Annotated in this window: 51 protein-coding genes, 1 rRNA gene and 1 riboswitch (1 of these 53 running past the window's edge); of the genes, 32 read left to right on the top strand and 20 right to left on the bottom strand. The window is 43.0% G+C overall.

What is annotated here, in order from left to right; all coding sequences use genetic code 11:
* On the bottom strand, positions 1-288 hold the 5' portion of the coding sequence (gene murP / locus ACLPIE_RS14225) for a PTS N-acetylmuramic acid transporter subunit IIBC (RefSeq protein WP_430262451.1). 1,176 nt of this gene lie to the left of the window's left edge; 288 of the gene's 1,464 nt are visible here — the first part of the coding sequence; it begins with the start codon at positions 286-288; its stop codon lies off the left edge, out of view.
* A gap of 26 nt (positions 289-314) precedes the next feature.
* Entirely contained in the window at positions 315-1,226 is a 912-nt protein-coding gene (gene murQ / locus ACLPIE_RS14220; protein ID WP_430262450.1) for an N-acetylmuramic acid 6-phosphate etherase, read from the bottom strand.
* Between the two features lie 251 nt (positions 1,227-1,477).
* Between murQ and ACLPIE_RS14215 the strand changes: the two genes are divergently transcribed.
* Both ACLPIE_RS14215 and adiA read left to right on the top strand, forming a co-directional pair.
* Positions 1,478-2,338: a MurR/RpiR family transcriptional regulator gene (locus ACLPIE_RS14215; RefSeq protein WP_430262449.1), complete on the top strand. Its 861-nt coding sequence runs from the start codon at positions 1,478-1,480 to the stop codon at positions 2,336-2,338.
* Between the two features lie 104 nt (positions 2,339-2,442).
* Positions 2,443-4,710, top strand: a complete 2,268-nt coding sequence (adiA, locus tag ACLPIE_RS14210) for an arginine decarboxylase (protein ID WP_430262448.1) — start codon at positions 2,443-2,445, stop codon at positions 4,708-4,710.
* Positions 4,711-4,773: 63 nt separating this feature from the next.
* Here the strand turns inward: adiA and ACLPIE_RS14205 are convergent, their stop codons facing one another.
* A complete protein-coding gene (locus ACLPIE_RS14205) occupies positions 4,774-6,708 on the bottom strand; it encodes an ABC transporter ATP-binding protein (protein WP_430262447.1) in 1,935 nt (644 codons plus the stop codon).
* 151 nt (positions 6,709-6,859) lie between these two features.
* Between ACLPIE_RS14205 and kefG the strand changes: the two genes are divergently transcribed.
* The 4 genes from kefG (at position 6,860) to slyD (ending at position 10,121) form a co-directional block, all read left to right on the top strand.
* Positions 6,860-7,414: a glutathione-regulated potassium-efflux system ancillary protein KefG gene (kefG, locus tag ACLPIE_RS14200; RefSeq protein WP_430262446.1), complete on the top strand. Its 555-nt coding sequence runs from the start codon at positions 6,860-6,862 to the stop codon at positions 7,412-7,414.
* Positions 7,414-9,222, top strand: coding sequence for a glutathione-regulated potassium-efflux system protein KefB (kefB, locus tag ACLPIE_RS14195; RefSeq protein ID WP_430262445.1), 1,809 nt, complete (start codon positions 7,414-7,416; stop codon positions 9,220-9,222). The genes kefG and kefB overlap by 1 nt, the downstream gene beginning before the upstream one ends.
* 9 nt (positions 9,223-9,231) lie before the next feature.
* Positions 9,232-9,435, top strand: a complete 204-nt coding sequence (locus ACLPIE_RS14190) for a YheV family putative zinc ribbon protein (protein WP_430262444.1) — start codon at positions 9,232-9,234, stop codon at positions 9,433-9,435.
* Between the two features lie 86 nt (positions 9,436-9,521).
* Positions 9,522-10,121, top strand: coding sequence for a peptidylprolyl isomerase (gene slyD / locus ACLPIE_RS14185; RefSeq protein ID WP_430262443.1), 600 nt, complete (start codon positions 9,522-9,524; stop codon positions 10,119-10,121).
* Positions 10,122-10,207: 86 nt separating this feature from the next.
* On the opposite strand, the gene ACLPIE_RS14180 is transcribed toward slyD, so the two are convergent.
* Positions 10,208-10,429: a SlyX family protein gene (locus ACLPIE_RS14180; RefSeq protein WP_430262442.1), complete on the bottom strand. Its 222-nt coding sequence runs from the start codon at positions 10,427-10,429 to the stop codon at positions 10,208-10,210.
* A 247-nt stretch (positions 10,430-10,676) separates the two neighbouring features.
* Here ACLPIE_RS14180 and fkpA point away from each other — a divergent pair, with 247 nt between their 5' ends.
* The 18 genes from fkpA (at position 10,677) to ACLPIE_RS14090 (ending at position 32,481) form a co-directional block, all read left to right on the top strand.
* Positions 10,677-11,423, top strand: coding sequence for an FKBP-type peptidyl-prolyl cis-trans isomerase (gene fkpA / locus ACLPIE_RS14175; RefSeq protein WP_430262441.1), 747 nt, complete (start codon positions 10,677-10,679; stop codon positions 11,421-11,423).
* A 566-nt stretch (positions 11,424-11,989) separates the two neighbouring features.
* The gene (locus ACLPIE_RS14170; RefSeq protein ID WP_430262440.1) at positions 11,990-12,694 is read left to right on the top strand and encodes a helix-turn-helix transcriptional regulator; all 705 of its coding nucleotides are present in this window, start codon (positions 11,990-11,992) and stop codon (positions 12,692-12,694) included.
* Positions 12,691-13,095, top strand: coding sequence for a sulfurtransferase complex subunit TusD (gene tusD / locus ACLPIE_RS14165; protein WP_430262439.1), 405 nt, complete (start codon positions 12,691-12,693; stop codon positions 13,093-13,095). Before ACLPIE_RS14170 ends, tusD begins: the two co-directional genes overlap by 4 nt.
* A gap of 25 nt (positions 13,096-13,120) precedes the next feature.
* Complete coding sequence (tusC, locus tag ACLPIE_RS14160; protein ID WP_430262438.1) at positions 13,121-13,480, top strand: sulfurtransferase complex subunit TusC; 360 nt, start codon at positions 13,121-13,123, stop codon at positions 13,478-13,480.
* Between the two features lie 57 nt (positions 13,481-13,537).
* Positions 13,538-13,825, top strand: coding sequence for a sulfurtransferase complex subunit TusB (tusB, locus tag ACLPIE_RS14155; RefSeq protein ID WP_430262437.1), 288 nt, complete (start codon positions 13,538-13,540; stop codon positions 13,823-13,825).
* A gap of 136 nt (positions 13,826-13,961) precedes the next feature.
* Entirely contained in the window at positions 13,962-14,336 is a 375-nt protein-coding gene (gene rpsL, locus ACLPIE_RS14150; RefSeq protein ID WP_004265905.1) for a 30S ribosomal protein S12, read from the top strand.
* Positions 14,337-14,433: 97 nt separating this feature from the next.
* Entirely contained in the window at positions 14,434-14,904 is a 471-nt protein-coding gene (rpsG, locus tag ACLPIE_RS14145) for a 30S ribosomal protein S7 (protein ID WP_004262486.1), read from the top strand.
* Between the two features lie 89 nt (positions 14,905-14,993).
* Positions 14,994-17,120: an elongation factor G gene (gene fusA / locus ACLPIE_RS14140; protein ID WP_430262436.1), complete on the top strand. Its 2,127-nt coding sequence runs from the start codon at positions 14,994-14,996 to the stop codon at positions 17,118-17,120.
* A gap of 78 nt (positions 17,121-17,198) precedes the next feature.
* Positions 17,199-18,383, top strand: coding sequence for an elongation factor Tu (gene tuf / locus ACLPIE_RS14135; protein WP_430262435.1), 1,185 nt, complete (start codon positions 17,199-17,201; stop codon positions 18,381-18,383).
* 600 nt (positions 18,384-18,983) lie between these two features.
* Positions 18,984-19,370, top strand: coding sequence for a preprotein translocase subunit SecE (gene secE, locus ACLPIE_RS14130; protein WP_430262434.1), 387 nt, complete (start codon positions 18,984-18,986; stop codon positions 19,368-19,370).
* Positions 19,371-19,916, top strand: coding sequence for a transcription termination/antitermination protein NusG (nusG, locus tag ACLPIE_RS14125; RefSeq protein ID WP_004264378.1), 546 nt, complete (start codon positions 19,371-19,373; stop codon positions 19,914-19,916).
* Between the two features lie 177 nt (positions 19,917-20,093).
* Positions 20,094-20,522: a 50S ribosomal protein L11 gene (gene rplK / locus ACLPIE_RS14120; protein ID WP_042849046.1), complete on the top strand. Its 429-nt coding sequence runs from the start codon at positions 20,094-20,096 to the stop codon at positions 20,520-20,522.
* Between the two features lie 4 nt (positions 20,523-20,526).
* Entirely contained in the window at positions 20,527-21,228 is a 702-nt protein-coding gene (gene rplA, locus ACLPIE_RS14115; RefSeq protein WP_430262433.1) for a 50S ribosomal protein L1, read from the top strand.
* Between the two features lie 324 nt (positions 21,229-21,552).
* Positions 21,553-22,050, top strand: coding sequence for a 50S ribosomal protein L10 (gene rplJ, locus ACLPIE_RS14110; protein ID WP_102140205.1), 498 nt, complete (start codon positions 21,553-21,555; stop codon positions 22,048-22,050).
* Positions 22,051-22,110: 60 nt separating this feature from the next.
* Positions 22,111-22,479, top strand: a complete 369-nt coding sequence (gene rplL / locus ACLPIE_RS14105; protein ID WP_430262432.1) for a 50S ribosomal protein L7/L12 — start codon at positions 22,111-22,113, stop codon at positions 22,477-22,479.
* Between the two features lie 359 nt (positions 22,480-22,838).
* Positions 22,839-26,867 (top strand): DNA-directed RNA polymerase subunit beta, encoded by a 4,029-nt coding sequence (gene rpoB / locus ACLPIE_RS14100; protein WP_430262431.1) that lies wholly within the window; start codon positions 22,839-22,841, stop codon positions 26,865-26,867.
* 108 nt (positions 26,868-26,975) lie between these two features.
* Positions 26,976-31,199 (top strand): DNA-directed RNA polymerase subunit beta', encoded by a 4,224-nt coding sequence (gene rpoC, locus ACLPIE_RS14095; RefSeq protein ID WP_430262430.1) that lies wholly within the window; start codon positions 26,976-26,978, stop codon positions 31,197-31,199.
* Between the two features lie 367 nt (positions 31,200-31,566).
* Entirely contained in the window at positions 31,567-32,481 is a 915-nt protein-coding gene (locus ACLPIE_RS14090) for a VWA domain-containing protein (protein WP_430262429.1), read from the top strand.
* A gap of 107 nt (positions 32,482-32,588) precedes the next feature.
* On the opposite strand, the gene dcuC is transcribed toward ACLPIE_RS14090, so the two are convergent.
* Both dcuC and pepT read right to left on the bottom strand, forming a co-directional pair.
* The gene (gene dcuC, locus ACLPIE_RS14085; RefSeq protein WP_430262428.1) at positions 32,589-33,962 is read right to left on the bottom strand and encodes a C4-dicarboxylate transporter DcuC; all 1,374 of its coding nucleotides are present in this window, start codon (positions 33,960-33,962) and stop codon (positions 32,589-32,591) included.
* A complete protein-coding gene (pepT, locus tag ACLPIE_RS14080) occupies positions 33,959-35,212 on the bottom strand; it encodes a peptidase T (RefSeq protein WP_430262427.1) in 1,254 nt (417 codons plus the stop codon). The genes dcuC and pepT overlap by 4 nt, the downstream gene beginning before the upstream one ends.
* Before the next feature lie 867 nt (positions 35,213-36,079).
* Here pepT and ACLPIE_RS14075 point away from each other — a divergent pair.
* The gene (locus ACLPIE_RS14075; RefSeq protein WP_430262426.1) at positions 36,080-37,381 is read left to right on the top strand and encodes a uracil/xanthine transporter; all 1,302 of its coding nucleotides are present in this window, start codon (positions 36,080-36,082) and stop codon (positions 37,379-37,381) included.
* 67 nt (positions 37,382-37,448) lie between these two features.
* Here ACLPIE_RS14075 and thiH read toward each other — a convergent pair whose 3' ends face one another.
* From thiH to ACLPIE_RS14015, 12 genes are all read right to left on the bottom strand, one after another.
* Positions 37,449-38,570 (bottom strand): 2-iminoacetate synthase ThiH, encoded by a 1,122-nt coding sequence (gene thiH / locus ACLPIE_RS14070; protein ID WP_430262425.1) that lies wholly within the window; start codon positions 38,568-38,570, stop codon positions 37,449-37,451.
* Entirely contained in the window at positions 38,567-39,337 is a 771-nt protein-coding gene (locus ACLPIE_RS14065; RefSeq protein WP_430262507.1) for a thiazole synthase, read from the bottom strand. The genes thiH and ACLPIE_RS14065 overlap by 4 nt, the downstream gene beginning before the upstream one ends.
* 2 nt (positions 39,338-39,339) lie before the next feature.
* Positions 39,340-39,540, bottom strand: coding sequence for a sulfur carrier protein ThiS (thiS, locus tag ACLPIE_RS14060; protein WP_430262424.1), 201 nt, complete (start codon positions 39,538-39,540; stop codon positions 39,340-39,342).
* The gene (locus ACLPIE_RS14055; protein WP_430262423.1) at positions 39,528-40,286 is read right to left on the bottom strand and encodes a HesA/MoeB/ThiF family protein; all 759 of its coding nucleotides are present in this window, start codon (positions 40,284-40,286) and stop codon (positions 39,528-39,530) included. Before ACLPIE_RS14055 ends, thiS begins: the two co-directional genes overlap by 13 nt.
* Positions 40,287-40,369: 83 nt before the next feature.
* A complete protein-coding gene (thiE, locus tag ACLPIE_RS14050) occupies positions 40,370-41,032 on the bottom strand; it encodes a thiamine phosphate synthase (RefSeq protein ID WP_430262422.1) in 663 nt (220 codons plus the stop codon).
* Complete coding sequence (gene thiC, locus ACLPIE_RS14045; protein WP_430262421.1) at positions 41,016-42,989, bottom strand: phosphomethylpyrimidine synthase ThiC; 1,974 nt, start codon at positions 42,987-42,989, stop codon at positions 41,016-41,018. Before thiC ends, thiE begins: the two co-directional genes overlap by 17 nt.
* A gap of 143 nt (positions 42,990-43,132) precedes the next feature.
* Positions 43,133-43,245, bottom strand: a riboswitch (TPP riboswitch).
* Positions 43,246-43,558: 313 nt separating this feature from the next.
* Entirely contained in the window at positions 43,559-44,221 is a 663-nt protein-coding gene (locus tag ACLPIE_RS14040) for an HAD family hydrolase (RefSeq protein WP_430262420.1), read from the bottom strand.
* Positions 44,222-44,236: 15 nt separating this feature from the next.
* A complete protein-coding gene (locus ACLPIE_RS14035) occupies positions 44,237-45,256 on the bottom strand; it encodes an ABC transporter ATP-binding protein (RefSeq protein WP_430262506.1) in 1,020 nt (339 codons plus the stop codon).
* Positions 45,256-46,086, bottom strand: a complete 831-nt coding sequence (locus ACLPIE_RS14030; protein WP_430262419.1) for an ABC transporter permease — start codon at positions 46,084-46,086, stop codon at positions 45,256-45,258. The genes ACLPIE_RS14035 and ACLPIE_RS14030 overlap by 1 nt, the downstream gene beginning before the upstream one ends.
* Complete coding sequence (locus tag ACLPIE_RS14025) at positions 46,076-46,978, bottom strand: ABC transporter permease (protein ID WP_430262418.1); 903 nt, start codon at positions 46,976-46,978, stop codon at positions 46,076-46,078. The genes ACLPIE_RS14030 and ACLPIE_RS14025 overlap by 11 nt, the downstream gene beginning before the upstream one ends.
* A complete protein-coding gene (locus tag ACLPIE_RS14020; RefSeq protein WP_430262417.1) occupies positions 46,971-47,792 on the bottom strand; it encodes an alkaline phosphatase family protein in 822 nt (273 codons plus the stop codon). The genes ACLPIE_RS14025 and ACLPIE_RS14020 overlap by 8 nt, the downstream gene beginning before the upstream one ends.
* A 27-nt stretch (positions 47,793-47,819) precedes the next feature.
* The gene (locus ACLPIE_RS14015; RefSeq protein WP_430262416.1) at positions 47,820-48,872 is read right to left on the bottom strand and encodes an ABC transporter substrate-binding protein; all 1,053 of its coding nucleotides are present in this window, start codon (positions 48,870-48,872) and stop codon (positions 47,820-47,822) included.
* Positions 48,873-49,116: 244 nt separating this feature from the next.
* On the opposite strand from ACLPIE_RS14015, the gene nudC reads away from it, so the two are divergent.
* From nudC to ACLPIE_RS13985, 6 genes are all read left to right on the top strand, one after another.
* Positions 49,117-49,908 carry an NAD(+) diphosphatase gene (gene nudC / locus ACLPIE_RS14010; RefSeq protein WP_430262415.1) on the top strand — a complete coding sequence of 264 codons (792 nt, stop codon included), beginning with the start codon at positions 49,117-49,119 and terminating at the stop codon, positions 49,906-49,908.
* A 92-nt stretch (positions 49,909-50,000) separates the two neighbouring features.
* Positions 50,001-51,065 (top strand): uroporphyrinogen decarboxylase, encoded by a 1,065-nt coding sequence (gene hemE / locus ACLPIE_RS14005; RefSeq protein WP_430262414.1) that lies wholly within the window; start codon positions 50,001-50,003, stop codon positions 51,063-51,065.
* 106 nt (positions 51,066-51,171) lie between these two features.
* The gene (nfi, locus tag ACLPIE_RS14000) at positions 51,172-51,843 is read left to right on the top strand and encodes a deoxyribonuclease V (protein ID WP_430262413.1); all 672 of its coding nucleotides are present in this window, start codon (positions 51,172-51,174) and stop codon (positions 51,841-51,843) included.
* 74 nt (positions 51,844-51,917) lie between these two features.
* Positions 51,918-52,505, top strand: a complete 588-nt coding sequence (locus tag ACLPIE_RS13995) for a YjaG family protein (RefSeq protein ID WP_430262412.1) — start codon at positions 51,918-51,920, stop codon at positions 52,503-52,505.
* A 199-nt stretch (positions 52,506-52,704) separates the two neighbouring features.
* Entirely contained in the window at positions 52,705-52,977 is a 273-nt protein-coding gene (locus ACLPIE_RS13990; protein ID WP_430262411.1) for an HU family DNA-binding protein, read from the top strand.
* Positions 52,978-53,066: 89 nt separating this feature from the next.
* Complete coding sequence (locus ACLPIE_RS13985; protein ID WP_430262410.1) at positions 53,067-53,693, top strand: DUF1481 domain-containing protein; 627 nt, start codon at positions 53,067-53,069, stop codon at positions 53,691-53,693.
* A gap of 150 nt (positions 53,694-53,843) precedes the next feature.
* On the opposite strand, the gene purD is transcribed toward ACLPIE_RS13985, so the two are convergent.
* Both purD and purH read right to left on the bottom strand, forming a co-directional pair.
* A complete protein-coding gene (gene purD, locus ACLPIE_RS13980; protein ID WP_430262409.1) occupies positions 53,844-55,127 on the bottom strand; it encodes a phosphoribosylamine--glycine ligase in 1,284 nt (427 codons plus the stop codon).
* A 17-nt stretch (positions 55,128-55,144) separates the two neighbouring features.
* Positions 55,145-56,734 carry a bifunctional phosphoribosylaminoimidazolecarboxamide formyltransferase/IMP cyclohydrolase gene (gene purH / locus ACLPIE_RS13975; protein WP_430262408.1) on the bottom strand — a complete coding sequence of 530 codons (1,590 nt, stop codon included), beginning with the start codon at positions 56,732-56,734 and terminating at the stop codon, positions 55,145-55,147.
* 815 nt (positions 56,735-57,549) lie between these two features.
* On the opposite strand from purH, the gene ACLPIE_RS13970 reads away from it, so the two are divergent.
* Positions 57,550-57,671, top strand: a 16S ribosomal RNA gene (locus tag ACLPIE_RS13970); the annotation flags it as partial.

The following is a 57,671-nucleotide window of genomic DNA, read 5'->3' as shown; positions in this document are numbered from 1 at the left end:
AGGTGTTGATGATGCCTGTAGGTCATCCTCTTCACTTTCCAATAATTGATTCATTAAATCGGCAGCGGTTTGCGCTTTGCCGGGGCCTACGATGATTTGTAGTTGCTCATCACTTTCAATCACGCCGAGAACACCCGCAATTTGTTTGATTGCGGCTTTGTCGACCAATTGATCATTATTGAGAGTCAAGCGCAGGCGTGTCATGCAGTTACCCGCTAACTTAATGTTGCGACGACCACCAACGTGTTGCAGAACTTGCTGCATCATTTCTATTGTTATTTTAGCCATACTATTTATCTCATAAAATCCGTGTGTTAAGCGGAGGATGCCATGTTGAGTGCTGTGCGAATAAAACCGTTATTATTGGAGAGCAGTTGACGAGCATCATCGGCATTCAGACCCGATAGCACCATCAAAATGGCCGTCTTACAGTGTCTGTCACATTGTTGAAGTGCGTTTTCAGCGGTGGTTCGGTCGCAGTCAGTGGCCTCCATAACAATTTTAATTTGTCTTTCAATTAACTTGGCATTCGTGGCCTCGACATCCACCATCAAGTTGCCAAATACCTTACCGATGCGGATCATCGCTCCAGTGGTGATCATGTTCAGTACCAGTTTTTGTGCAGTACCTGCTTTCATTCGTGAAGAACCGGTGACGACTTCTGCACCAACGACAGGGGTGATTGCGATATCTGCCGCATTGGCGATGGGGCTATTTGGATTACAGCTAATGGAAGCTGTGGTAGCGCCGACTGAGTTTGCATAGGCTAAAGCGCCTAACACATACGGAGTACGCCCACTTGCCGCGATACCAACCAGCACATCTTTTTCATTAAATTGGATATTTTTTAGATCTTGCTCGCCTAATTCAGGTTTGTCTTCCGCGTTTTCGACGGCACGAAAAATGGCTTGATGACCGCCAGCAATGAGGCCGATGACTTGTTCATGAGGAGTCCCATAAGTTGGTGGGCACTCACTGGCATCGAGAATACCTAAGCGACCTGATGTCCCTGCACCTGAATAAATCAGCCGACCACCTTTTAAGAATGCCGCCGCCACTTTATCAACTAGTTGAGCAATTTCGGGAAGTACTTTTTCAACCGCTAATGGGACGAGTTTGTCTTCATTGTTAATCACATGCAGCATATCAATCGTGGATAGTTGGTCGATATGAGTACTGGCTGGGTTGCGGCTTTCCGTTACCATTTTACTTAAATCAATAGTCATAAAATTGCTCCTGAATCAGTTAGTAAACTCATATTAAGGAATTATTTATTCCTTAAGTGTGATTGAAATCACGGTGTTACCTATTCTAACTTGCGAATATAAAAGAATATTTTGTTATATTTCTCAGCGATTAAATTTATTGTTGCTTGAATTTAAACAACTATTCTTAAGTCATAGGTCAAATAAAATAGGAATAATTTATTATTAATTTATTCTATAAAACGAAAAAATGATAATCGCCAGAGGGTGTCATGACGCTATTAGATATTATTACTTATTCATTGCCGCGTTTAGCCGAAAATCAACGTAAAATCGCGCAATTTATCCTTAAAAATCCAGAAAATGTATTGAACTTATCTTCTCAGCAATTAGCGGAAATATTGGATGTCAGTCAATCGGCTATTGTTAAGTTTAGTCAAAAGGTCGGTGTAAAAGGTTATCCAGCACTAAAATTAGCGTTAAGTGAGATCATCGGCCGTCAGCAGCTTAATGAAAGCGCGCCTCACACTGCGTTACATAATCGTATTGCACCAGATGATAGTTTGATGGTTGTGGCGCAAAAATTAGCGATGGAAAAAAATAACTCCATCACCGAGACAACAAAACACATTGATTTCAAAGCATTTGAACGAATTGTTGAAATGGTTGACCAAGCTCAACGTGTGCAAATTGTTGGAATAGGAGGCTCAGGGTTAACAGCAAAAGATTTAAGTTATAAATTACAAAAAATTGGTATCACAACGTTAGTTGAGTCTGACCATCATGTGCAGATTGCTGCTGCTTTAACGTTGAGTGCTGATGACGTTCAAATCGTGATTTCATTCACTGGCAAGCGAAAAGACATGCTGACTGCGGCGAACATAGCACATAAACAAGGGGCTCGTATTATTGCGATTACGCATGACCGCGAATCGCCTTTAGCACAAATAGCGGATTACGTTCTGGAAAGTGTTGCAGAGGAAAATGAGTGGCGTAGTTCTTCAATTTCTTCTAGAACCGCGCAAAACACGATTACAGATTTATTGTTTATGGCGTTACTACAGCGGCGGGAGGCGAAAGCGAAATCGTTAGTGATGAATGCAAGAATGGTGATAAATAAATTAGATGAATAGTTTTGAGATTTATAACTCATCGATAACTTTGCAATAAATCCTTATTTGCGTTAAGACTAAAGATAGAAACATTTTAATTTTAATTAGTTAAAGAGGAATTATTGATGAGAGCACTCATTGTTTATACTGAGTTAACTGACGACGATTCCGTTATCAGCCATGCGGTTGCTAGGCTTGCTAGTGAACTTAATGATGAACACGTTGAAACCGTGATTATTCGTAATTTTGAAGATGGCATGGCCTACATTCGCTCTAATACCAGTATTGATTGCTTGTTATATGGGCGCGATATGTCTGACAAGCAAGAGCAAGCTCAAGCACATCAATTAATTACTCAATTGCATCGTCGGCAAGAAGATGTCCCTGTCTTTTTATTGAGTGATCGTGAAGAAGCCCTAACCGCGTTTGATCGTAAAATGATGGAGCAAGTTGATGAATTTGCTTGGATCTTAGAAGATTCTGCCGATTTTATTGCAGGGCGCGTCCTTGCTGCGATTATTCGTTATCGTGCTAATTTATTACCACCATTGATGAAAAGCTTGATTAAATACAGTGATGTACATGAACATTCATGGGCAGCACCGGGGCACCAAGGTGGCGTTGGGTTTACCAAAACTCCAGCGGGCCGTATTTACCATGATTTCTTTGGGGAAAATCTGTTTCGCACCGATATTGGCATTGAGCGAGTTGCGGTAGGCTCATTACTGGATCACACAGGCGCTTTTGGTGAGTGTGAAAAAAACGCTGCGCGTATTTTCGGGGCTGACCAGTCCTATTCGGTGGTTGTAGGAACATCAGGCTCAAATCGAACCATCATGCAAGCGTGTATGACAGATGACGATGTGGTAGTGATTGACCGTAATTGCCATAAATCCATTGAACAGGGGCTGATCCTGACAGGAGCCAAGCCTGTATATATGACCCCAAGTCGTAACCGTTACGGTATCATTGGGCCTATTTATCCAAAAGAGATGATGCCTGAAACAATTGCAGCAAAAATCGCTGAAAATCCATTAACGGCAGATAAAACGAACAAACGTCCGGCTTATAGTGTGGTAACAAACTGTACCTATGACGGCGTCTGCTATCATGCACGTAAAGTACAAGATTTACTTGATAAATCATTAGACAGAATTCATTTTGACGAGGCATGGTATGGTTATGCACGTTTTAACCCTATCTATCGCGAGCATTTTGCGATGCGTGATGAACCACGCAATGGCGACGAGCCGACCATTTTTGCGACCCATTCCACCCATAAGTTACTCAATGCCCTTTCACAAGCATCATTTATTCATATAAGAAATGGCCGTAATTCGATTGATTTCAATCGTTTTAATCAGGCTTATCATATGCATGCGACTACATCACCGCTGTACGCGATTTGCGCTTCGAATGATATTGCCGCGGACATGATGGATGGTAACAGTGGGCGCTCATTGACTGATGAAGTGATCCGTGAGGCCATAGACTTCCGTCAATCATTGGGTTACTTGCATAAAGAGTTTCTCAATGATGATGAATGGTTTTTCAAACCGTGGAATCAGGAAATGGTGAAAGACCCCGCAACAGGCAAACGTTATGCGTTTGAGGATGCGCCGGTTGAGCTGTTAATGAAGGAACAAAGCTGTTGGGTGATGAACCCTGAAGATAAATGGCACGGTTTTAAAGATATTCCTGAAAATTGGGCAATGTTAGACCCGATTAAAGTCAGTATTCTCTCGCCGGGAATGGGGGAAGATGGCAAATTGCAAGATAGTGGTGTACCTGCAGCCTTAGTTACTGCTTGGCTAAATCATTATGGGATTGTTCCAACCCGTACCACCGATTTCCAGATTATGTTTTTATTTTCTATGGGGATCACTAAAGGGAAGTGGGGAACATTGGTGAATGCATTACTCTCTTTCAAACGCCATTACGACAATAACACGGCGCTAAAAAAAGTGTTACCCGAGGTTGTTGATAGTGCCCCTGAAATATACGGTGACATGGGGCTGCATGATTTAGGCGATAAAATGTTTGCCTACCTGCAAAAAAATAACCCCGGCGGTCAGCTTAATCAAGCGTATGAACAACTCCCTCAAGTGATGATGAGCCCACGGGATGCTTATCAAGAAATTGTTGCTAGCCGCGTTGAAGCCGTTCCCCTTGATAAACTTGCAGGACGTATTGCTGCCAACTCCATTATCCCGTATCCACCGGGTATTCCTATGTTGCTATCAGGGGAAAGCTTTGGGGATAAAAACAGCCCTCATATCGGTTACTTACACAGCCTTCAAGCATGGGACAGTGAGTTCCCCGGTTTTGAACATGAAACCGAGGGCACGGAAATTATCGATGGGCAGTATTATGTGATGTGCGTGAAAAATTAGGCGGTACAAAGATTGAGATCCCCCCAAAAGCAGTAGGGGGGATTAAAAAGCCGTAGTAAGCGGTCAGAGTGATTCAAACTCGCTAGTCATCACTTCTAATTGCTCTTGCAACGCCATCCACTCCATTTCAACTTTTTCAAGCGCTGACTTATGTTCCGTCTGCTTTTTCAAACATTCAGTCAGTTCGGCTTTTTTATCTTGCTCATAGATAGCGGCATCGGAAAGTTTAGCTTCTAGCTCACTCAGTGAATTGGAGTGTTTATCCATCTGCTTTTCCAATTCCGTGATTTTTTTACGGATAGGTTGAGTCAGTTGACGAAACTCTGCTTCACGACGTTTCTGATCTTTTCTATCTTGTGCAGTGACTGTCGAGGTTGTGGCAGGCTTATCTTTTTCTTGCAGGTCACGGAACTGTTGTAATTCCAGCTTATTTTGCTCTGCAAGCCATTGTTGGTAATCTTCTAAATCACCATCAAATTGTTCAACAGCCCCGCCGTGTACTAAATACAGCTCATCTGTGGTTGAACGTAATAAATGCCTATCATGGGAAACCACCACTAAAGCCCCTTCAAACGCCATCAGCGCTTCGGTCAGGGCTTGGCGCATGTCTAAATCCAAGTGGTTGGTTGGCTCATCGAGTAACAGTAAATTAGGGCGTTGCCAAACAATCAACGCTAACACTAAACGCGCTTTTTCACCGCCAGAGAAACGACCGCTTGGGTCTGTCACTTGGTCGCCTTTAAAGCCAAAGCCGCCTAAATAGTCACGCAATTGCTGCTCAGTCTGATCGGGCGCTAAACGGGCTAAATGTTGCAACGGCGATTCTTCAGGGTGCAAATATTCCAGCTGGTGCTGGGCGAAATAACCCAGTTTGATGCCTTTAGCGAGGGCAATTTCTCCCTGCAAGGGTGGCAAGTCGCCTGCTAACATCTTAATTAATGTAGATTTACCTGCACCATTTCGCCCTAATAGGCCAATGCGTGAACCCGGCACTAAATTCAGTTTAATAGACTGCAAAATGACTTTTTCGCCGTAACCTGCACTGACTTTTTCCATTTTTAATAATGGGTTAGGCAAGCTTTCTGGTTTGCGAAATGAAAAATGGAACGGGTTATCCACATGCGCTGGCGCCACCATTTCCATTCTTTCTAACATCTTAATGCGGCTTTGTGCTTGCTTGGCCTTTGTCGCTTGCACTCTAAAACGATCAATATAGCTTTGTAAGTGTGCAGCTTTGGCTTGTTGACTCTCATACAGCGCTTGTTGTTGGGCAAGTTTTGTCGCACGTTGGCGTTCAAAAGAAGAGTAGTTACCCGTATATTCGAACATGGTTTCTTGTTCGATATGCAGCACTTTATCAATAATGGGGTCAAGGAAATCCCTATCATGGGAAATCAAAATTAACGTACCTTGGTAGCTTTTCAGCCATTTTTCTAACCAAATAACGGCATCTAAATCAAGGTGGTTGGTTGGCTCATCGAGCAGTAATAAATCAGAGCGGCAAAGCAGAGCTTGAGCGAGGTTTAAACGCATCCGCCATCCACCTGAAAACGATTTTACTGGGGATTCTAGCTGGGATTGACTAAAACCTAACCCGTGTAGCAGGCTTGAGGCACGAGAGCGGATTGTCCACGCATCAATGGCGTCGAGTTGCCCGTGAACTACCGCAATCGCATGGCCATCATTTTTTTCATTGGCTTGATGCAATTTCTGTTCTAGGGCGCGGAACTCGCGGTCACCATCAATCACATATTCAAGGGCTGGCACATCGAGGGCTGGCGTTTCTTGATTAACCCATGCCATTGACCAATTACTTGGAAAGGTTGCAGAGCCTGCTTCAGCTTGTAATTCGCCTTTTAACAACGCCAAAAGGGTCGACTTACCACAGCCGTTTTTACCCACTAAACCAACTTTTTGGCCGGGGTTAATAGTCGCAGTGGCATTGTCCAACAGAACACGGACACCTCGGCGAATTTGGAGTGAAGAAAAAACAATCATAGCAACCGTCTATTAAAAATATGTTAAATTATCCTAGTAATTACGCGTGATAAGCAATGTAATTTCTGCAATATTCAAGGCGTAAACTCTATTTAGCAGGTTGCATGGTAACGGAAAATTATCCGTCTGACACGCCTTTGAGGAGGGAAAGATGTCAAATACACCAAAAGTGCTGGTGCTCTACGCTCATCCAGACCCTGATGAGTCTATCGCCAATAAGGCGTTGCTTGATGCAGTGCGTGATTTTGAACATGTGACAGTACATGATTTATATGCAACTTACCCAGACTATTTTATCGATGTTACGGCTGAGCAAAAACTCTTGTGTCAACACGATGTGATTGTTTTTCAGCATCCACTCTATACTTATAGTTGTCCTGCATTGTTGAAAGAATGGTTTGACCGTGTGTTAACGCGTCGCTTTGTAACTGATATGGGATACCAAAAATTAAAAGGTAAATACTGGCGTTCGGTGATCACCACGGGAGAGCCTGTTCATGCATACCAACATGATGGATATAACCATTACCCTCTAACCGAAATACTCCGTCCATTTGAATTGACCGCATTAATGTGTGATATGCAATGGCTGGAACCCACTATTATTTATGCGGCACGACGGCAGCCTAAAGCGCATTTTCAACAGCTTGTTGATGACTACCGCCAGTGGATACAGCAACCGCTTGGGGCGGGAGGGCTCTCTTAATGACAGAATTTGGGCTATTTGAATCCGTCATCATTTTTTTATGTGCGGGCGTGGTGATGGTGCCTATTGCACAGAAAATTAGGTTGGGTGCTGTACTTGGGTATCTATTGGCTGGAATTATGATTGGGCCATTCGTGTTAGGCTTTATTCATAATGTCGATGACATTTTGCATTTCTCCGAAATGGGAGTGGTGTTCTTAATGTTTTTGATCGGTTTAGAACTGAAACCCTCTAAACTTTGGGAGCTAAGGCGCTCTATTTTTGGTGTCGGTACCATTCAAGTCGTTGTCACAGCAGCAATTATGGCTTCTTTTCTTTTACTTGCGAAATTCTCTTGGCAAGCAGCGGTCGTGGGTGGGCTTGGTATGGCCATGTCATCAACAGCAATGGCGTTGCAGCTCATGAACGAAAAGGGGATGTCCAATAAAGAAAGCGGCCAGCTTGGTTTTTCTGTTTTACTTTTCCAAGATATGGCAGTGATTCCTATCATGGCGTTGATCCCTTTGCTTGCGGGGGACGCAGCGCCCAGTGACTGGCAAAAGATCGGCTTAAAAATGATCGCCTTTGTGGGACTATGGGTTGTCGGGCGTTATTTATTACGGCCGATGTTTAGGTTAGCTGCAAAATCAGGTGTTCATGAAATTTTCACCGCAGCTGCGTTACTTGTGGTACTCGGCTCTGCTTTAATTATGGAAAGCCTTGGCTTCTCTATGGCATTAGGCACCTTTATGGCAGGTGTCATGTTAGCGGAAACTGAATTTCGCCATGAACTAGAAATCAATATTGAACCATTTAAAGGACTGCTACTTGGGCTCTTTTTCATCTCTGTTGGAATGTCACTGAATTTACAAGTGCTATGGACTTATTTACCGCAAGTATTAATGGCAGTCGTTGTATTAGTCGCAGTAAAAGCCTTTGTTTTATATAGTTTGGGGCTTGCAGCACGGCTGCGCAATGGCGCTAGAGCACAATTCTCCGGTGTACTTAGCCAAGGTGGTGAATTTGCCTTTGTGATTTATGCTACAGCATTTGGCGCGAGCGTGATTGATGAACGGCAAATGGATCTTTTATTGGTGGTTGTCACGCTTTCGATGATGACGACGCCACTTGTGATGCAGCTGATAGATGCTTATCTTAACTACCGTTATAATCGACAACCCGAGTCAAGTGAAAAACCGTTTGTGGAAGATAATGATCCCCATGTTATTTTGGTTGGCTTTGGGCGTATGGGGCAGGTGGTTGGTCGTTTATTAATGGCTAATAAAGTTAAAATTACTGTTCTTGAACAAGATGTTACCGCAATTAGTACCATGCGCCGCTATGGTTATACGGTGTATTATGGTGATGCGCGTGAATTGCAATTATTACGTTCTGCTGGAGCAGATAAAGCTAAAGCGATTGTCATTACGAGTGATGTGCCTGAAGAGGTCATGGAAATTGTGCAAATTTGCCAAGAAAATTTTCCTAATTTGCATATTATTGCCCGAGCTAAAGGTCGTCTTGAAGCGCATGAATTGCTACAAAGTGGCGTGATAGATTTTAGCCGTGAAACGTTCTCCAGTGCATTAGAACTCGGTAGCAAGGCCTTAATTAGCACAGGGATGCACCCCCATAAAGCTTATCGCGCTAAACAACACTTTCGCCGTTTAGATATGCGTATGTTGAGGGATGTTTATCCTGAACACGAAAACAGTGATAGCGGGCAAATTTCTCGTGTTAAAGAAGCTCGCCGTGAACTTAATGAGCTGTTCGAAAAAGAAATGCGACGAGAACATCGTCAGCCGCATAGCTGGAACAATGAACAATAAGGGTTAGGAATGGCTTCAACACGTAAACGTTTTATTGCAGGGGCAACATGCCCTAAATGTCAGTCACAAGATACACTAATGATGTGGCGTGAAGATAAAATTGACGTGGTTGAGTGCGTCAATTGCGGCGTTCAACAGCGCCAAGTGGGGGATGAGGCGACGGAACATATTCGGCAAAAAGAGCAAGTAATTGGAATTTTTACACCTGAATAATAGAAATTTGTCAATTCTCAATACATCATCATAGTTTTTCGGTACAATTGGCAAAAATTTTCCCCTTACGGGTAGTAGGAGATGTCATGAAAGTAGCAAAAGACTTGGTGGTCAGCTTGGCTTATCAAGTAAGAACAGAAGATGGTGTTTTAGTTGATGAGTCCCCAGCAAGCGCGCCAATGGACTATTTGCATGGTCGTGGGTCTTTAATTTCAGGTTTAGAAAAAGCATTAGAAGGCCGTGCTGTCGGTGAACACTTTGATGTTGAAGTGGCTTCAGATGACGCATATGGTCAATACGATGACAACTTAGTTCAACGTGTCCCTAAAGACGTATTCATGGGCGTTGATGAGCTGGAAGTGGGTATGCGTTTCTTAGCTGACACTGACATGGGCCCAGTTCCTGTTGAAATCACAGGGATTGAAGGTGATGAAGTTATCGTTGATGGTAACCACATGTTAGCAGGTCAAAACCTGAAATTTAATGTTGAAGTCATGGCTATCCGTGAAGCAACAGAAGAAGAAATCGCACATGGACACGTTCATGGTGCAGGCGGTCACGACCATGATCACGACCACGAAGGTGGTTGCTGTGGCGGTGGCGGTCATAGCCACGGTTCAGAAGGCGGTTGTTGCGGTGGTGGTGAAGGCCACGGCCACAAACATGGCGGTTGCGGCTGCCATTAATACCTCGCACTAAACTCCGGTGCATACAAGTTTGTAGATGTAAAAAGGAAGCGAGTGCTTCCTTTTTTGCCATACAGCTTTACAAATCAATAATGTGGCGGCGGTGTTTCTTCTTCTGGTCTTGCTAAGTGCGATTCTTGGGAGGATTTCAGCCTTTCCGTGACAATGCGCAAATGTTCTTGCATGCGGCTCATTTGCATCTGCTGGTCGGTAATGACTTGATTGAGTTGCTCAATCGCCAATTCTTGAAAGGCAACTTTACTTTCTAAAAGCTCTAAACGCTGTTCAAATGTGTTCGATGAGCCCATTTTTCGACCCTCCTTAGGTATTTCATCATAATTAAACCATCATATTAACCGAACATTACAAATCAATAGATAAGTTTTACTTAAAGGGATAGGCGGCGAAACCTCTTTTTGTTAATGTGGTCTAAGAAGTTCTTATATTTTTCTATACTAATTGGTGATCTGTTTCTATGATTAAAGGATCACTACCAATAAAAACGAATAGTTTAACTATTCGAATATACTCGAATAAAAGTTATCGGAGACTAGGATGAAATCACTGTTTAAGGCAAGCCTTTTAGCAACAACGTTAGCATTTACTTTTGCTGCACCGCAAGTGATGGCAGAGGAAGCTAAAGCGCAGAGCAGCAGCGCATTTAAAAATGCAGAAGAGCGTAATGCGTATGCATTAGGCGCTTCTTTAGGCCGCTATATGCAGAACTCTTTAGAAGAACAAAAAACCATTGGCATTGACTTAGATAAAGCACAACTACTGGCGGGTGTTCAAGATGCTTTCAATGGTAAAAGTAAAATGACTGATGCAGAAGTTGAAGAAACTCTACTGAAATTTGAAGGCCAAGTGAAAGAAGCGGCTGAGAAAAAAATGAAAGATGAATCAGCAGCGAATGAGAAAAAAGGTGCTGAGTATCGTGAAAAATACGCGAAAGAAAAAGGTGTTGTAAAAACAAAATCAGGCTTACTGTACAAAATTGAGAAAGACGGTACTGGCGCTAAACCTAAAGCAGACGAAACCGTTGTGGTTCACTATAAAGGTTCACTGATTGATGGTACTGAATTTGACAGTTCATATTCACGTAACGAACCACTGACTATCCCTTTAAACTCAGTGATCAAAGGCTGGACTGAAGGTTTAGTCAACTTGAAAAAAGGCGGTAAAATGCAGCTTGTGATCCCTGCTGACTTAGCTTATGGTGAAAATGGCGTGCCGGGTATCCCTGCAAACTCAACTTTAGTTTTTGATGTTGAATTATTGGATATCAAGCCAGCAGCTAAATAAGCGAAAATAAAGTTTATTATCGGCTCAAGAACTTAAGTTTTGGGCTTATATAAGATGGTTATCCTCACCCTGCCGACGTATGTCAGCGGGGTGAGTATTTTTACGAGGTTATCGTCATGAACGCTATTGCTATTATTGGCATCAATCTTGGTAAAAACACCTTTAAATGAAACTATGAGATTGTAAATAAAAATTTGCTACACCGAATCGTATTTTTATATTAATCATGAATGAGCTAAATTTATTCTGTTATCGGTTATATTAATAAATAAAGCGCCTGCGGTTTATGAGTTAGTTTCAGATAAGTAACAATATATGGAAGCTAACTAAGATGAATTTTCTGTAAAAAATCCTCAAAATGTTTAAAACTTGTGATAAAACAGACTGTCTTGTATTCATTCTCTTGACGGCAACGTCGTGGAGTTTTAACTTCAGAATACGTTATTTTATTTTTTATCATCACATTAGTTGACTAGATGCGGTGTAATGAAGGCAAATTAGTCGAATAATGAAAGCCTTATTAGTCAGCAGGATGAAATTTTTACATTAGAAGGATGATGTTGAAAATGTCAGATTCTTTACACTCACAGGACCTCAGCGATATTAACTTATTGGATAACCAGCCATTTACTGAAACAGACCATGAAATTTTAAAATCATATGAAGCGGCTGTTGATGGGCTTGCTATGCTTATTGGTGGGCACTGCGAAATTGTACTCCACTCTTTACAAGACTTAAATTGTTCAGCGGTAAGAATAGCGAACGGTCAGCATACAGGGCGTAAAATTGGTTCACCAATAACTGACCTAGCACTGCGTATGCTGCATGATATGGCCGATGAGAAATCAAATGTTTCTAAAGCCTATTTCACAAAAGCCAAAAGTGGCGATTTAATGAAGTCAGTCACCATTGCTATTCGTAACCGTAAGCAGCGGGTGATTGGTCTGCTGTGCATTAATATGAACTTGGATGTGCCATTCTCTGAAATTATTCAATCATTTGTTCCAGAAACTAAGCAAGAAGTCACCTCAGATGTCAACTTCGCTTCCTCTGTGGATGATTTAGTGGCACAAACACTTGAATACACGATAGAAGAGGTGGGTAGCGACCGCAATGTTTCGAATAATGCGAAAAATAAGCAAGTCGTACTTAATCTGTATGAAAAAGGGATCTTCGATATTAAAGATGCGATTAACCAAGTTGCAGATCGCTTGAACATCTCTAAACACACCGTTTATTTATATATTCGTCAATTTAAGAGCGGTGAATGAGTAATCCAATTTCATTAAGCTACTGTTTATTAATTACCGGTCCTGCTTATGGTACGCAGCAAGCTGCAAGTGCGTACCAATTTGCGAAAGCCCTTCTCGCGCAAGGGCATCGATTGAAAACCCTCTTTTTTTATCGTGAAGGGGTTTCCAATGCGAATTTGCTGGCCTCACCTGCAACGGATGAGTTTAATCTAGTTGCGGCATGGCAGGAGCTTGCAGAACAATCAGGGTGTGAAATGCATATTTGCGTTTCTGCTGCACTGCGACGGGGTATTGTTGACCAAGAACAAGCACAAAGTTTGTCTTTACCAGTGGCGAACCTCGCAAAGGGCTTCATGATGAGCGGGTTAGGGAGCCTAGCAGAGGCAATGATGACTACAGATAGAACCATTCAATTTTAAAAGCAGCTCAACACTAAGGTATTGTGTGAAAAAAATAGCCTTTGTCTTTACAACCATGCCGCATGGCAGCGCTAGTGGTCGAGAAGGGTTAGATGCGTTGTTGGCAACGTCAGCGCTAACAGATGAAATTAGCGTCTTCTTTTTCTCGGATGGTGTTTATCAGCTTCTGGCAAATCAGCAACCTAGCGTTATTTTAGCGCGAGACTATATTGCGACTTATAAAGTTTTGCCTTTATATGATATTGAAAATATTTATGTGTGCCATGACTCTTTACAAGAGCGCGGGCTGAGTGAACAGTATGAATGGGTCGTCTCTCCTAAAATTATCAGTATACAAGAGATCCGCAATAAAATAGCTCAGTGTGATGTGGTGCTTAAATTTTAATCATTAGTATGAATTTCGAACTTGGGTTAAATTTTGATCTATACTAGGATCTTTTCTATGCTATATACATTGGCAACATCTCCGTTTAACTGTGATTTTTCTACAATGCTGCGTTTAATAACGGAGAAAGACGTAGTTTTACTCATGCAAGATGGTGTGGTTGCTGCTACTGCACAGTCACCTTATCTTGCTGCATTACAAAAAACAGGTGCGCAGTTGTATGCTTTGGATGTAGACATCAATGCCCGTGGGTTGAAAAATACCCTCTCAACCTCAGTTTCTGTGATCACATATCAGGGGTTTGTGAAGCTAACAGAAGTCCAAAAGCAACATTTTGCCTTATAAAGGCACTAAAAGTTGTATATTTCTTGACACCTGAGCCAGTCAGCAATAAAATTTCGCGTCCTCGTGTATCGTCATGTTGGCGAACGAGGCCAAAATCCGTGTTTACGAAGCAATAAAACCAGGAGCTTTTTTAATAATGGCAACTATTAATCAGCTGGTACGCAAATCTCGTAGCTCGAAAGTTGTGAAAAGCAACGTTCCAGCACTGGAAGCTTGCCCGCAAAAACGTGGCGTATGTACTCGTGTATATACTACCACTCCTAAGAAACCAAACTCAGCATTACGTAAAGTATGCCGTGTTCGTTTAACTAATGGTTTCGAAGTTTCTTCCTACATCGGTGGTGAAGGCCACAACTTGCAGGAGCACTCCGTAATCCTTATCCGTGGTGGTCGTGTTAAAGACTTACCAGGTGTGCGTTATCACACCGTTCGCGGTGCACTGGACTGTTCTGGTGTTAAAGACCGTAAGCAAGCTCGTTCTAAATACGGCGCGAAGAAACCTAAGGCTTAATGGATTTCCGTTAAGTAAGGCCAAACATTTTAATCTTAATGTCAAAATACTCTCGTAGAGTTTTGGACAAACCTGAATTAACAACGGAGTAATATCCATGCCACGTCGTCGCGTAATAGGTCAACGTAAAATTCTTCCAGATCCTAAGTTCGGATCAGAATTACTGGCCAAATTTGTAAATATCCTGATGGTAGACGGGAAAAAATCTACTGCTGAAGCAATTGTATATAACGCACTTGAGACCCTTGCTCAGCGTTCTGGTAAAACTGAACTTGATGCATTCGAATTAGCACTGGATAACGTGCGTCCGACTGTGGAAGTTAAATCCCGCCGTGTTGGTGGTTCAACTTACCAAGTTCCAGTTGAAGTTCGCCCGGTTCGTCGTAATGCTCTGGCAATGCGTTGGATCGTTGATGCTGCTCGTAAACGCGGTGATAAGTCTATGGCTCTGCGCCTGGCAAACGAATTATCAGATGCTGCTGAGAACAAAGGTTCCGCTGTTAAGAAACGTGAAGACGTTCACCGTATGGCAGAAGCTAACAAGGCGTTCGCACACTACCGTTGGTAATTATTTCTTACCTACATTAGTGATGTATCTCAGGGTAGCCATTTGCTACCCTTTATATGAAGCATTGAACGCCCACGAGAGAGGAAAAAATGGCCCGTCAAACGCCCATAGCACGTTACCGTAATATCGGTATCAGTGCACACATCGACGCCGGTAAAACCACAACTTCTGAACGTATTCTGTTCTATACTGGTGTAAACCATAAAATTGGTGAAACTCACGAAGGTTCTGCAACAATGGACTGGATGGAGCAGGAGCAAGAGCGTGGTATTACTATCACGTCTGCTGCGACTACTGCATTCTGGTCTGGTATGGCAAAACAGTATGAGCCACACCGTATCAACATCATCGACACCCCAGGCCACGTTGACTTCACAATCGAAGTAGAACGTTCTATGCGTGTTCTTGATGGCGCAGTAATGGTTTACTGTGCGGTTGGTGGTGTTCAGCCACAGTCTGAAACTGTATGGCGTCAGGCTAACAAATATAAAGTTCCACGTATCGCGTTCGTTAATAAAATGGACCGTATGGGTGCGAACTTCTTACGTGTTGTTGAGCAATTAAAATCACGTTTAGCAGCTAATGCAGTTCCACTGCAATTACCAGTCGGCGCAGAAGAAGCGTTCACAGGTGTTGTTGATTTGCTGAAAATGAAAGCAATTAAGTGGAGTGATGAAGACCAGGGTGTTACCTTCGAATACGAAGATATCCCTGCGAACATGCAAGAAGCAGCTGAAGAGTGGCACAACAACCTGATCGAAACCGCAGCAGAAGCATCAGAAGAACTGATGGAAAAATATCTGGGCGGTGAAGAACTGACTGAAGCAGAAATTAAAGCTGCATTACGTCAACGTGTTCTTGCAAGTGAAATTATCCTGGTTACCTGTGGTTCTGCATTTAAGAACAAAGGTGTTCAGGCGATGCTGGATGCAGTTATTGATTACTTACCTGCGCCAACAGATGTACCTGCAATTAATGGTATTCTGGATGACGGTAAAGATACTCCTGCAGAGCGTCATGCAAGTGATGATGAGCCATTCTCATCATTAGCATTTAAAATTGCAACCGACCCATTCGTTGGTAACTTAACGTTCTTCCGTGTTTACTCTGGTGTTGTTAACTCAGGTGACACAGTCCTGAACGCAGTGAAATCGAAAAAAGAACGTTTTGGCCGTATCGTACAGATGCATGCTAACAAACGTGAAGAGATCAAAGAAGTTCGCGCTGGTGATATCGCGGCGGCTATCGGTCTGAAAGACGTAACTACAGGTGATACATTATGTGCAGTTGATGCACCAATCATCTTAGAGCGTATGGAATTCCCAGAGCCAGTAATCTCTGTTGCAATTGAACCAAAAACTAAAGCTGACCAAGAAAAAATGGGTATCGCATTAGGCCGTCTGGCTCAAGAAGACCCATCTTTCCGCGTATCAAGTGATGAAGAGACTAATCAGACTATCATCGCTGGTATGGGTGAATTACACTTGGACGTTCTGGTTGACCGTATGCGTCGTGAATTTAAAGTTGAAGCGAACGTTGGTAAACCTCAAGTAGCTTACCGCGAAGCAATCACTGCTAAAGTGACTGACATCGAAGGTAAACATGCGAAACAGTCTGGTGGTCGTGGTCAGTATGGTCATGTCGTTATCGATATGTTCCCACTGAACAAAAACGATAAAGACGGCGTTCAAATGGATTACGAATTTATCAACGAAATCAAAGGTGGTGTAATTCCTACTGAATACATCCCAGCGGTTGATAAAGGTATTCAAGAACAGCTGAAATCAGGCCCATTAGCGGGTTACCCTGTTGTTAACATGGGTGTTCGTCTGCATTTTGGTTCTTACCATGATGTTGACTCCTCTGAATTGGCGTTTAAATTGGCAGCATCGCTGGCATTTAAAGATGGCTTCAAAAAAGCTAAACCAGTTCTGCTTGAGCCAATCATGAAAGTCGAAGTGGAAACACCAGAAGACTACATGGGTGATGTTATTGGTGACCTGAACCGTCGTCGTGGTATGATTGAAGGTATGGATGACCTGCCTACTGGTAAAGTCGTTCGTGCACAAGTACCATTGTCAGAAATGTTCGGTTATGCTACTGACCTGCGTTCTCAGACACAAGGTCGTGCTTCATACTCTATGGAGTTCCTGAAGTACAATGAAGCACCAAACAACGTTGCACAAGCTGTTATCGAAGCTCGTAACGCTAAATAATCGATTTTAAGTCGGTTAACTACTTTAATTTAAGTTCCTTCTTCGTCGTGAAGAGGGAACTCCATAAGGAATAGAGTCGTGTCTAAAGAAAAATTTGAACGTTCAAAACCGCACGTTAACGTTGGTACTATCGGCCACGTTGACCACGGTAAAACTACTCTGACAGCAGCTATCACTACTGTTCTGGCAAAAACTTACGGCGGTTCTGCTCGTGCATTCGACCAAATCGATAACGCACCAGAAGAAAAAGCGCGTGGTATCACCATCTCTACTTCACACGTAGAATACGATACTCCAACTCGCCACTACGCACACGTAGACTGCCCAGGACACGCCGACTATGTTAAAAACATGATCACAGGTGCTGCTCAGATGGACGGTGCAATTCTGGTTGTTGCTGCGACTGATGGCCCAATGCCACAAACTCGTGAGCACATCCTGTTAGGTCGCCAAGTCGGTGTTCCTTACATCATCGTTTTCCTGAACAAATGTGACATGGTAGACGACGAAGAACTGTTAGAATTAGTTGAAATGGAAGTTCGTGAACTTCTGTCTCAATACGATTTCCCAGGCGATGACACTCCAGTTGTTCGCGGTTCAGCACTGAAAGCGCTGGAAGGCAACCCAGAGTGGGAAGCGAAAATTGTTGAATTAGCTGGTTACTTGGATTCTTACATCCCAGAACCAGAGCGTGCAATTGACAAACCATTCCTGCTGCCAATTGAAGACGTATTCTCAATCTCAGGTCGTGGTACAGTAGTAACAGGCCGTGTTGAGCGTGGTATCATCAAAGTGGGTGAAGAAGTTGAAATCGTTGGTATCAAAGATACAGCGAAAACAACTTGTACTGGTGTTGAAATGTTCCGTAAACTTCTAGACGAAGGTCGTGCAGGTGAGAACGTTGGTGTTCTGCTGCGTGGTACTAAGCGTGAAGAAATCGAACGTGGTCAAGTTCTGGCGAAACCAGGCTCAATCAAGCCACACACACAGTTCGAGTCAGAAGTTTATATTCTGAGCAAAGATGAAGGTGGTCGTCACACTCCATTCTTCAAAGGTTACCGTCCACAGTTCTACTTCCGTACAACTGACGTAACAGGTACTATCGAACTGCCAGAAGGCGTAGAGATGGTAATGCCAGGTGATAACATCAACATGATCGTTACCCTGATCCACCCAATCGCGATGGACGACGGTTTACGTTTCGCAATCCGTGAAGGTGGCCGTACTGTAGGTGCAGGTGTTGTTGCAAAAATCATTGCATAATACTGCTCTTTCTGACTAAGAAAGAACTACTTTAGTAAAAAGGGCGTCTACTAGGACGTCCTTTTTATACGTTGTAAAATTCAGGCGTTGCAAAACTAAGAACCTATCTCATCAATCATTTGTATAATTATTGGTGAGATAGGCTCTGAAACAACGAATTAAATAATTGCGTGGCTTCCTTTGCGCAGTTATATGAGATTTATTAAGGTTTTGCTCAGAAGATATGGTATATTTTACCGCTACTGCAAAAAAGAAAGTTATTTTCCTGTTGGTGTAGCTGAAAATTTGCTGAGCATGCTGAAATTCCTGCGGAATGGATAGCACTTGTGAAATGGAAAGTACTGAAGAACAAATAGTACTTGCGAAATAGAATGTAGCTGCAATGGGTCGTATTTGCAGAACGGATACCGCTAATTACCTCCATTAACAAGGCTAATTGCTTTAAATCGCAGGTGATGTTATTGATATCCCAACTAAATTTTACGGGCTTGGTTTGTAGTAATTGTGGGATATGTTGGCATATTCTATTGGTTTGGCTTGGTTGTTTTACCTTTGTAAGCAAGCAGGCTTTGTACATACTTCATGGTAACAGGTTGAATTATGAGTGCGAATAGCGAAGCTCAAGGAAGTGGACGTAGTGCAGACATCTTCAAGTGGGTCATTGTCTGTGCCCTATTAATTATTGCTGTTGTTGGCAACTATTACTTCCGTCAATATAATCTCGCGCTGCGTGCTTTTGCAGTTGTGGCTGTGGTCGCTATTGCAGGTGCTGTCGCTTTATGGACAACAAAAGGTAAAGCAACACTGGCGTTTGCACGCGAAGCTCGCGTTGAGATGAGAAAAGTCATTTGGCCTACTCGCCAGGAAACATTACAAACTACATTGATTGTTGCCGCAGTAACGGCAGTTATGTCATTAATACTGTGGGGATTAGATGGTATCCTGGTGCGTTTAGTTTCATTTATTACAAGCCTGAGGTTATTCTAAATGTCCGATTCACCTAAAAAGCGCTGGTATGTCATTCAGGCATTCTCTGGTTTTGAAGGTCGCGTAGCACAATCTTTACGTGAACATATCAAATTACATGCTATGGAAGATTCTTTTGGCGAAGTTATGGTTCCAACAGAAGAAGTTGTTGAAATCCGTAGCGGTCAGCGCCGTAAGAGTGAACGTAAATTCTTCCCAGGCTATGTCTTAGTCCAAATGGTCATGAACGATGACTCTTGGCACTTAGTACGTAGTGTACCTCGTGTAATGGGGTTCATTGGTGGAACGTCAGATCGCCCAGCTCCAATTAGCGATAAAGAAGTTGATGCCATTATGAACCGTTTACAACAAGTTGGTGATAAACCACGTCCGAAAACACTGTTTGAGCCGGGTGAGATGGTTCGTGTTAGTGAAGGTCCATTTGCTGACTTTAACGGTGTTGTTGAAGAAATTGATTATGAAAAGAGCCGCTTAAAAGTCTCTGTTTCTATCTTTGGTCGTGCAACTCCAGTCGAATTGGATTTTGGCCAAGTCGAAAAAGCCTAATTTAAACGACAAACTGACTTGCAAAAGGCGTGAAATTTGACTACAATTTCGCGCCTTTTGTTTTTATGTTTTGGTTATTTGGGCATCTTAATTGAGCTTAAAATGACCGAGGCATGTTTAATGTAACGGGGAGCCTTGCAAACCGTAAGGCGCTATCACCCATCTAGAGGAAATATCATGGCTAAGAAAGTTCAAGCCTACGTTAAGCTGCAAGTTGCAGCTGGTATGGCGAACCCAAGTCCACCAGTTGGTCCAGCTCTGGGTCAACAAGGTGTTAACATCATGGAATTCTGTAAAGCGTTTAACGCAAAAACAGACAGCCTAGAAAAAGGCTTACCAATTCCAGTTGTTATTACTGTTTACGCAGACCGTTCTTTCACTTTCGTTACCAAAACTCCACCTGCAGCAGTTCTGCTGAAAAAAGCAGCTGGCGTTAAGTCTGGTTCAGGCAAGCCTAACAAAGATAAAGTTGGTAAAGTTACCTCTGCTCAGATTCGCGAAATCGCTGAAACTAAAGCTGCGGACATGACTGGTGCTGATATTGACGCGATGATGCGTTCAATTGAAGGTACTGCTCGTTCCATGGGCCTGGTCGTGGAGGACTAATACAATGGCTAAACTGACTAAGCGCATGCGCAATATTCGTGAAAAAGTTGATGCAACTAAACAGTATGACATCAATGAAGCCGTTGCACTGCTGAAAGAATTAGCGACTGCTAAATTCGTAGAAAGCGTTGACGTAGCTGTTAACCTGGGCATTGATGCTCGTAAATCTGATCAGAACGTTCGTGGTGCAACTGTGCTGCCACACGGTACTGGCCGTTCAGTTCGCGTTGCTGTGTTCGCACAAGGCGCAAATGCTGAAGCTGCTAAAGCTGCTGGCGCTGAACTGGTTGGTATGGAAGATCTGGCTGATAAAATCAAAGCTGGCGAAATGGACTTTGACGTTGTTATTGCTTCTCCAGATGCAATGCGCGTTGTTGGCCAATTAGGTCAAGTTTTAGGCCCACGTGGTCTGATGCCAAACCCGAAAGTTGGTACTGTAACGCCAAACGTTGCTGAAGCTGTTAACAATGCTAAAGCAGGTCAGGTTCGTTATCGTAACGACAAAAACGGAATCATCCACACCACTATTGGTAAAGTTGATTTCGACGCTGACAAATTGAAAGAAAACTTAGAAGCTCTGCTGATTGCGCTGAAAAAAGCAAAACCAGCTTCTGCTAAAGGTGTTTTCATCAAGAAAGTTAGCCTGTCAACCACTATGGGTGCAGGTGTTGCTATCGACCAAGCAGGTCTGTCAGCAACAGTTTAATTTCCATAGCCTCGGCTAATGGGTAATTAGACTTTACCTTTGCGTCAATTTTGTATAAAATTTGACGCCTTGAGTTTGTTGGGTATAGAAATGTATCCAACAAACCACAAATTTCGGTATGGAGTCTGGCCTTTCCAGACCCCGTCCAAGACCGCAGGTGTGGTTATAATAGCTACTTAATTTACCTGCGTAGACGGTGACAGAGATACCTAGAATTTAATTCTGGATTTCTATTCTGCTCACCGTGTTTTAGCGCTCAACACATGTTGTGTTTGAGTGATGTGAGTCCCGGGGTTTCCCGGTTAATCCAGGAGCAAGAAGCTAATGGCACTAAATCTTCAAGACAAACAAGCGATTGTTGCTGAAGTCAGCGAAGTAGCCAAAGGCGCGCTTTCTGCAGTTGTTGCTGATTCACGCGGCGTAACTGTAGCAAAAATGACTGAACTGCGTAAAGCAGGTCGCGAAGCTGGCGTTTATATCCGTGTTGTTCGTAACACACTGATTCGCCGTGCTGTTGAAGGTACTTCTTACGATGTACTGAAAGACGTGTTTGTCGGTCCTACCTTAATTGCTTTCTCTAACGAACATCCGGGCGCTGGCGCTCGTCTGTTCAAAGAGTTCGCGAAAGCGAATCCAGCATTTGAGATTAAAGCTGCGGCCTTTGAAGGTGAGTTAATCCAAGCGAAAGATATCGATCGTCTGGCAACTCTCCCAACTTACGATGAAGCAATCGCACGCCTGATGGCAACCATGAAAGAAGCCGCTGCCGGCAAATTGGTTCGTACTCTGGCTGCTCTGCGCGATCAGAAAGAAGCTGCATAAGCCCTTTCCTTCGTTGCTTTTTAACGTATAAACTATTTCTGAATTTTAGGAACACTTGTTATGTCTATCACTAAAGACCAAATCCTTGATGCAGTTGCAGAAATGTCTGTAATGGACGTTGTTGAACTGATTACTATGATGGAAGAAAAATTCGGCGTTTCTGCTGCTGCAGCTGTTGCTGCTGCTCCAGGTGCTGCTGCTGAAGCTGCTGAAGAAAAAACTGAATTCGACGTTGTACTGTCAGCTGTTGGCGGTAACAAAGTTGCAGTTATCAAAGCAGTTCGCGGTGCAACCGGCCTTGGCTTGAAAGAAGCTAAAGATATGGTAGAATCTGCTCCAGCTACTATTAAAGAAGCTGCAAGCAAAGATGAAGCTGAAGCTCTGAAAAAATCTCTTGAAGAAGCAGGTGCTTCTGTTGAACTTAAATAAGTTCAATTACAAGAACGCAGCCTAATTTGATTAGGCTGATGGCTGGTGATTTTTTAATCACCAGCCTTTTTGCGCTGTAAAGCGTGATGGGTGTTAACAGCTTTTCACGCAGTTTTAATGTTAACAACAACCCTCCAATACTTCTTTCTATTGACGACTTAATATACTGTGTTCTTAGTTACGACCCACTCGGGTAGCTCGGTAGCAAAAGTAACGCAATGAAATGATTTAAGAGTAATAGCAATGAGTATTAAGGAAAGTATTCATTTTCCGTTTCTAATATAAAAACGCGTTGCGGTTCAGTCTCTTACTTTAAGAGCTAACCACTTGGGTCACTGATCAACGAGCTGAGGAAACCAATGGTTTACTCCTATACCGAGAAAAAACGTATTCGTAAGGATTTTGGTAAACGTCCACAAGTTCTGGATATACCTTATCTCCTTTCTATCCAACTTGACTCGTTCCAGAAGTTTATCGAGCAAGATCCAGATGGCCAGAATGGGCTGGAAGCAGCTTTCCGTTCTGTGTTTCCAATTCAGAGCTATAGCGGTAATGCTGAATTACAATATGTCAGCTATCGTTTAGGCGAGCCTGTTTTTGATGTTAAAGAATGTCAAATTCGCGGTGTAACTTACTCTGCGCCTTTACGTGTGAAATTACGCCTCATCGTTTATGAGCGTGAAGCACCGGAAGGTACTGTTAAAGACATCAAAGAACAAGAAGTTTACATGGGTGAAATTCCACTCATGACTGAAAACGGAACTTTCGTTATCAACGGTACTGAGCGTGTTATCGTTTCTCAGTTACACCGTAGTCCAGGTGTATTCTTTGACAGCGATAAAGGTAAAACACACTCTTCAGGTAAAGTGTTATATAACGCACGTATTATCCCTTACCGTGGTTCATGGCTTGATTTCGAATTTGACCCGAAAGATAACCTGTTTGTACGTATTGACCGTCGCCGTAAATTACCTGCGACCATTATTCTACGTGCAATGGATTACAATACTGAAGAAATCTTAAATCTGTTCTTCGAAAAAACTGTATTCCAAATCCGCGATAACAAACTGATGATGACGTTGGTCCCTGAGCGTCTGCGTGGTGAAACTGCTTCTTTTGATATCGAAGCGAACGGTAAAGTCTATGTAGAAAAAGGCCGCCGTATCACTGCTCGCCATATTCGTCAGTTAGAAAAAGAAGAAGTCAATAGCATTGAAGTGCCTGTTGAATATATCGCAGGTAAAGTTGTTGCTAGAGACTATATTGATGAAAGCACCGGTGAGCTGATTTGTGCAGCGAACATGGAGCTTTCTTTAGATATGTTGGCGCGTCTGAGCCAGTCAGGTCATAAAACAATCGAAACATTGTTTACTAATGACCTAGACCACGGTGCTTACATTTCTGAAACCGTTCGTGTCGACCCAACTAACGATCGTCTGAGTGCATTGGTAGAAATCTACCGCATGATGCGTCCTGGTGAGCCACCAACACGCGAAGCTGCTGAGAACCTGTTCGATAACTTATTCTTCTCTGAAGATCGTTACGACTTGTCTGCAGTAGGTCGCATGAAGTTCAACCGTTCATTGAACCGTGAAGAAATCGAAGGTTCAGGTATCCTGAGTGAAGAAGACATCATTGATGTTATGCGTAAACTCATTGATATCCGTAATGGTAAAGGCGAAGTGGATGATATCGACCACTTAGGTAACCGTCGTATTCGTTCCGTTGGCGAAATGGCTGAGAACCAATTCCGTGTAGGTCTGGTTCGTGTTGAGCGTGCAGTGAAAGAGCGTCTTTCTCTGGGCGACCTCGATGCATTAATGCCACAAGATATGATCAACGCGAAACCAATTTCAGCCGCAGTGAAAGAGTTCTTTGGTTCTAGCCAGCTGTCCCAATTTATGGACCAGAACAACCCACTGTCTGAAATTACGCACAAACGTCGTATCTCTGCATTAGGCCCAGGTGGTTTGACGCGTGAGCGCGCAGGCTTCGAAGTCCGTGACGTTCACCCAACTCACTACGGTCGTGTTTGTCCAATCGAAACGCCTGAAGGTCCGAACATCGGTCTGATCAACTCATTATCTGTTTATGCACAGACCAATGAGTACGGTTTCTTAGAAACCCCATACCGTTTAGTTCGCGATGGTTTAGTGACAGACGAAATCCACTATCTGTCTGCAATTGAAGAAGGTAACTTCATCATTGCTCAGGCGAATACCGTTTTAGGTGATGATGGTAGCTTCGTTGAAGAACTGATTACTTGCCGTAACAAAGGTGAATCAAGCTTATTCAGCCGTGATCAGGTTGAATATATGGACGTTTCGACTCAACAGGTTGTTTCTGTTGGTGCGTCACTGATCCCATTCCTTGAACACGATGATGCCAACCGTGCATTGATGGGTGCGAACATGCAACGTCAAGCGGTTCCTACTTTACGTGCTGACAAACCATTGGTTGGTACTGGTATGGAACGTGCGGTAGCGGTTGACTCAGGTGTTACTGCTGTTGCTAAACGTGGTGGTTCAGTTCAGTACGTTGATGCTTCTCGTATCGTCATTAAAGTTAACGAAGATGAGATGTATCCGGGCGAAGCGGGAATCGATATTTATAACCTGACTAAATATACTCGTTCTAACCAAAATACCTGTATTAGCCAGATGCCTTGTGTATCTTTAGGCGAACCAGTTGAACGTGGTGACGTGTTAGCGGATGGTCCTTCAACAGACCTCGGTGAGTTAGCACTTGGTCAAAACATGCGCGTGGCGTTCATGCCGTGGAATGGTTATAACTTCGAAGACTCCATCTTAGTTTCTGAGCGTGTTGTTCAAGAAGACCGTTTCACAACTATTCACATTCAAGAGCTCTCTTGCGTGTCGCGTGACACGAAATTGGGGCCTGAAGAAATCACTGCGGATATTCCAAACGTCGGTGAAGCTGCTCTGTCTAAACTGGATGAATCCGGTATCGTTTATATCGGTGCAGAAGTGAAAGGCGGCGACATTCTGGTTGGTAAAGTAACACCTAAAGGTGAAACTCAATTAACGCCAGAAGAGAAACTGTTACGTGCTATCTTCGGTGAAAAAGCATCAGACGTTAAAGATTCTTCTTTACGCGTTCCTAACGGCGTTTCTGGTACGGTTATTGACGTACAAGTATTTACCCGTGACGGTGTAGAGAAAGATAAACGTGCATTAGAGATCGAAGAAACTCAGTTACGTGATGCGAAGAAAGACTTAACAGAAGAGCTGCGTATTTTCGAAGCAGGTCTGTTTGCTCGTATCCGTTCTGTACTGGTTAATGGCGGAATTGAAGCTGAAAAACTGGACAAATTGCCTCGCGACCGTTGGTTAGAGTTATCTTTAGCTGATGAAGAGAAGCAAAACCAGTTAGAGCAATTAGCTGAACAGTACGACGAACTGAAATCTGAGTTCGAGAAAAAACTCGATGCGAAACGTCGTAAAATTACCCAAGGTGATGACTTAGCACCTGGTGTACTGAAAATTGTTAAGGTTTATCTGGCTGTTAAACGTCAGATCCAACCGGGTGATAAAATGGCGGGACGCCATGGTAACAAAGGTGTTATCTCAAAAATCAACCCAGTTGAAGACATGCCTTACGATGAAAATGGTAACCCAGTTGACATCGTTCTGAACCCACTGGGCGTACCATCACGTATGAACATCGGTCAGATTTTGGAAACCCACTTGGGGATGGCAGCGAAAGGTATTGGTGAGAAAATCAATGCGATGCTTAAACAGCAAGAAGAAGTTGCCAAACTGCGTGAATTTATCCAAAAAGCGTACGATTTAGGTGATGATCCACGCCAGAAAGTTGACTTGAACACTTTCTCTGACGAAGAAGTTATGCGTTTGGCTGAGAACCTGAAAAAAGGTATGCCAATTGCAACACCAGTGTTTGATGGTGCGAAAGAGAAAGAAATCAAAGAACTGCTGAAACTGGGTGGTCTACCAACTTCAGGTCAGATCACATTATTCGACGGTCGTACTGGCGAGAAATTTGAGCGTCAAGTTACCGTTGGTTATATGTACATGCTGAAACTGAACCACTTGGTTGACGATAAGATGCACGCCCGTTCAACAGGTTCTTACAGCTTGGTTACTCAGCAACCGCTGGGTGGTAAAGCGCAGTTCGGTGGTCAGCGTTTCGGGGAGATGGAAGTGTGGGCACTGGAAGCATACGGTGCAGCCTATACTCTTCAAGAAATGCTTACAGTTAAATCGGATGACGTTAACGGCCGTACGAAGATGTACAAAAACATCGTCGATGGCAGCCATCAGATGGAACCTGGAATGCCGGAGTCTTTCAACGTATTGCTGAAAGAAATCCGTTCACTGGGTATCAACATCGAGCTGGAAGACGAGTAATTCGTTTTGTGCCGGAAGGTTCGCCTTTCGGCACATGTAAGCACTGGGATTTGGGGAGAGTGGCTTTGAACACTCACCTAACAGGTCTAACTCCGACAGGAGCATTTTGTGAAAGACTTAATTAAGTTTCTGAAAGCGCAAACCAAGACCGAAGAGTTTGATGCTATCAAAATTGCTCTGGCATCACCTGATATGATCCGTTCATGGTCATTCGGTGAAGTTAAAAAGCCAGAAACCATTAACTACCGTACGTTCAAACCTGAGCGTGACGGCCTTTTCTGTGCGCGTATTTTCGGGCCAGTAAAAGACTATGAATGTCTGTGCGGTAAGTACAAACGTTTAAAACACCGTGGTGTGATTTGTGAGAAGTGTGGCGTTGAAGTTACACAGACCAAAGTCCGTCGTGAGCGTATGGGGCATATTGAACTTGCATCTCCGACTGCACACATTTGGTTCTTAAAATCACTGCCATCCCGTATCGGTTTGCTGCTTGATATGCCACTGCGTGATATCGAACGCGTTCTGTACTTTGAATCATATGTGGTTGTTGAAGGCGGTATGACCAGCCTTGAGCGTGCACAGATTCTGACAGAAGAGCAATATTTAGATGCGCTGGAAGAGTTCGGTGACGAATTTGATGCGAAAATGGGTGCGGAAGCAATCCAAGGCCTGTTGAAAAACCTCGATCTTGAGAACGAGTGTGAAACGCTGCGCGAAGAGTTAAACGAAACTAACTCTGAAACCAAGCGTAAGAAGCTGACTAAGCGTATCAAACTGTTGGAAGCATTCATTCAATCTGGTAACAAACCAGAGTGGATGATCTTAAACGTGTTACCTGTATTACCACCAGATCTGCGTCCGTTAGTTCCACTCGATGGCGGTCGTTTCGCAACATCAGATCTGAACGATCTGTATCGTCGCGTAATCAACCGTAATAACCGTCTGAAACGTCTTCTGGATCTGGCTGCGCCAGATATCATCGTACGTAACGAAAAACGTATGCTGCAAGAAGCCGTTGATGCCCTGTTAGATAACGGTCGTCGTGGTCGCGCAATCACAGGTTCTAACAAACGTCCTCTGAAATCTTTGGCAGATATGATCAAAGGTAAACAGGGTCGTTTCCGTCAGAACTTACTTGGTAAGCGTGTTGACTACTCAGGTCGTTCTGTTATCACCGTAGGTCCATACCTGCGTCTGCATCAGTGCGGTCTGCCGAAGAAAATGGCTCTTGAATTATTTAAACCATTTATCTATGGCAAATTAGAATTACGTGGTCTGGCAACAACCATCAAAGCTGCGAAGAAAATGGTTGAGCGCGAAGAAGCGGTTGTTTGGGATATCTTGGATGAAGTTATCCGTGAGCACCCAGTTATGCTGAACCGTGCACCAACACTTCACCGTCTGGGTATCCAAGCTTTTGAACCTATTCTTATCGAAGGTAAAGCTATCCAATTGCATCCACTCGTTTGTGCGGCATATAACGCCGACTTCGATGGTGACCAAATGGCGGTACACGTTCCTCTGACTCTGGAAGCTCAGTTAGAAGCACGTGCGTTGATGATGTCAACCAACAACATCCTGTCACCAGCAAGTGGTGAGCCTATCATCGTTCCTTCTCAGGACGTTGTATTGGGTCTTTACTACATGACTCGTGACTGTGTAAACGCGAAAGGCGAGGGCATGGTATTATCCGGTCCTAAAGAAGCAGAGCGTGTTTACCGTTCAGGTCATGCTTCATTGCATGCCCGCGTTAAAGTCCGTATCACTGAAGAAGTGAAAGATTCGGAAGGTAACATCACTATCAATACTGGGTTAGTTGACACCACTGTTGGTCGTGCCATTTTATGGATGATCGTACCGAAAGGTCTGCCTTATGCGCTGGTTAACCAAGCGTTAGGCAAAAAAGCGATCTCTAAAATGCTGAACACCTGTTACCGTGTGCTGGGTCTGAAACCAACAGTAATTTTTGCTGACCAAATCATGTATACCGGTTTTGCCTATGCGGCACGCTCTGGTGCATCGGTTGGTATCGACGATATGGTTATTCCAGAGAAAAAAGCTGGAATTATCGCCGAAGCTGAAGCGGAAGTTGCAGAAATTCAGGAACAGTTCCAGTCTGGTCTGGTTACAGCAGGCGAACGTTATAACAAAGTTATCGATATCTGGGCAGCGGCAAACGAACGTGTTGCTAAAGCGATGATGGAAAACTTGTCTACCGAAGCGGTTATTAACCGTGATGGCGTAGAAGAACAGCAAGTTTCTTTCAACAGTATCTTTATGATGGCCGACTCCGGTGCTCGTGGTTCTGCCGCTCAGATCCGTCAGTTAGCGGGTATGCGTGGTCTGATGGCTAAGCCAGATGGCTCCATCATTGAAACACCAATCACGGCAAACTTCCGTGAAGGTCTAAACGTTCTCCAGTACTTTATTTCTACGCATGGTGCGCGTAAAGGTCTTGCCGATACCGCATTGAAAACAGCGAACTCCGGTTATCTGACTCGTCGTTTAGTTGACGTAGCACAGGACTTGGTTGTGACTGAAGACGACTGTGGAACTCACGAAGGTATCCTGATGACTCCGGTTATCGAGGGTGGCGACGTTAAAGAACCACTGCGTGAGCGTGTACTGGGTCGTGTGACTGCAGAAGATATCCTGATCCCAGGAACTGCGGACATTCTGGTTCCACGTAATACATTACTGCACGAAAAACTGTGTGACCTGTTAGAAGCTAACTCTGTTGACAGCGTTAAAGTTCGTTCAGTTGTAAGTTGTGAAACAGACTTCGGTGTGTGTGCTCACTGTTATGGTCGTGACCTTGCTCGTGGTCATATCATCAACAAAGGTGAAGCTATCGGGGTTATCGCAGCACAGTCAATCGGTGAGCCGGGTACACAGTTAACGATGCGTACGTTCCACATCGGGGGTGCGGCATCTCGTGCGGCGGCAGAATCTAGCATTCAAGTCCGTAACACCGGTACTCTGAAACTGGTTAACGCAAAATTCGTTACGAATTCAGAAGGCAAACTGGTTATTACATCACGTAATACAGAACTGCGTCTGATTGACGAATTCGGTCGTACAAAAGAAAGCTATAAAGTCCCTTACGGTGCGCACTTGACGAAAGGCGATGGCGACGCAGTAACGGGCGGTGAAACTGTTGCGAACTGGGACCCACATACCATGCCAGTCGTCAGTGAAGTATCGGGTATTATCAGCTTCTCTGACATGCTTGATGGTCAAACAATGACGCGTCAGACTGACGAGTTAACCGGTCTGTCTTCAATCGTTGTTCTGGATACTGCGGAACGTACCAGTGGTGGTAAAGACCTGCGTCCAGCATTGCGTGTAATTGACGCGAATGGTAACGATGTTCTTATCCCTAACACAGACATGCCTGCTCAGTACTTCTTACCGGGTAAAGCAATTGTTCAGTTAGATGATGGCATCGCAATCAATGTCGGTGATACTTTAGCGCGTATTCCACAAGAGTCTGTGGGTACGAAAGATATCACGGGTGGTCTACCACGCGTAGCTGACTTGTTCGAAGCACGTCGTCCGAAAGAGCCGGCAATCTTGGCTGAAATCAGCGGTATTATCTCGTTTGGTAAAGAAACCAAAGGAAAACGTCGTCTGGTTATCACACCATTAGATGGTAGTGATCCATACGAAGAGATGATCCCTAAATGGCGTCAGCTCAACGTATTCGAAGGTGAGATCGTTGAACGCGGTGACGTGGTTTCCGATGGTCCAGAATCTCCACACGATATTCTGCGTCTGCGTGGTGTACATGCAGTTACACGTTATATCACTAACGAGGTTCAGGAAGTTTACCGTTTACAAGGCGTTAAGATTAACGATAAACACATTGAAGTTATCGTTCGTCAGATGCTGCGTAAAGTCACTATCGCGGATGCAGGAAGTTCTGAATTCCTCGAAGGTGAACAAGTCGAGTACTCACGTGTTAAAGTTTCTAACCGTAAACTGGAATCTGAAGGTAAAATTCCAGCTAACTTTGCTCGTGACCTGTTGGGTATTACTAAGGCATCTCTGGCAACAGAATCCTTTATCTCAGCAGCATCGTTCCAAGAAACGACGCGCGTACTGACTGAAGCAGCAGTTGCTGGTAAACGTGATGAACTGCGTGGTCTGAAAGAAAACGTTATTGTTGGACGTCTGATCCCAGCAGGTACTGGTTTTGCGTATCACCAAGACCGTATCCGTCGTCGCCACTTGAATGATGTTGTAGATGCACCACAAGTGAGTGCTGATGAAGCAACAGCGAATTTAGCTGAATTGCTCAACGCAGGTTTCAGCAGTGATAACCAGAACTAATTTCTGATTTTACTGTGTGAACCGGATAGAAACCGGTACCGAAAGGTACCGGTTTTTTTATTTCTAAATTAATACAAAATAAATAACAATAAAATATTACAATACTAGCAATATTTATTAATATTTTTATCTATTTTAATTGTTGGGTTTATTTAACTAAATATTTTAAATATAAAATTTATATTAGAACAATTTTGTTTTTTATCTATCTGAATGCGTAATAGGCATTTCTATTTTTGTAATATGTTGATAAGTAAAAAATAGTGATAATAGAATGCCTCAACAGCGATAGAGGCTCCGGTGAATAACCAAAAAATAAAAATCATTATTTAGCTTATTCAATAGTAATGAATAAAAGGAATATAGAATGGATAGAAATAAAATAAATGAACCTGAGAATAATAACCAAGCAAATATCTCTAATTATCAAGAAGTATTATCGCGTTCATTAGGGGAAATAAATACATCTCAAATTGTGACAGGTAATGGGCAAATTGCATTAGATTTAGTGGTGGTCATTGATACAAGTGGTTCGATGTCTGACGAAGCTGGGGATTTAAGCAAGCAGATTGACGCCACGATAGAAGCTGCATCAGCAAAATGTCCATCGCATCTTCGTGCAACATTTTTAGGTATAGAAGGGACTTGGCCAAATACAAAATTTGATCAATCTGCCAGTGAATATCTCATAAAGAGAGGGGTGAACGAACGGGACTTACAAGCCAGAGTACCATTTAAAGAAGCCGATGGGCGAGACCACGCAGGAAATAAAGAAGATTTATGTCGTGCGGTTATTGATATTAGTAAACACTTTGATTGGCGAGATGACGCTCGTCGGGCTATTTTTGTTTTGGGTGATGAAGGAATGGATGGGGGCGGGGGCATTCTTACTCGTGCTGCAATTGCCAAAAATAATGAAGCTATCTCAGTCGCTCAAGATTTAGGAATTAAAGTGTATACCTATCAAGGAACACCGGATGATAGCCTAACCAATCTGGATCGCTTTCCAACCTTAGCAGATAGAGACAATGTGACCAGAGAATATGAACGTTTAGCGAAAGAAACCGATGGGCGAGCGTATATTTATACGACGGGTATTGCGAATTTTTCGCTGGTGCTACAGGAAATATTGTGTGATAGCTTAACCCCTCCGGTAAAAACAGATAGAAGGTTTGCAGAATGTGATTCCGTTTGTGAAAACTTGCCTCTCATTATTAATACAGTAAATACTCTATCCGATATTATAAAAAAAACCATAGACTCTTGTTGCTCGAGATATTAAGCATGATCACCAAGCAGGTTGCCAGTTTAAACACTAAAATAGAAAGGTCGTTGTAAAGTAAAAAGCGGGAATGGTTCCCCGCTTTAATTATTTGATGGTTAAAGTCATTAATAAAAAATGCCAATAATTGCACAGTGTGCGACAAAACCCACCATTAATGGCACCGCTGTTCGTTTCACAACATCAAAAGGTTGCAGTTTTGCACCACTGGATACGGCAATTATCACCCCTGCAACCGGAGACATACCTCGCCCCATGTGTGAGGCTTGTTGCATTGGTAGGATCATGGCAATAGGGTTAACGCCCATACTGTGTGCAATTTGCGGAATTAATTCAACGAATGCCAGAAATGGTGCATTACCTGAACCCATGATAATTGCGGCTGCCAGAGTCACGAGAGCGAAGACGATCGCCATCGCAAATGGGGGTAAACCAACCGATTCAGCACCAAGTATCAATTGGTCTATTGCGCCGCTGACTTTAATACCATGAGCAAATACACCCGCTGCAACGAGCAGACCAACAACATTACTGAATGCATGTCCCATCCCATTTAAAAAAGTTTGGAAGCCATTGCAGACCATTTTGAAGTTACGCACTCGTGCTGTTTCAATGACCATACAAATTGCCATCGCAATCAATACAATGGTAACAACATCGAGGTGAATGCCGTCAAAGAACAGGTTTGATGTACCAACCGCCATAATGATAGGTAGCATCGGCAAAATTGCATAGTAGCCAGGGACTGATTTTGCTGTTACTTCTTTATCGTGGGATTGCACCGCTTTACCAATCTCAGGGACAAAGCCTTGTTTGCGGTCACAATGGCGCTGCCAGAAAATATGAGTAATACCCACGACCAGAACAGTGGCTAAAGCCGCTGGACCTTGGTAATAAAGAACATATTCAACTACGGACATATCGACCGCTTTTGCACCACGAATAGCATCAATCGCCGTTGGTGTATAGGCAACACCAAGGGATGTCGCGATAACCCCAGCCGCAGAAGCAGGTGATAGCCCCAAACCAATCATGATTGGGAACATGGTACCCATTAACAACACCGCTAAGCCTGTTGCTGATGGGATAGCTAATTGTAGGATACTCGCAAGCAAGAAGGAGAAAAACAGTAATACGTAAGGTGAACGCATATTTTTCAATGGCTTAGTCGCAACTCGAACTACGGCTTCGTTTGCGCCAATATGGTCCATATAGTGAGCAAAACCCATCAGCGCCATGATCATCAAGCCGAGATCAGCAGCACGGCTACTGAAGAGATCACGCATTACTTCGAATGGGTCGAGCCAAGTTATCCCTGTAGTTGCGACATTTTTCGGTAGGATAGGCCCCCAGCCAAGGGCTAGGGTACAGATCATTAAAACTAAACCAGCAATAAGTAACACGGGTTCAGCTTTGTATCCTTTCAAAATAAAGCGAGCAACCAAAACAACGATAATGAGAACCGTTAGAATTGGGATCATGCTTTAGCTCCTGGTTTAAAACGCTCTGCCGTGATTTGGACAACTTGTTTTAAAACATCGCTTGCCGCATATAGGGATTTTACTGGTAAATATTCATAGATTGAATGGAAGTTGTGGGCACCTGTAAAAATATTCGGACAAGGTAAGCCATTTTGTGACAAGGCTGCACCATCATAGCCACCACGCATTGGGATCACTTTCGGTGTGATACCACAAGCTTGGTAGGCATCGACGGCGATATCAATTGGGTAACGATTATCCCCTTGTAGGCTGTTATAAACATTTGAATAGCGGTCAGTGAGCTTGCATTCCACACTGCCTTCACCCCACAAGCTTTCACAGTTTTCTGCTAATTTTTTCAAGAAAGCCATACGGGTACGATAGCCTTCCTCGGTGAAATCACGCACGTCCATGTTTAAAACAGTACGTGCACTATTACCGGACATTTGTTTCACCCAATAATAACCTTCGCGTCCTTCTGTGTATTCAGGAGCTTCACCACCTGGCAGCATAGCAATAAATTTTTGTGCCATTAATAACGAGTTAATTAATTTGCCTTTTGCTGACATTGGGTGAGCAGATTTACCCGTAAAGATTATCTCCGCATCGCCTGCGTTCCAGTTTTCGTATACCAACTCGCCAATACCACAGCAATCTAGGGTATAAGCAAAATCAGCGCCAAATTCTTTCACATCAAAGACTTTTGCACCGCGTAAACCTTGTTCTTCGTCTGGAACAAAACCAATTTTAATAGTGCCATGTTTTACTTCTGGATTTTGTTTGAAATATTGCAGCATATCCATGATAGAGGCAATTGCCGCTTTATCATCGGCGCCTAATAAGCTGGTTCCATCAGTGACAATAATATCATCACCAATATAGTTCTCGAGTTCTGGGAATTCGCTCTTACGCAGATAAATATTAAGCTCTTTGTTCATGCACAGGTCTTCACCAGTGTATGGTAAAATTTGTGCTTTAGTATCATTCGTTTGCTCAGCACTGGTATCTAAGTGACCAAAGAAAGCAACGGTAGGGACATCATAATCAAGATTAGAAGGTAAAGTTGCGGTGACGATGGCTGTATCACGTAATTTAATCTCCTCAACGCCTAAAGCTTCCAGCTCTTGTACCAGTTGCTTCGCAAGAACGCGCTGACCTTCTGATGATGGCATGATCCCAGCAGCACCTTTTTCCCTATTAGTGGTGGTGTTAATTTTGGTGTAAGAAATAAAACGGTCAACTATATTCATTCTTTTAATTCTCCGACATCACTTGGAATAAATTTTACATTAGTGTTATCTGTGGGTGTAATTTCATTTCACAGTAAGATTCTTTTATCATGAATAAAGACATTTTTAATATTATGTTTGTTAATTTTTTTAGAAATGATAAATGGAATATAAAATTGACAATTAATAGTAGCTTTATTCTTATAATGAATTAAAATAATCCACTTTATGCTATTCTTGTCTTTTTGTTGTTAGTTCATTGATATTAAAGTGTAATAAATTTTCTCTTATTGTGTGTTGCATTTAACAATCAACTTTATTTCTTCCTATCGTAAATTTCAATGTCATTATGTCAGATTGAATTAATTAAATTATTTTAATTTATATGATTAATTCTATGTTTTGATTCTGCAATATATAAATATAAATTTAATTAGATATTAATTTCTTATGATAGTTATATTTTAGTATAAAAAACCAATATCGTAAGGTGTTAAAACGAGCCTTACTCTGTAATTATTCCATATTAATGAGGGGTTAAGTATTTTCGCTTAATTTTTTATTGGCGAATAAAAATGAAAACGGTTGACTGCTTAAAAATAATCATCGTATTTCGGGCGGTGATTTCATTGAATACCTTCAGTTTTTGAACTGTTCAATAATTCAATTACTTTTGTGATGTTCTGATTAAGAACAAATAAAGCAAATTAATAAATATAAAGAAGTAATAATGCATAATAAGGGCTATTTTAAGTATTTTTATGTAGTACTTAAGCTATTTTTTTGTCATGATATAAAAATCAAAATAGTTAATTGGTTTAAATAAATAGAAAAATCTAAATATTATGTACTCAACTGCGCAGCCAATAAAATAAGAAAGGTAACTATATGCAATATCTAGCCATTAAAAAAAATAATATTATCTCTGGTTTTCAATGGTTCTTTTTTATTTTTTGTAATACGGTCGTTATTCCCCCTACATTACAATCCGCATTTCATTTATCAGATCAAACGACATTCGTGATCACTCAATATTCTTTTTTATTAACGGCAATTGCCTGTTTATTGCAAGCCTTTCTAGGCCATAAGCGTTCGATAATGGAAGGGCCAACAGGGCTGTGGTGGGCAACGATTTTAACGGTAACGTTATCAGAGTCGACACAAGGTGTACCGCTTGAAACAATCGGTTGGAGCTTGGCCGTTGGTATTTTTCTGTCTGGTATTATTACCATTCTTATTGGAATAAGTGGTATTGGTGGGGCGTTAGCACGTTTATTTAAGCCAGGTGTGCTAGTCGTATTTATGTTCCTACTGGGCGCTCAGTTGGTGACTATTTTTTTAAAGGGAATGTTAGGGCTGCCCTTTGGTGCAGGTGGCGCTGAGGCGAGTGTGAATTATCCCATCTTTTCTCTCGCACTTGTGATCCTTATTTTGGTTATTGGCATGATTGTTTATTTACCTGCCAGTATCAGTAAATATGCATTGTTAATTGGGACGATCGTGGGTTGGGTTGCTTATAGTGTGTTATTTGGTAGTTCAGTGCCTTCCGATTCTTCTGCTAAATGGGTGCTATTTCCACTTGGAAGATCTAATGAGCTGAATATTAGTATCGTGGTAACAGCCATTTTTGCTGGGATACTCAATACTTCTAATACTTTTGGTGCTATGCGGGGAACGGACGTGTTCTATCCGAGCTCATTACCCATAAAATCACTATATCGACGTAGTTTTATTATATCGGGTGTGGTCACTTTATTAGCTGCGCCAATTGGGGTAGTGCCTTATTCTCCTTTTGTTTCATCTATTGGTTTAATTACGCAAACGAAAGATAGCTCGCGCATTTCTTTTTGCATTGGTAGCTTAATTTTTCTTTGTGTGGGTGGAATTGCAGTACTTACTCAATTTTTTCGCTCACTGCCATTAGCTATTGGTAGTGCTGTCATGTTAGTAACATATCTACCTTTACTGTTTTCATCATTTTCATTTCTAGCTGATATAAAAATAAATGCACGTAATATCTATCGCCTCGCCTTGCCTATCTTTATTGGTATATTTTTGATGTCTGCGCCAGCAGCGGTGCTTAATTCGCTTCCTACAATGTTTAGTTCTCTGTTAGGGAATGGGCTTTTAATGGGGATTATATTGGCTTTAATACTCGAAAATACCATTAATTGGGACAAAATTTCTTAGGATTATTGTGGCAAAATAACCTGTGGGGAGTTAATGGGCTAACAACATGAGGTTAGCCCATTAACTATTAACGACCTAAATAGCCGTCCCAATCTTTCCAAACTGGCTGTAGTCCCGCTTGTACTAACGCTTGTGCTACTTGTGCCGCACTGCGGTTATCGTTTGGTGAAAACTGCTCCAGCTCTTCTTTGGTATCGGCATATCCCCCAGGTTGGGTTTTCGAGCCTGCACTGACATTATTGATTGCTAGTGGAACTACATGATCGCGAAAATAGGGTGATTCGCGGGTCGAGAGCGAAAGCTCCACATTGGGGGCGAGAAGCCTAAAAGCACAGATGAGTTGCACTAATTCAGCTTCATTCATCGATGATGCGGGTTGAACACCGCCTGCACAGGGTCGCAAACGAGGAAATGAAATAGAGTAACGACTTTGCCAATAGTGTTGCTGTAAATATAACAAATGCTCTGCCACCATATAGCAGTCGGTACGCCAACTATTGGATAAGCCAATTAATGCACCTAAGCCAATCTTGTCAATTCCTGCTTCACCTAAGCGCTCAGGGGTAGCAAGCCGCCAGTGGAAATCTTGTTTCTTGCCTTTTAGGTGGTGCAGTTGATAAGTCGGTTCATGGTAGGTTTCCTGATAAACCATCACACCATCAAGCCCGAGGGTTTTTAATTCTTTGTATTCATCCGTATCTAATGGCTGTACCTCCATCATCAACGAGCTAAAGTATTGGCGAATAATAGGGAATGTGTGACGAAAGTAGTCCATCCCGACTTTGCTTTGGTGCTCACCTGTGACTAATAATAAGCTATCAAAGCCAATATTACGGATAGTTTCACATTCATTTATTATCTCCGCATCATTCAGGGTTTTTCGTTTGATTTTATTACTCATCGAAAAGCCACAATATGTACAATCATTGGCACATAAGTTAGATAAGTAAAGAGGCACGTAAAACCCTACGGCATGGCCGAAGCGTTGGCGAGTTAACTGCTGGGCTTTTTGAGCCATAGACTCAACAAAAGGGTGGGCGGCAGGGGATAACAGTGCCATGAAATCATCTAAGGTTAAGGTATGACTGGCTAGCGCACGTTCTACATCTTGAGGTGTCTTACTGTTGATTCGTAGCGTAGTATCATCCCAGTCCAGCTGTTTTAAGCGTGCTCGAAAGCCCTCTTTCATTGTAATGCCTCCAGAAACTGCGTCAGAGGGCTTGAGGCTTGAGCTTGCTGCTGAGGCATTGCCAAGCCACTTTGCTGAGCTAATTCTGCCGCTTCAATGGCCAATTTGAACGCTTTCGCCATCAATACAGGCTGCCTAGCCACCGCAATCGCGGTATTCACCAATACGGCGTCAGCACCCATTTCGATGGCTTCGGCGGCATGGCTTGGCGCGCCAATGCCCGCATCGACAACGACAGGTACGCTAGCTTGTTCAATAATAATGCGCAGCATTTCTTTGGTCGCTAAACCTTTATTGGTGCCAATTGGCGCACCTAGTGGCATCACAGCTGCGCATCCCACTTCTTCTAGACGGCGGCATAGCACAGGGTCTGCACTGCAATAAGGTAGCACCACGAAGCCTTCTTTGACTAATTGTTCGGCAGCCAATAAGGTTTCAACGGGATCAGGCAGCAGATAACGCATATCAGGGTGAATTTCGAGTTTGACCCAGTTGGTTCCGAGTGCTTCACGGGCAAGTCGGGCGGCAAAGATGGCTTCCTGTGCATTCTTAGCCCCTGAAGTATTCGGCAATAATTTCACGCCGAGCTCTTGGAGCGGTTGTAAAATACCATCGTTTTTTCCCCGCAAATCGATGCGCTTCATCGCCATGGTCACTAATTGGCTACCCGAGGCTTGAATGGCTTCTTGCATCAGATTGGCGCTGGCAAATTTACCTGTGCCCGTAAACAAGCGTGATTGAAAAGTAAAATCTGCAATTTTTAACATCATTAGCCCCCAGCAATCGCTTGGAATAGCAAGATATTATCTTGATCATTAATGAGGTGAGAATCCCACTGACTTTTGGGAATAATCACTTGATTGATAGCAAGTGCGGTTCCCGCTGTTGAGCGTTCAAGGGCGGCGAACAATTGGTTTATGGTTAGTGGAGGATCAAATTCCATAGTTTGGTCATTAATTATGATATGCATGTTTCTTCTCTACAGACAGGACATTGCATTGATGGCGTTAATTGCAATGTATTCCATTGTTGCTGCTTCCCATCAAACAAACGTAGCTTGCCACTGAGGGAGGAAGGGAGGCCGACGAGGAGTTTGATGGCTTCCAATGCTTGCAAGGTACCGATGACACCAACAACAGGCCCAAGGACACCCGCAGTGCGACAATTACGTTCAGGCTCGTCTTGGTCAGGGTACAAACAGGCATAGCAACCTGAGCTAAAAGGCGGTTCAAGAACCATCAACTGGCCGCCAAATCCAACAGCGCTACCACTGACTAATGGGGTGTTTGTCATGACACAGGCCGCATTAACGGCATGGCGAGTTGCCATGTTGTCACAGCAATCAAGCACAAGGCTGACTTGTTCAACTAATGGAACTAAAGTCTCAATGTCTAATTTTTGGGCAATAACATGGGTTTTCACTAACGGATTGAGTTGCTGCAACCGCTGTGCCGCAAGTTGTGCTTTGGACTGAGCAATATCTTCGCTGCCGTAGAGCACTTGCCTTTGTAAATTAGAGATGTGTAAATCATCATGGTCTGCTAGCCATAATTCACCAACACCCGCCCCGGTTAAATAAAGTGATGCAGGGGAGCCGAGTCCCCCCAAACCGACAATTAGCACTTTGCTATTTTTGAGTCTTTGTTGCCCTTCAGGGCTAACATCTTCAAGCAGTAGCTGGCGGCTATAACGCATGAATTCTTGGTCACTCAACATAATTTGACCCCTTCGAATTATCATAATTAGGCCATTATTATTTAGTATAAAATGGCGCTAATATTATAATTTTTAATTAAATATCAAGAGTGATTGCGCTCAACCAAATTTAACAATGTTTCAGTTGCCGCACGCCAGTCATCCGCTTGGGTAATTGCACTTACCAATGCAACACTACCGACACCCGTGGTCAGTACCGCAGGGACTTTATCAATTGAGATCCCGCCAATGGCGACAGTTGGGTAATCAGGCGTGGCTTCAACCATGGCTTTTAGGGTTTCTAGACCTTGGGGGGACGATGGCATCTCTTTGGTTTGCGTAGGAAATATATGCCCCATGGCAATGTAAGAAGGACGAACGGATTTAGCGATAGCCAGTTCATGTTCATCATGAGTTGAAACGCCTAAACGTAGCCCTGCTTGGTGAATAGCTAATAAATCGGTTGTGGCTAAATCTTCTTGCCCGAGATGTACGCCATAAGCGCCAAATTCGACGGCGAGTCGCCAATAATCGTTGATAAATAAACGAGCGTTATGTTTTTTACCTAACATAATCGCTTCTTGGATATCATCGCGGACTTCAGCATCGTCTTTGTCTTTGATACGTAATTGGATAGTGGAAATCCCCGCATTCAGCAGGCGTTCAATCCATTCAACCGAGTCAACGACAGGGTAGAGGCCGAGGCGTTGCTCGGTCGCTGGGAAGGGGGTATCAGGAACAATAAGGGAGTTAGGCAATGTTTTCATTATCGGCCACCTCTGTGTTGACAATTTCAGCACCGTGATAAAGCTCGCTACCATGTGCGCGAAATGCTTCAGACATTTGCTCCATACCGGCTTCTTTTTTAGCTGCGTAGTCACGAACCTCTTGGGATATCTTCATTGAGCAGAATTTTGGCCCACACATGGAACAGAAATGGGCAATTTTCCCAGAGGCTTGTGGTAAGGTTTCATCGTGGTATTTACGTGCCGTTTCAGGGTCGAGTGCTAAGTTAAATTGGTCCTCCCAGCGGAACTCGAAACGCGCTTTGGACATGGCGTTATCGCGAATTTGCGCACCGGGGTGCCCTTTGGCTAAATCAGCTGCATGCGCCGCGATTTTATAGGTGATTAATCCCTGTTTTACATCCTCTTTATTGGGTAGCCCTAAATGCTCTTTAGGGGTGACATAGCACAACATCGCACAGCCAAACCAACCTATCATGGCGGCACCGATACCCGAGGTAAAGTGGTCATAACCCGGTGCGATATCCGTCGTCAGTGGCCCTAATGTGTAGAATGGTGCTTCATGGCAGTGTTCTAATTCTTCAGTCATATTGCGGCGGATCATTTGCATGGGTACGTGACCGGGACCTTCAATCATGACTTGTACATCATATTCCCATGCAATTTTTGTGAGTTCGCCAAGGGTATGTAATTCAGAGAATTGGGCTTCATCATTAGCATCTTGGATTGAGCCAGGACGTAAACCATCACCGAGTGACAGGGACACGTCATAAGCGGCACAAATTTCACAAATTTCACGGAAGTGTTCATACAAGAAATTTTCTTTGTGGTGGGACAGACACCATTTGGCCATGATAGAACCGCCACGAGAAACAATGCCTGTGAGACGCTTAGCCGTCATTGGCACGTAACGCAGCAAGACGCCAGCATGGATGGTAAAGTAATCGACGCCTTGCTCCGCTTGCTCTAACAACGTATCACGGAACATTTCCCATGTTAGGTTTTCGGCAACACCATTTACTTTTTCCAGTGCTTGATAGATGGGGACCGTACCGATAGGTACAGGGCTATTACGTAAAATCCATTCGCGGGTTTCGTGAATGTAACGCCCCGTCGATAAATCCATAACCGTATCTGCTCCCCAACGCGTTGACCAAATCAGTTTTTCCACTTCTTCTTCAATGGATGAGGTCACGGATGAGTTACCGATATTAGCATTCACTTTGACTAAGAAATTGCGACCGATAATCATCGGCTCTGATTCTGGATGGTTAATATTGGCTGGAATGATAGCGCGGCCAGCTGCAACTTCTTGACGTACGAACTCAGGGGTAATATTTTCAGGTAAGTTTGCACCAAAAGATTGCCCTGAATGCTGTTGCAGTAGAACGTCAGTTCGAATGCGCTCGCGCCCCATATTTTCACGAATGGCGATAAATTCCATTTCTGGCGTAATGATACCTTTGCGTGCGTAATGTAATTGGGTCACACATTTATTATCTTGCGCTTTTAATGGATGGGGGCGGTTGTTGAAACGTAAGTGGTCAAGCCCTGCATCAGCAAGGCGTTGCTGTGTGAAGTCTGAACTGAGATTTTCAACAGTAACCGTGTCTGCTCGTTCATTGATCCACGGCGCTCTTATTTTTTTGAGGCCTTTGTGGACGTTTAGTTTGGATGCCGGATCGCCGTAAGGACCCGATGTGTCGTAGATAGGAACCGGTTCGTTATCTTCGAATTGTGGGTTATCTTTGTCTCCTCCAAGTAGGGTCTGAGAAAGCTGTATTTCACGCATGGGGACTTGAATATCGTCCCTAGAACCTTGTAAATAAATACGTTTTGAATTGGGAAATGAAACTCCTGAAAGAGTATTAATATAGTTTTCTGCAGCATCTCTTTGTGCTTTGCGAGTGCGAGCTGGTGCCGCTTGTGGCGATAAATCTGCAGTAGGGATAACGTTTTGTTGTGTATTATTGGACATAGCAATTTCCTGACATTGTCACGGCTATCACAGGTTAATGTGAAGCGGGTTTATCGAAAGAAAGTTGCTTGTCAGGAGTTCGGAGGAGTAATAAAAAGATATTGCGGCTAATTTATCACCAGTAAGAACAGTGAGAATTGCGCTAAATGATTACTCTTGTTCCCTTCGCGGGTATTAACCCGATCAGGTTCCGCGGATCCCGAATTAACGGTCTCAGCCTGATGCATTAGCATGCTAGGCACTCCGACAAGAGATTTCAGTATAAGCTTTCCTCGTCATTCTTCAAGCGATAAGTGCGTTGGCTGCGCTTGGTTACCCAAGTCACATACTCATGTATGCTCCTTGGGATATCCTCGCTTGCCGCCTTCTTCTCACTTGAATAATTTAGAGGAAAGAGGTTGTTTTCCCCTCATTTCTCAAGCGATAAGTGCGTTGGCTGCGTTTGGCAACCCAAGTTACATGCGCATGTATGCTCCTTGGGATATTTCAGCTTATCGCTTTCCTCTAGCATGGATAATTTAGATAAACTTTTAGTTGAAACCCAAAATCAGGGGGATTAAATATAAGATTTATAAATCCCACTGATATTGCTGCCAATGATGCTCTTTAGCGGCTTGTATTAAACGAGGGTCACCGTTGACCACAAATGTTTCGTCAGCAAATTGACACATCGGCAGGTCATTAGCCGAGTCAGTATAAAAATAAACATAGGCATCTGTAATTGGCTGGTGGCGAATCCACTGTAATAGTCGTTTAACTTTGCCATCCTTGAATGTAGGGATGCCTTCAATTTCAGTGCCATAGCAGCCATTTTGTTGTTTTATATCGATACCCATCGCGACATCAGCACCCAGTTTTTCAGCAATCTTTTTCACGATAAATGAAACCGTGGCGGAAATTACAATAATAGGAACCCCTTCAGCGCGATAGTGGTTGATCGTCTGAATGGCATCAGGGTAGATCCGCGGCATAATTATGTTACTGACAAAGTCATTTAGCCACCGATCAACTTGCTCGACTTTAATGTCTGCAAGAGACTGCAAACTGAAGCGTAAATAAGTTGGCATATCCAAGGTTCCGGCATTGTATTGCGCCATCATCGCCTTATCTGCTTCAACAAATAGTGGATCGTTAATAATTTTTTGATCCCACAAGTATTGTGTCCACAGTACGCTGCTATCTCCTTGGATCAAGGTGTCATCCAAGTCGAAAATGGCTAATTTATTTTGCATTATATTCCTATCTTATTACTGGCTAAGGGCACGAATTTCATTTTTATTAAACATCAATTCGAGGTGAGTGCCTGGTTCAAATAAGCGCTCTGATGAGCGATTTAGTAAATCAACCGTCATGTTGCCAGCCGGCGTGTTTACGCTATAGCGAATGATATTCCCCAATAATTGATGGTCAATAATGATAGCATCAACAGGGTGTGAAATATGCTCCCCGTACTGACGACCAGCTTCTTTCACATAAATAGACTCAGGGCGAATGGCGAGTGTGCCTTGCAAATTTAAGCCTAGCATGGCATTGGCTTTTTTTGAATCAACTAGATTGTAATGGCCCATAAAGCGGGCGACAAACTCGTTAGCAGGTTGAGTATAAATATTCTCAGCACTATCACTTTGCACAATTTGGCCTTTATTCATCAGAAAAATACGGTCTGACATAATCATGGCTTCGTCTTGGTCGTGGGTGACAAAAATAGTTGTCAGGCCTAACTCGCGCTGAATATGGCGAATTTGTTGACGCAAGTGTTTACGAATGCGGGCATCTAGGGCGGATAATGGTTCATCAAGCAGCAAAATTTGCGGTTTCATAACTAATGCTCTTGCCAATGCAACCCGTTGACGCTGACCACCAGATAACTGATGTGGGTATTGTTGTTCTTTTCCTTGTAACTCCACCATCTCAATCACTTCTGAAACGGCTTTTACTCTTTCATCGCCACCGACTTTACGCATTTTCAAACCAAACGCGATGTTATCTGCTACGGTCATATTAGGAAACAAAGCATAGCTTTGAAACACCATCCCAACTCCCCGCTGTTGAGCGGCATGATGAGTCACATTTTGACGATTAATATACAGTTCGCCATTATTGAGCTGCTCAAGCCCCGCAATACAGCGTAATAGAGTGGATTTTCCACAGCCACTGGGCCCTAATAGGGTAATGAACTCACCTTTTTCAATCGTGAATTGAATATCGGTAAAAACATGGTTTGTACCAAAGGACTTCGCTAAATTTTCAGCAATAACATAACTCATCATTCATCTCCTGAACGATTTAAACGTGTTGCTAACCATGTCAGCAATAACGTAAAGAGAAAATAAGACATCACGAGCGCGGATGTGAAGTGACCACTGGTCTGGCGCATATTGAATAGATAAATCTGTAGTGTCTCGTAGCGTGTCCCCACAAGGATATTGGCAAACACAAATTCACCCATTAAAAATGAAAATGAAATTAATAAAGAAACCAGCATTCCCTTACGGATATTGGGTAGCACTATCGTCATAAAAGCGCTGAACGTACTAGCGCCTAATAAATGAGCTGCATCCATTAAGTCGTGTAAATGAATACCTTGAAAACTATTTGCTAGAGCGCGATACATAAAAGGTAGCGTGATGGTGAAATAGGTACCAATTAAGATCCATGGCGTGCCCACTAACATAAAAGGTTCATCCGCAAATATTTGCAGTAACCCGACTGATGACACAACGGGGGGGATAGCAAAAGGAAGAATAATCAGTAAATCCATCAATCCCTTAAGTTTAGGGAATCGATAAAATACCGCAAAAGTCATTGGTAAAATGACTAAGGTGCTAATTAGCAAGGTAGCAAAACAGATAATCAATGAACGGAGAAAGGCCATCAGAAACCGCGGGTCTTGCCATAGCTGTAGGTACCATTTTAATGATAGGCCATCAGGTAACACGGTTGCGCCCCAAGAACTGGCAATAGAGTAAAAAAACGTAGCAATAATAGGCAGCGCTAATAAGCTAGCGACACTGACTAAGATAACTTTATGGAACCATAGCCCCGAGTCTTTATGGCTATTATTAATACTTGAGGCGAGCGCATGATTATTTTGCATGGTAGCTCCGTTTGATGAGCCAATGATGAATTGCGGTGATAAAACCTAAAATTGCAATCAGCAGAATGGATAATGCGGCGGCCATATTCGGTTCAAGGAACAGATCACCAGAAACCAAGCTGGCAATGCGGATTGTCACTAAATTGTAATTCCCACTGGTCAGGGCGTAGGTACTTGCATAGGCTCCCATTGCATTGGCAATCAAAATAACAAACGTACCGAGCAACGCAGGAGAAAGCACCGGAATAGCAACTTTTCGCCAATAAGTGAGTTTGCTTGCCCCCATCGTTTTTGCGGCATCTTCCCATTCAGGCTTTAGCGCATCAAAAGCAGGGTAAAGTAATAAAATACCTAATGGTATTTGGAAATACACATACAACAGCATCAAGCCACTTGCACTGTAAATATTAAAATCTTCAATTATTCCCCAAGCCTTAAGTTGCAAGGTGATTGCGCCGTTGAAACCTAAAATGATGATAAAAGCGAAAGCAAGAGGAACACCGCTAAAGTTACTTGCCATGGTGGTAAAGGAAATCATCATCCGGCGTACTTTACCTTGCATCCTATAGATAGAAAAAGCCGTCACACCAGAAATGAATAAGCCAACAACGCTACAAATGACGGAAAGCCATAAGGTATTTTCGAAAGCTTGCAGGTAAAAATCATTACTAAATACCTCAAGATAGTTACCCAGAGACCACGCTTCTTCGTAGATAAAGCTGTTTACGAGTATCCAAATCATTGGTGCAACTTGAAATAAACAAAACAGCACACCAAATGGTAGGAGCAACAAAGCGGCTCGCCAATGAAAATACGCCAGTTGTTTTTTTAACAGAGCTATTTTCCCTTGTTGTTGGTTAGTTTGTTCACAGGAGGCGATAACATCAGCCATGACTTTCTCCTTGTAATAGCCCTTCACAGACTGACTTATTGAGAGAATCTATGCCAAGTAGGCGGCAAATGGTTCCACAAATAGCCGTTTGCTCAATGTCACAAGGTTGATGTGAAAATTGTGAGCCAATCACAAACAATGGAACAGAGCACTCCTCTGGTAGTGTCCCGCCATGACTGCGATCGTTATTCATGCCATGGTCGCTGGTGATTAAAATCTGATAATCTTGTTCAATCCAAGTGGGAATATAATTCGACAAAATAATGTCTGCATGACGTGCGGTATTACGGTATTGGGGCGAATCAAAGCCAAACTTATGCCCAACATCGTCAATATTCATTGGATGAATTAATAAAAAATCAGGGGAATATTGGCTACGTAAGTATTCCGCATCCATAAATAAGTGATCATCTGGGTAATGATCGGCTTGGTAGAAACAACCATGTTGGATAGTGAGGGATTCATCATGAGTAAAACGATCTCGATTCGCCACAAAAGGTGCGCGATTATATAACTCGCTCACCCAATAATAAGCCGCAGCTGCGGTTGTTTTCCCCGCAAGGCGCGCGAGGGAAAAGATGCTGTCAAAGTGGGAAAGGCGAACAATTTCATTATTTACAATACCGCTTTCGACAGGAGGAATACCCGTTAAAATACACTCATATAATGGGCGGGACATGGAAGGGAGTTCACACTCCAGTTTGTAAAGCGTTGCGCTGTCGGCTTTGATAAGGCCATTGAGATAGCCCATGCAGTGATGGGCTACTGAATAACTTAAACCGTCTAGGACAACAAGTATGACTTTCTTTGACATCAGACTTTGGTTCCTAAAATCGATAGATTATTGTTGGTGGATCAGCACTTGCTGTTGCCACATTTTAGGTAAGTTGCGTGATGATTTTTCCCAACCCTCGGCATCTTTGATTGGATGAACATTTTGGTATTGTTCTTCAGGTAGCAATTTAGCTTTAATATCATCAGGTAAGGTTATATATTGCGCACGGATTGGGCGTGCATAACCTTCGGCAAGGTTAATTTGCCCCTTATCACTGAAAATAAACTCACGAGCTAACTTCGCTGCGTTAGGGTTTTTGGCGAATTTGTTGATGATAGTGGTGTAACCCGAGATCACGGAACCATCAGATGGGATCACGACAGTAAAGCGATCTCGCTTGATCTGATCACGGTAATTGAGTGCGTTAAAGTCCCATAAGATCCCAACTTCCACTTCGCCTTTTTCGATATTGGCGACGGTTGGATCATTCACTGACAGGCGTTTTTGTTTCGCTAATTCAGCAAATAATTCAATGGCAGGTTTTAGGTTATTTTCATCACCACCGCGTGCAAATGCTGCGGCTAATACGGCATTATTGGCTTGTGCCGCAATACCGACATCACCTACAGTGACCTTGTATTTGCCTTTTAATAAATCATCCCAGCTTTTTGGTGCATCTTTGACTAAATCATTATTAATCATAAAAGCAATCGAGCCTGTGTAAGCCAGCGCCCAATGACCGTCTTTATCTTTAGCCCAATCAGGAATTTGTGACCATGTCGTTGGTTTATAAGGCTGAGTGACGCCTTTTTGTACTGCAACAGGGCCGAAAGACGCACCAACATCACCGATATCAGCGGTAGCATTATTTTTTTCGGCGGCAAATTTGGCGATTTCTTGTGCTGAGCTCATGTCTGTATCTTGGTGCTTTAAGCCATATTGAGAGGCTAAGTCTTGCCAAGTTCCCTTCCAGTTAGCCCAAGTATCAGGCATCCCAACACTGTAAACTTGTCCTTCTTTTTTTGCTGCATTGATTAATTCGGTGAGGTTAGCATCTGTGGCTAATGCCATACTTGACGTTGTCAGTGATAGTAAAATTGCAGGTACAATTGCTTTCATCTTTGTTCTCACTCTTGAGGAGCCGTATTGGTTACTTAGCATCCTAAGTTTAAGACGTGACAGCCAGTTGACCTTTTTATGACAGTTTTTAGACATTTTATGGGATAGATCGTCTAAAAACTGTCAAAATTATCCCTGACAAAAGATGAAACAAACGTTTGAATGACATTGTGTAAAAGAAGTGTATTGTGTCAATAATAGCCTCTAATTTATCGATAATGACAACCCATAAAAGATATGAAAAATGAATAAATTAACATTAGTTGGAACAGAAAGTGGCTGGTGGTTCGTCTGTTTCGCCGGTCGTCTATGGTTACCTAGGGGGGATATACCTCGTGGTACAGCGAAAGACTATTCATTAGAAGGAAAGATTGCGACTCCAATTGGTGAATGGCAGGGTGAAATTGTTTGGTTAGTTGCAGAGAAGATGCCATCGGATATGGCGTCCCCTCGGATTGTTGCGGCTCAAGATGAAGGTTTGTTCCGTTTAGCAGGGCGGGGAGTACAACTTGCTGAATTCTATCGGTCACATCGCTATTGTGGGTATTGTGGCACCGCGATGCGCCATAGTACTACAGAGTGGGCTTGCCTATGTGACCATTGTCATGAGCGTTATTATCCGCAAATTGCCCCATGTATTATTGTTGGAATTCGTCGTGGTGATCATATTCTTCTGGCTCAACATCGCCGACATTCTCAAAACCCACTCTTTACGGTATTGGCAGGCTTTGTTGAAGTCGGAGAGACATTAGAAGAAGCCGTTATGCGCGAAGTTATGGAAGAAAGTCGTATTAAGGTGAAAAATATTCGCTACGTCTCTTCACAGCCTTGGCCTTTCCCTCATTCTCTTATGATGGGGTTTCTTGCAGATTATGACAGTGGTGAAATTCAAGTCGACCCAAAAGAATTAGTCAGTGCAAATTGGTATCATTACAATGAGTTGCCGCTTATCCCCCCGAGCGACACGATTGCGAGGCGCTTGATTGAGGATACAGTTGCGCTTTGTCGTCAAAGTGAATATGAAACCAGCAAATAGCACAGCGCTGATATTGTTGCCTTTTACATGTTACAATAGCTATCTTCGCTTTTAGCCATTTGAGGCGGCCACTTATAATAATGGAGTAAATAATGACTGAGTTAAAAAATGACCGCTATCTACGTGCATTGCTACGTCAGCCTGTAGATGTGACCCCTGTCTGGATGATGCGTCAAGCAGGGCGTTACCTGCCTGAATATAAAGCAACGCGTGCTGAAGCTGGTGATTTTATTGCTCTGTGCAAAAATACAGAGTTGGCTTGTGAAGTTACGTTACAGCCATTACGTCGTTTCCCTCTAGATGCTGCGATTTTATTCTCTGATATCCTAACAATCCCAGATGCAATGGGGCTTGGTCTTTACTTTGAAACAGGCGAGGGCCCACGTTTTCAAAAACCGATTACAAGTGCAGCGGATGTGAAAAATATCCCAATTCCTGACCCTGAAATGGAATTAGGTTATGTGATGGATGCGGTACGAGCTATTCGTAAAGCGCTAGAAGGTAACGTACCGTTGATTGGTTTTTCGGGTAGCCCTTGGACATTAGCGACTTACATGGTAGAAGGTGGTAGCAGCAAAGCCTTTACTAAAATCAAAAAAATGATGTATGAAGACCCGAACATCTTGCATTTATTATTGGATAAACTGGCTGATAGTGTCATTTTATACCTTAATGCGCAAATTCGTGCGGGTGCACAATCTATCATGATTTTTGATACTTGGGGTGGCGTGCTGACTAAGCGTGACTATTTGCAATTCTCATTGAATTATATGCATAAAATTATTGATGGCCTGATTAGAGAAAACGATGGTCGCCGTGTACCTGTTACATTATTCACTAAAGGTGGCGGTCAGTGGTTAGAAGAAATGGCCGCAACAGGTTGTGATGCTTTAGGGCTGGATTGGACCACTGAAATTGCCGATGCTCGTCGCCGTGTTGGTGACAAAGTTGCTTTGCAAGGGAATATGGACCCATCTATGCTATATGCACCGTCTGCACGTATAGAAGAAGAGGTGCAAAATATACTCGCAGGTTTTGGTCAAGGTGAAGGGCATGTATTCAACCTAGGACATGGCATCCATCAGGATGTACAACCTGAACATGCAGGCACATTTGTAGACGCAGTTCATCGTTTTTCTCGCCAATATCATCAGTAATTATCATTTATTATTCTTGATTTATGGTGTATTTATTGAACCTTGTAAGTACACCATTATCATCTATGATTAAGAATTATTAAGTATCGCTAGCATTGGACGCATTATGGTTTTAGATACTAAATCATTACGACAGCAACAAATTGACCTAGCCGCACACGTTATTTTACAAGATGAATACTCGTCACCTCAGTGGATTGGTGGGGCTGATGTCGGTTTTGAACAACAGGGCTCGGTAACACGGGCTGTCATTACCGTTCTATCATGGCCGCAACTGGAGCTGGTGGAGTATCAAATCGCACGAGTCCCAACTCCACTGCCTTATATTCCAGGGTTACTTTCATTTCGTGAAGTTCCAGGGTTAATGGCGGCTTGGGAGAAAATACAGCATAAGCCGGAACTTGTCTTAGTTGACGGACAAGGAATTGCCCATCCGAGGCGTTTGGGTGTCGCTAGCCATTTTGGCTTGCTGGCAAATGTGGCAACCATTGGTGTTGCCAAAAGCCGTTTGTGTGGTGACGATGTTATACCGGATGAAGAACCCACAAGTTACCTTCCATTAATGGCAGGTGAAGAACAACTAGGTTGGGTATTACGTAGCAAAAAACGTTGTAAGCCATTGTATATTTCACCAGGGCATAAAATAGATTTTTTATCTTCATTAACATGGGTTAACCAAAGCCTTCGAGGGTATAGATTGCCAGAACCAACGCGTTTTGCTGACGGAATTGCCTCAAATCGAGTATTTTTTAAGCGAATGAATGAGAAAATCAGCTAATTATCAGCAAAATATGTGGCATTGAGAGATTTTCAGGTAAACTGCGAAGTATTAAGATTGATGAGTCAGAAATTATGTTAAGAAATCCCATTCATTTGAGGTTGGAAAAATTAGAAAGCTGGCAACATGTCACTTTTATGGCAAGCCTATGTGAAAGAATGTATCCCAATTTTCAAATGTTTTGTCAGCAAACTGAATTTGCCGATGCTAAAGTTTATCGTGCCATCCTTGATTTGGTTTGGGAAACATTAGTCATCAAAGATAGTAAAGTTAATTTCGACAATCAGTTAGAAAAATTAGAAGAAATTATCCCAACAGCTGATGATTTCGATATGTATGGTGTGTATCCAGCTATTGATGCCTGCATTGCATTGGGTGAAGTTATTCACTCAAAATTGAGTGGAGAAACACTCGAACATGCGATATTGGTTAGCGAAGCATCCATTCGTACAGTTGCCATGCTCGAAATGACTCAAGCAGGGCGGGAAATGACTGAAGAAGAGCTCAAAGAAATGCCTGCTATAGAAGAAGAGTGGGATATCCAGTGGGACATTTTCCGTTTACTGGCAGCTTGTGAAGAGCGCGACTTAGAGTTAATTAAAGGATTAAAATCTGACCTTCGCGAAGCGGGGGTGAGTAATATAGGTATTACATTAAGCTAATTTTCACACTTTCGTTAACGAAAACGTGACTTGACGCAGTAATGCTGAGTACTAAGGCTTCACATTTGCCCCTACTCTGGTCTACATTTAGGGGCGAGAAGAAGTGGCTATCGGGGGCGTGTATCAGGGGCTGTCAATTTGGCATATCCGACGCACTCGATGCTTTGCAAACGATAAACACACTGTGTAAGGATTATTTATGAACAAGACTGAATTAGTTGATGCTATCGCAGAATCAGCGGACCTGACAAAAGTTCAGGCAAAAGCAGCTTTAGAATCTACTCTGAATGCTATCTCTGAAACGCTGAAAAAAGGCGAACAAGTCCAACTGGTCGGTTTCGGTACTTTTAAAGTTAGCCACCGTGCAGCTCGTACTGGTCGTAACCCTCAAACTAAAGCAGAAATCCAAATTCCTGCTACAACTGTACCCGCTTTCTCTGCCGGTAAAGCACTGAAAGACGCAGTTAAATAAGTACATTGTACAGTCGAATTATCAAGAGGGGTAAAAATCTACCCCTTTTGTTTATTCAAAAAAGGTTGCTAGTATTGGGAGTTATCTCAATGCTAAGCGCCTGTTCTTCCAATGCGCCAAAGCTTCCCGAGTTTAGCGCCAGTGGTTTTATTGCTGATGATGGCGTCATTCGGATGTGGCGATTAAATGACGCAAAAAGCCAGCCTCTGGTCTTGATGGTGGTTTATAGCCCCTATAAAGGCACGAATACCTCAGTAAATTTTTTCGAATATCGTTCAGGTGAACTCTGGCAAATCCGTAGCCAAGAGTTAAACCAACAAGGTGGCGATATTACAGAACAATTACGCTTTGATAAAAATAATGATGTTATTTTTATGCAGCGAACTCAGCAAGATAATAAAACGCCTCTTTCTTCTGATGATATTGCTCGTTGGCGTTTTGAAGCCGAGCGGGTGCTCGATGTGAATACGGCTTTAGTGGTTGGTGGCGTAAAGCTTTACCAAGGTTATTGGCAGCAAGGTAAAATAACCACCTGTGAAGGTGAGGTGCGTGATGTGGTTTTTGAACCTTATGCAGAAAACTGGTTGCAAAGTCGAGCCGCAGCTTGGCGCTCTAAACTTAATTTAGCATGGCTGGAATCTGAAGAAGGAACGCAGCTTTTGATGGTAGCGGATACCGATTTTTGCAGCTGGCAACCGAGTAAAGATTCACTCTAACTTCACCGTTCGTCGTATTTAAATCCTAGTTATGCTCCGAAAGGCATAGGGGATCGGCTGTGTGAAGGTCAATGGCAAAAGCAATAGAATAAATAAAACAAAAAGCTGATAAAAATTTCTTCCTATCAGCTTGTAGGTCATTTTGTTCTATTACTTAATACGTGCGATAGCACGGTAGCCAATATCATTGCGATAAAAGCTATTATTCCAATGAATGTTTTTTGCTGCTTCATACGCTTTAGCTTGGGCTTTGGCAATATCATCACCTAATGCAGTGACGCACAACACACGGCCACCGGCAGTGACAACCATTCCTTCTTTCAGACGTGTTCCTGCATGGAAAACCTTGCTATCAGAAGCTTCAGTGGTGGGTAACCCAGAAATGATATCACCACTATGGTAATCATTTGGGTAGCCTCCAGCAGCAATAACGATACCTAATGCAGAGCGTTCATCCCATTGGGAATCTTTACCCGCTAACTCTCCTTTCGCTCCCGCTAAGCACAGTGCAACTAAATCCGACTGCAAGCGCATCATGATTGGCTGAGTTTCAGGATCACCAAAACGGCAGTTAAATTCGATAACTTTAGGGTTACCCGCGTTATCTATCATCAAACCTGCATACAAGAAACCTTGATAGCGATTCCCCTCTTTCGCCATTCCTTTAACCGTTGGGGAAATCACTTGCTCCATCACACGTTGATGTACCTCATCAGTAACGACAGGTGCAGGGGAGTAAGCGCCCATACCACCCGTATTTGGACCTGTGTCTCCGTTACCAACACGTTTATGATCTTGGCTAGTTGCCATTGGAATGATATTTTCGCCATCAACCATAACGATAAAGCTGGCTTCTTCGCCATCAAGAAACTCTTCAATCACGATACGGTGCCCTGCATCGCCAAATGCATTACCCGCTAACATATCGTGAACGGCATCTCTGGCTTCTTGCAGAGTCATAGCAACAATAACGCCTTTTCCCGCAGCAAGGCCATCAGCTTTAATCACAATAGGCGCGCCAACTTTCTCTAAGTAAGCCAGAGCAGGTTCTATCTCAGTAAAATTTTCATAAGCGGCAGTTGGGATATTATGACGCGCTAAAAAATCTTTGGTAAACGCTTTTGACCCCTCAAGTTGTGCAGCGCCTTTGGTTGGGCCAAAAATAGTTAGCCCTGCTTGTTTAAATGCATCAACCACACCAATAACTAAAGGTGCTTCAGGGCCTACAATGGTTAAATCGATTTGTTTTTCTTTAGCAAATTGTAGTAACCCATCAATATCAGTTGCTGAAATATTCACGTTTTCAAGTGCGGGCTCTAACGCTGTTCCTGCATTACCGGGAGCAACATAGACTTTATCTGCTAAAGGTGATTGTGCGGCTTTCCACGCTAAGGCATGTTCACGGCCACCACCACCAATAATTAAAATTTTCATGGCGAGTCTCCTAATAATTAATGACGGAAATGGCGCATGTTAGTGAAGATCATTGCAATGCCGTGTTCATTGGCTGCTGCAATCACTTCATCATCACGGATAGACCCACCCGGCTGGATAACACAAGTTACACCTACCGCTGCTGCCGCATCAATACCATCACGGAATGGGAAAAAAGCATCTGAGGCCATAGCACAGCCTGCAACTTCTAAGCCTTCATCAGCTGCTTTAATTCCTGCTATTTTGGCTGAATACACACGGCTCATCTGGCCTGCACCAATTCCAACGGTCATGTCATTTTTGGCATAAACAATAGCATTAGATTTTACAAACTTAGCGACTTTCCAGCAGAACATGGCATCTTGTAATTCACGCTCTGTAGGTTGGCGGTTTGTGACGACACGCAGCGCTTCTTTTTCAATCATTCCTAAATCGCGATCTTGAACCAACAATCCACCATTTACACGTTTAAAGTCTAAGCTTGTAACAGGTTTGCTCCATTCGCCGCATTCAAGCACACGTACATTTTGCTTGGTTTCAAGAACAGGAAGTGCATCTTTTGCAACAGAAGGCGCAATAATGACCTCCACAAATTGGCGATCAATAATGGATTGCGCTGTTTCTTTATCTAATGGACGGTTAAAAGCGATAATGCCCCCAAAAGCAGACGTTGGATCTGTTTTAAACGCATTATCATAAGCAGCATGAATATTATTACCGATAGCAACCCCGCATGGGTTGGCATGTTTGACAATCACACATGCAGGCTCTTCGAATGACTTCACACACTCAAGTGCAGCATCTGTATCGGCAATATTATTATATGACAGTGCTTTGCCTTGGATCTGCTGTGCCGTTGCAATTGAAGCTTCTTTCGGATTTTCTTCTATATAGAAAGCAGCATCTTGATGGCTGTTTTCTCCATAGCGCATATCTTGCTTTTTGATAAAGTTTAAATTCAAGGTGCGAGGAAAGCGGCCTGAAGGCTGTGTCGTATCACCATAATAAGGCGCTACTAACTCACCAAAATAGTTGGCTATCATGCTGTCATAGGCAGCGGTATGCTCAAAAGCTTTAATTGCGAGGTCAAAACGTGTTGACCAATTCAGGGCGTTTTCATGACCATCCATCTCATCAATAATAGTTTGGTAATCATTACTATTCACTACAATTGCCACATCTTTATGATTTTTTGCAGCGGAACGTACCATTGTAGGGCCGCCGATATCAATATTCTCTACAGCATCTTCAAGGGTACAGTTTGGCTTTGCCACGGTTTGGGCAAACGGATATAGATTCACAACGACCATATCGATTGGGGCGATATCATGTTGTTGCATGATGGCATCATCAGTACCACGACGGCCTAAAATTCCTCCGTGCACTTTTGGGTGCAATGTTTTCACACGGCCGTCCATCATTTCAGGGAATCCTGTGTAATCTGAAACTTCAGTTACATTTAGACCTGATTCAGCAAGTAACTTTGCAGTACCGCCAGTAGATAGAAGCTCAACACCACGTTGAGATAGCGCCTTAGCGAATTCAACAACCCCTGTTTTATCAGACACACTAAGCAGGGCACGACGAATAGGACGAAGCAGTTGCATGAGATAGATCCCTTGGATTTGAATAAATAAGGCAATAACGATATCTATTAGTGAAAAACTAGAGTGCTCTTCTTATATACCTATTTATAAAAGCAGCGTGGAATTTGCAAGCTTCTTCCATAGCAATATATAAGTCACTAACAATTTCAGAACATAAAAATAAAATCAATGCTGAAATTTCGTGCTAATTGTAACGCAAACGTTTGCGTAATGCGCGATAAATTTAAAATTATTTTTGTCTTGTGGATAAAATAGTGGATAACTCAGTATAACTAGGGGGGTTGCTGTGGAATGCAGCAGTTGAACTAAAAATGGCAAAAAATCTTAAAAAAAGGGTTGCGAGATTTCTTAGACTCCCTATAATGCGCATCCACTGACCGGGAACAAGACAACGCAAAGCGCGATGAACACTGAAACGGCAGCGAGAGATTCTGAAAAGAAAAAGCAAAAAAATGCTTGACTCTCACGGAGGAAAACGTAATATACGCCTCCTCGCAGCAACAACCGAAAGGTTGATTTTAATTAAGAAAAGCTGCAACGCTCTTTAACAATTTATCAGACAATCTGTGTGGGCACTCACAGGACACTATCAAAAAAATATTTGATTTTAAGTCTTGAAGAGTGACTAACACGTTAATTCATATATATGAAATAAGGTAGTAACGCTTATTTTGGAAGGATAACGCGAAGGCAGGCAGAGATAACCCGAGACAGTACTTCGGTACGGCGAGGGGAAGCGATGCGAAGTCGACAAAGTTAGCCGAACAAAAGAACGTTACGGTCAGTAAGACATTCTTTGAGCATCAAGCTACTTTTAATTGAAGAGTTTGATCATGGCTCAGATTGAACGCTGGCGGCAGGCCTAACACATGCAAGTCGAGCGGTAACAGGGGAAGCTTGCTTCTCGCTGACGAGCGGCGGACGGGTGAGTAATGTA

The organism is Providencia sp. Me31A (assembly GCF_050487165.1).
Classification (GTDB): domain Bacteria; phylum Pseudomonadota; class Gammaproteobacteria; order Enterobacterales; family Enterobacteriaceae; genus Providencia.
The sequence above is the reverse complement of the archived record's forward strand: the minus strand, read 5'-3'. Positions and strand labels throughout refer to the sequence as shown.

Bases quoted from the DNA above. Each gene is read 5' to 3' on its own strand.
- murQ (WP_430262450.1), bottom strand. From the start codon at position 1,226: ATGACTATTGATTTAAGTAAAATGGTAACGGAAAGCCGCAACCCAGCC.
- ACLPIE_RS14215 (WP_430262449.1), top strand. From the start codon at position 1,478: ATGACGCTATTAGATATTATTACTTATTCATTGCCGCGTTTAGCCGAA.
- adiA (WP_430262448.1), top strand. From the start codon at position 2,443: ATGAGAGCACTCATTGTTTATACTGAGTTAACTGACGACGATTCCGTT.
- ACLPIE_RS14205 (WP_430262447.1), bottom strand. From the start codon at position 6,708: ATGATTGTTTTTTCTTCACTCCAAATTCGCCGAGGTGTCCGTGTTCTG.
- kefG (WP_430262446.1), top strand. From the start codon at position 6,860: ATGTCAAATACACCAAAAGTGCTGGTGCTCTACGCTCATCCAGACCCT.
- kefB (WP_430262445.1), top strand. From the start codon at position 7,414: ATGACAGAATTTGGGCTATTTGAATCCGTCATCATTTTTTTATGTGCG.
- ACLPIE_RS14190 (WP_430262444.1), top strand. From the start codon at position 9,232: ATGGCTTCAACACGTAAACGTTTTATTGCAGGGGCAACATGCCCTAAA.
- slyD (WP_430262443.1), top strand. From the start codon at position 9,522: ATGAAAGTAGCAAAAGACTTGGTGGTCAGCTTGGCTTATCAAGTAAGA.
- ACLPIE_RS14180 (WP_430262442.1), bottom strand. From the start codon at position 10,429: ATGGGCTCATCGAACACATTTGAACAGCGTTTAGAGCTTTTAGAAAGT.
- fkpA (WP_430262441.1), top strand. From the start codon at position 10,677: ATGAAATCACTGTTTAAGGCAAGCCTTTTAGCAACAACGTTAGCATTT.
- ACLPIE_RS14170 (WP_430262440.1), top strand. From the start codon at position 11,990: ATGTCAGATTCTTTACACTCACAGGACCTCAGCGATATTAACTTATTG.
- tusD (WP_430262439.1), top strand. From the start codon at position 12,691: ATGAGTAATCCAATTTCATTAAGCTACTGTTTATTAATTACCGGTCCT.
- tusB (WP_430262437.1), top strand. From the start codon at position 13,538: ATGCTATATACATTGGCAACATCTCCGTTTAACTGTGATTTTTCTACA.
- rpsL (WP_004265905.1), top strand. From the start codon at position 13,962: ATGGCAACTATTAATCAGCTGGTACGCAAATCTCGTAGCTCGAAAGTT.
- rpsG (WP_004262486.1), top strand. From the start codon at position 14,434: ATGCCACGTCGTCGCGTAATAGGTCAACGTAAAATTCTTCCAGATCCT.
- fusA (WP_430262436.1), top strand. From the start codon at position 14,994: ATGGCCCGTCAAACGCCCATAGCACGTTACCGTAATATCGGTATCAGT.
- secE (WP_430262434.1), top strand. From the start codon at position 18,984: ATGAGTGCGAATAGCGAAGCTCAAGGAAGTGGACGTAGTGCAGACATC.
- nusG (WP_004264378.1), top strand. From the start codon at position 19,371: ATGTCCGATTCACCTAAAAAGCGCTGGTATGTCATTCAGGCATTCTCT.
- rplK (WP_042849046.1), top strand. From the start codon at position 20,094: ATGGCTAAGAAAGTTCAAGCCTACGTTAAGCTGCAAGTTGCAGCTGGT.
- rplA (WP_430262433.1), top strand. From the start codon at position 20,527: ATGGCTAAACTGACTAAGCGCATGCGCAATATTCGTGAAAAAGTTGAT.
- rplJ (WP_102140205.1), top strand. From the start codon at position 21,553: ATGGCACTAAATCTTCAAGACAAACAAGCGATTGTTGCTGAAGTCAGC.
- rplL (WP_430262432.1), top strand. From the start codon at position 22,111: ATGTCTATCACTAAAGACCAAATCCTTGATGCAGTTGCAGAAATGTCT.
- rpoB (WP_430262431.1), top strand. From the start codon at position 22,839: ATGGTTTACTCCTATACCGAGAAAAAACGTATTCGTAAGGATTTTGGT.
- ACLPIE_RS14090 (WP_430262429.1), top strand. From the start codon at position 31,567: ATGGATAGAAATAAAATAAATGAACCTGAGAATAATAACCAAGCAAAT.
- dcuC (WP_430262428.1), bottom strand. From the start codon at position 33,962: ATGATCCCAATTCTAACGGTTCTCATTATCGTTGTTTTGGTTGCTCGC.
- pepT (WP_430262427.1), bottom strand. From the start codon at position 35,212: ATGAATATAGTTGACCGTTTTATTTCTTACACCAAAATTAACACCACC.
- ACLPIE_RS14075 (WP_430262426.1), top strand. From the start codon at position 36,080: ATGCAATATCTAGCCATTAAAAAAAATAATATTATCTCTGGTTTTCAA.
- thiH (WP_430262425.1), bottom strand. From the start codon at position 38,570: ATGAAAGAGGGCTTTCGAGCACGCTTAAAACAGCTGGACTGGGATGAT.
- ACLPIE_RS14065 (WP_430262507.1), bottom strand. From the start codon at position 39,337: ATGTTAAAAATTGCAGATTTTACTTTTCAATCACGCTTGTTTACGGGC.
- thiS (WP_430262424.1), bottom strand. From the start codon at position 39,540: ATGCATATCATAATTAATGACCAAACTATGGAATTTGATCCTCCACTA.
- ACLPIE_RS14055 (WP_430262423.1), bottom strand. From the start codon at position 40,286: ATGTTGAGTGACCAAGAATTCATGCGTTATAGCCGCCAGCTACTGCTT.
- thiE (WP_430262422.1), bottom strand. From the start codon at position 41,032: ATGAAAACATTGCCTAACTCCCTTATTGTTCCTGATACCCCCTTCCCA.
- thiC (WP_430262421.1), bottom strand. From the start codon at position 42,989: ATGTCCAATAATACACAACAAAACGTTATCCCTACTGCAGATTTATCG.
- ACLPIE_RS14040 (WP_430262420.1), bottom strand. From the start codon at position 44,221: ATGCAAAATAAATTAGCCATTTTCGACTTGGATGACACCTTGATCCAA.
- ACLPIE_RS14035 (WP_430262506.1), bottom strand. From the start codon at position 45,256: ATGAGTTATGTTATTGCTGAAAATTTAGCGAAGTCCTTTGGTACAAAC.
- ACLPIE_RS14030 (WP_430262419.1), bottom strand. From the start codon at position 46,086: ATGCAAAATAATCATGCGCTCGCCTCAAGTATTAATAATAGCCATAAA.
- ACLPIE_RS14025 (WP_430262418.1), bottom strand. From the start codon at position 46,978: ATGGCTGATGTTATCGCCTCCTGTGAACAAACTAACCAACAACAAGGG.
- ACLPIE_RS14020 (WP_430262417.1), bottom strand. From the start codon at position 47,792: ATGTCAAAGAAAGTCATACTTGTTGTCCTAGACGGTTTAAGTTATTCA.
- ACLPIE_RS14015 (WP_430262416.1), bottom strand. From the start codon at position 48,872: ATGAAAGCAATTGTACCTGCAATTTTACTATCACTGACAACGTCAAGT.
- nudC (WP_430262415.1), top strand. From the start codon at position 49,117: ATGAATAAATTAACATTAGTTGGAACAGAAAGTGGCTGGTGGTTCGTC.
- hemE (WP_430262414.1), top strand. From the start codon at position 50,001: ATGACTGAGTTAAAAAATGACCGCTATCTACGTGCATTGCTACGTCAG.
- nfi (WP_430262413.1), top strand. From the start codon at position 51,172: ATGGTTTTAGATACTAAATCATTACGACAGCAACAAATTGACCTAGCC.
- ACLPIE_RS13995 (WP_430262412.1), top strand. From the start codon at position 51,918: ATGTTAAGAAATCCCATTCATTTGAGGTTGGAAAAATTAGAAAGCTGG.
- ACLPIE_RS13990 (WP_430262411.1), top strand. From the start codon at position 52,705: ATGAACAAGACTGAATTAGTTGATGCTATCGCAGAATCAGCGGACCTG.
- ACLPIE_RS13985 (WP_430262410.1), top strand. From the start codon at position 53,067: ATGCTAAGCGCCTGTTCTTCCAATGCGCCAAAGCTTCCCGAGTTTAGC.
- purD (WP_430262409.1), bottom strand. From the start codon at position 55,127: ATGAAAATTTTAATTATTGGTGGTGGTGGCCGTGAACATGCCTTAGCG.
- purH (WP_430262408.1), bottom strand. From the start codon at position 56,734: ATGCAACTGCTTCGTCCTATTCGTCGTGCCCTGCTTAGTGTGTCTGAT.